This window comes from Tenacibaculum retecalamus (genome assembly GCF_027941755.1).
GTDB lineage: Bacteria > Bacteroidota > Bacteroidia > Flavobacteriales > Flavobacteriaceae > Polaribacter > Polaribacter haliotis_B.
On record NZ_CP115916.1, the window covers coordinates 1 to 57,671 of the forward strand.

Annotated in this window: 46 protein-coding genes (1 of these 46 running past the window's edge); 19 read left to right on the plus strand and 27 right to left on the minus strand. The window is 30.2% G+C overall.

All coding sequences use genetic code 11. The features are described 5' to 3' along the window. Nucleotides 1-663 precede the first annotated feature (663 nt). Nucleotides 664-831, minus strand: a complete 168-nt coding sequence (locus PG912_RS00005; RefSeq protein ID WP_260587341.1) for a hypothetical protein — start codon at nt 829-831, stop codon at nt 664-666. A gap of 74 nt (nt 832-905) precedes the next feature. Beyond that, nucleotides 906-1,817, minus strand: coding sequence for a diacylglycerol/lipid kinase family protein (locus tag PG912_RS00010; RefSeq protein ID WP_275687976.1), 912 nt, complete (start codon nt 1,815-1,817; stop codon nt 906-908). 109 nt (nt 1,818-1,926) lie between these two features. On the opposite strand from PG912_RS00010, the gene rnr reads away from it, so the two are divergent. The 4 genes from rnr to PG912_RS00030 all read left to right on the plus strand — a co-directional run bounded on the left by rnr (nt 1,927) and on the right by PG912_RS00030 (nt 5,475). Then, complete coding sequence (gene rnr, locus PG912_RS00015) at nt 1,927-4,143, plus strand: ribonuclease R (RefSeq protein WP_275687977.1); 2,217 nt, start codon at nt 1,927-1,929, stop codon at nt 4,141-4,143. A 69-nt stretch (nt 4,144-4,212) separates the two neighbouring features. Further along, a complete protein-coding gene (locus PG912_RS00020) occupies nt 4,213-4,491 on the plus strand; it encodes a hypothetical protein (protein ID WP_275687978.1) in 279 nt (92 codons plus the stop codon). 78 nt (nt 4,492-4,569) lie between these two features. Further along, a complete protein-coding gene (locus tag PG912_RS00025) occupies nt 4,570-5,247 on the plus strand; it encodes a head GIN domain-containing protein (protein ID WP_275687979.1) in 678 nt (225 codons plus the stop codon). Nucleotides 5,248-5,280: 33 nt separating this feature from the next. Continuing rightward, nucleotides 5,281-5,475 (plus strand): Sec-independent protein translocase subunit TatA/TatB, encoded by a 195-nt coding sequence (locus tag PG912_RS00030; RefSeq protein ID WP_275687980.1) that lies wholly within the window; start codon nt 5,281-5,283, stop codon nt 5,473-5,475. Between the two features lie 54 nt (nt 5,476-5,529). Here PG912_RS00030 and PG912_RS00035 read toward each other — a convergent pair whose 3' ends face one another. After that, on the minus strand, nt 5,530-5,847 hold the full coding sequence (locus tag PG912_RS00035) for a heavy metal-binding domain-containing protein (RefSeq protein WP_275687981.1): 318 nt from the start codon (nt 5,845-5,847) through the stop codon (nt 5,530-5,532). 2 nt (nt 5,848-5,849) lie between these two features. Next, entirely contained in the window at nt 5,850-6,773 is a 924-nt protein-coding gene (locus PG912_RS00040) for an SPFH domain-containing protein (protein ID WP_275687982.1), read from the minus strand. Nucleotides 6,774-6,897: 124 nt separating this feature from the next. Between PG912_RS00040 and PG912_RS00045 the strand changes: the two genes are divergently transcribed. Further along, the gene (locus PG912_RS00045; RefSeq protein ID WP_275687983.1) at nt 6,898-7,296 is read left to right on the plus strand and encodes a DoxX family membrane protein; all 399 of its coding nucleotides are present in this window, start codon (nt 6,898-6,900) and stop codon (nt 7,294-7,296) included. Between the two features lie 130 nt (nt 7,297-7,426). Here PG912_RS00045 and PG912_RS00050 read toward each other — a convergent pair whose 3' ends face one another. The 4 genes from PG912_RS00050 to PG912_RS00065 all read right to left on the minus strand — a co-directional run bounded on the left by PG912_RS00050 (nt 7,427) and on the right by PG912_RS00065 (nt 14,078). Continuing rightward, entirely contained in the window at nt 7,427-8,323 is an 897-nt protein-coding gene (locus PG912_RS00050; protein WP_275687984.1) for a class I SAM-dependent methyltransferase, read from the minus strand. 92 nt (nt 8,324-8,415) lie between these two features. Beyond that, nucleotides 8,416-10,293: a tRNA uridine-5-carboxymethylaminomethyl(34) synthesis enzyme MnmG gene (gene mnmG / locus PG912_RS00055; RefSeq protein ID WP_275687985.1), complete on the minus strand. Its 1,878-nt coding sequence runs from the start codon at nt 10,291-10,293 to the stop codon at nt 8,416-8,418. Between the two features lie 28 nt (nt 10,294-10,321). Beyond that, the gene (gene ybeY, locus PG912_RS00060; protein ID WP_275687986.1) at nt 10,322-10,738 is read right to left on the minus strand and encodes an rRNA maturation RNase YbeY; all 417 of its coding nucleotides are present in this window, start codon (nt 10,736-10,738) and stop codon (nt 10,322-10,324) included. Nucleotides 10,739-10,775: 37 nt separating this feature from the next. After that, nucleotides 10,776-14,078 (minus strand): DUF4175 family protein, encoded by a 3,303-nt coding sequence (locus PG912_RS00065; protein WP_275687987.1) that lies wholly within the window; start codon nt 14,076-14,078, stop codon nt 10,776-10,778. A gap of 125 nt (nt 14,079-14,203) precedes the next feature. On the opposite strand from PG912_RS00065, the gene PG912_RS00070 reads away from it, so the two are divergent. Beyond that, on the plus strand, nt 14,204-15,010 hold the full coding sequence (locus tag PG912_RS00070) for a hypothetical protein (RefSeq protein WP_275687988.1): 807 nt from the start codon (nt 14,204-14,206) through the stop codon (nt 15,008-15,010). 119 nt (nt 15,011-15,129) lie between these two features. Then, entirely contained in the window at nt 15,130-16,647 is a 1,518-nt protein-coding gene (gene gltX, locus PG912_RS00075) for a glutamate--tRNA ligase (protein WP_275687989.1), read from the plus strand. Nucleotides 16,648-16,702: 55 nt separating this feature from the next. Here the strand turns inward: gltX and PG912_RS00080 are convergent, their stop codons facing one another. Together PG912_RS00080 and PG912_RS00085 are read right to left on the minus strand one after the other, a co-directional pair. Beyond that, nucleotides 16,703-17,293: a hypothetical protein gene (locus tag PG912_RS00080; protein ID WP_275687990.1), complete on the minus strand. Its 591-nt coding sequence runs from the start codon at nt 17,291-17,293 to the stop codon at nt 16,703-16,705. Nucleotides 17,294-17,351: 58 nt separating this feature from the next. Beyond that, nucleotides 17,352-17,786: a tellurite resistance TerB family protein gene (locus PG912_RS00085; RefSeq protein ID WP_260585592.1), complete on the minus strand. Its 435-nt coding sequence runs from the start codon at nt 17,784-17,786 to the stop codon at nt 17,352-17,354. Nucleotides 17,787-18,247: 461 nt separating this feature from the next. Here PG912_RS00085 and sbcD point away from each other — a divergent pair, with 461 nt between their 5' ends. Together sbcD and PG912_RS00095 are read left to right on the plus strand one after the other, a co-directional pair. Continuing rightward, nucleotides 18,248-19,450, plus strand: coding sequence for an exonuclease subunit SbcD (gene sbcD / locus PG912_RS00090; RefSeq protein WP_275687991.1), 1,203 nt, complete (start codon nt 18,248-18,250; stop codon nt 19,448-19,450). 12 nt (nt 19,451-19,462) lie between these two features. Then, entirely contained in the window at nt 19,463-23,116 is a 3,654-nt protein-coding gene (locus PG912_RS00095) for an AAA family ATPase (protein ID WP_275687992.1), read from the plus strand. Nucleotides 23,117-23,173: 57 nt separating this feature from the next. Here the strand turns inward: PG912_RS00095 and PG912_RS00100 are convergent, their stop codons facing one another. Then, the gene (locus tag PG912_RS00100; RefSeq protein ID WP_260585589.1) at nt 23,174-24,049 is read right to left on the minus strand and encodes an ion transporter; all 876 of its coding nucleotides are present in this window, start codon (nt 24,047-24,049) and stop codon (nt 23,174-23,176) included. 212 nt (nt 24,050-24,261) lie between these two features. Here PG912_RS00100 and mfd point away from each other — a divergent pair, with 212 nt between their 5' ends. The 3 genes from mfd (at nt 24,262) to PG912_RS00115 (ending at nt 29,128) form a co-directional block, all read left to right on the plus strand. After that, complete coding sequence (gene mfd / locus PG912_RS00105) at nt 24,262-27,633, plus strand: transcription-repair coupling factor (RefSeq protein ID WP_275687993.1); 3,372 nt, start codon at nt 24,262-24,264, stop codon at nt 27,631-27,633. Between the two features lie 97 nt (nt 27,634-27,730). After that, entirely contained in the window at nt 27,731-28,267 is a 537-nt protein-coding gene (locus tag PG912_RS00110; RefSeq protein ID WP_275687994.1) for a metal-dependent hydrolase, read from the plus strand. Between the two features lie 3 nt (nt 28,268-28,270). Continuing rightward, complete coding sequence (locus tag PG912_RS00115) at nt 28,271-29,128, plus strand: DMT family transporter (RefSeq protein ID WP_260585586.1); 858 nt, start codon at nt 28,271-28,273, stop codon at nt 29,126-29,128. Between the two features lie 140 nt (nt 29,129-29,268). Here PG912_RS00115 and PG912_RS00120 read toward each other — a convergent pair whose 3' ends face one another. Together PG912_RS00120 and dprA are read right to left on the minus strand one after the other, a co-directional pair. Continuing rightward, a complete protein-coding gene (locus PG912_RS00120) occupies nt 29,269-30,354 on the minus strand; it encodes a hypothetical protein (protein ID WP_275687995.1) in 1,086 nt (361 codons plus the stop codon). A gap of 12 nt (nt 30,355-30,366) precedes the next feature. Beyond that, complete coding sequence (gene dprA / locus PG912_RS00125) at nt 30,367-31,470, minus strand: DNA-processing protein DprA (protein WP_275687996.1); 1,104 nt, start codon at nt 31,468-31,470, stop codon at nt 30,367-30,369. A gap of 94 nt (nt 31,471-31,564) precedes the next feature. Here dprA and PG912_RS00130 point away from each other — a divergent pair, with 94 nt between their 5' ends. After that, on the plus strand, nt 31,565-32,464 hold the full coding sequence (locus PG912_RS00130) for an HU domain-containing protein (RefSeq protein WP_275687997.1): 900 nt from the start codon (nt 31,565-31,567) through the stop codon (nt 32,462-32,464). Between the two features lie 60 nt (nt 32,465-32,524). Next, nucleotides 32,525-33,037, plus strand: coding sequence for an acyl-CoA thioesterase (locus tag PG912_RS00135; protein ID WP_260585582.1), 513 nt, complete (start codon nt 32,525-32,527; stop codon nt 33,035-33,037). A 7-nt stretch (nt 33,038-33,044) separates the two neighbouring features. On the opposite strand, the gene PG912_RS00140 is transcribed toward PG912_RS00135, so the two are convergent. From PG912_RS00140 to PG912_RS00165, 6 genes are read right to left on the minus strand one after another with little or no spacing between them, the layout of a single operon-like run. Then, nucleotides 33,045-34,079, minus strand: coding sequence for an AI-2E family transporter (locus tag PG912_RS00140; protein ID WP_260585581.1), 1,035 nt, complete (start codon nt 34,077-34,079; stop codon nt 33,045-33,047). 5 nt (nt 34,080-34,084) lie between these two features. Next, entirely contained in the window at nt 34,085-35,299 is a 1,215-nt protein-coding gene (locus tag PG912_RS00145) for a murein hydrolase activator EnvC family protein (RefSeq protein WP_275687998.1), read from the minus strand. Next, nucleotides 35,299-36,069 carry a DUF4292 domain-containing protein gene (locus PG912_RS00150; RefSeq protein WP_275687999.1) on the minus strand — a complete coding sequence of 257 codons (771 nt, stop codon included), beginning with the start codon at nt 36,067-36,069 and terminating at the stop codon, nt 35,299-35,301. Before PG912_RS00150 ends, PG912_RS00145 begins: the two co-directional genes overlap by 1 nt. Nucleotides 36,070-36,092: 23 nt before the next feature. Continuing rightward, a complete protein-coding gene (locus PG912_RS00155; RefSeq protein ID WP_275688000.1) occupies nt 36,093-37,070 on the minus strand; it encodes a tetratricopeptide repeat protein in 978 nt (325 codons plus the stop codon). Next, a complete protein-coding gene (locus tag PG912_RS00160) occupies nt 37,048-38,064 on the minus strand; it encodes a sugar phosphate nucleotidyltransferase (RefSeq protein ID WP_275688001.1) in 1,017 nt (338 codons plus the stop codon). The genes PG912_RS00155 and PG912_RS00160 overlap by 23 nt, the downstream gene beginning before the upstream one ends. Before the next feature lie 56 nt (nt 38,065-38,120). Next, nucleotides 38,121-39,782 carry an ABC transporter ATP-binding protein gene (locus PG912_RS00165; protein ID WP_275688002.1) on the minus strand — a complete coding sequence of 554 codons (1,662 nt, stop codon included), beginning with the start codon at nt 39,780-39,782 and terminating at the stop codon, nt 38,121-38,123. Between the two features lie 282 nt (nt 39,783-40,064). On the opposite strand from PG912_RS00165, the gene PG912_RS00170 reads away from it, so the two are divergent. Both PG912_RS00170 and PG912_RS00175 read left to right on the plus strand, forming a co-directional pair. Then, nucleotides 40,065-43,448, plus strand: a complete 3,384-nt coding sequence (locus PG912_RS00170; RefSeq protein ID WP_275688003.1) for a GEVED domain-containing protein — start codon at nt 40,065-40,067, stop codon at nt 43,446-43,448. A 120-nt stretch (nt 43,449-43,568) separates the two neighbouring features. Continuing rightward, nucleotides 43,569-45,431, plus strand: coding sequence for an ABC-F family ATP-binding cassette domain-containing protein (locus PG912_RS00175; protein ID WP_275688004.1), 1,863 nt, complete (start codon nt 43,569-43,571; stop codon nt 45,429-45,431). 270 nt (nt 45,432-45,701) lie between these two features. On the opposite strand, the gene PG912_RS00180 is transcribed toward PG912_RS00175, so the two are convergent. Next, nucleotides 45,702-46,418 (minus strand): 3'-5' exonuclease, encoded by a 717-nt coding sequence (locus PG912_RS00180; RefSeq protein WP_260585573.1) that lies wholly within the window; start codon nt 46,416-46,418, stop codon nt 45,702-45,704. A 181-nt stretch (nt 46,419-46,599) separates the two neighbouring features. Between PG912_RS00180 and PG912_RS00185 the strand changes: the two genes are divergently transcribed. Together PG912_RS00185 and PG912_RS00190 are read left to right on the plus strand one after the other, a co-directional pair. Next, a complete protein-coding gene (locus tag PG912_RS00185) occupies nt 46,600-47,295 on the plus strand; it encodes a response regulator transcription factor (RefSeq protein ID WP_275688005.1) in 696 nt (231 codons plus the stop codon). A gap of 149 nt (nt 47,296-47,444) precedes the next feature. Further along, nucleotides 47,445-48,488 (plus strand): sensor histidine kinase, encoded by a 1,044-nt coding sequence (locus PG912_RS00190; protein ID WP_260585571.1) that lies wholly within the window; start codon nt 47,445-47,447, stop codon nt 48,486-48,488. A 281-nt stretch (nt 48,489-48,769) separates the two neighbouring features. On the opposite strand, the gene purD is transcribed toward PG912_RS00190, so the two are convergent. The 4 genes from purD to rnpA form a co-directional block, all read right to left on the minus strand. Beyond that, entirely contained in the window at nt 48,770-50,044 is a 1,275-nt protein-coding gene (gene purD, locus PG912_RS00195) for a phosphoribosylamine--glycine ligase (protein ID WP_275688006.1), read from the minus strand. A 155-nt stretch (nt 50,045-50,199) separates the two neighbouring features. Next, on the minus strand, nt 50,200-51,879 hold the full coding sequence (locus PG912_RS00200) for a DUF6909 family protein (RefSeq protein WP_275688007.1): 1,680 nt from the start codon (nt 51,877-51,879) through the stop codon (nt 50,200-50,202). A 42-nt stretch (nt 51,880-51,921) separates the two neighbouring features. Then, nucleotides 51,922-53,547 (minus strand): S41 family peptidase, encoded by a 1,626-nt coding sequence (locus PG912_RS00205; RefSeq protein WP_275688008.1) that lies wholly within the window; start codon nt 53,545-53,547, stop codon nt 51,922-51,924. Continuing rightward, nucleotides 53,537-53,920 (minus strand): ribonuclease P protein component, encoded by a 384-nt coding sequence (gene rnpA / locus PG912_RS00210; RefSeq protein WP_275688009.1) that lies wholly within the window; start codon nt 53,918-53,920, stop codon nt 53,537-53,539. Before rnpA ends, PG912_RS00205 begins: the two co-directional genes overlap by 11 nt. Before the next feature lie 140 nt (nt 53,921-54,060). Here rnpA and PG912_RS00215 point away from each other — a divergent pair, with 140 nt between their 5' ends. Further along, entirely contained in the window at nt 54,061-55,239 is a 1,179-nt protein-coding gene (locus tag PG912_RS00215; RefSeq protein WP_275688010.1) for an acyl-CoA dehydrogenase family protein, read from the plus strand. 380 nt (nt 55,240-55,619) lie between these two features. Here the strand turns inward: PG912_RS00215 and PG912_RS00220 are convergent, their stop codons facing one another. The 3 genes in view from PG912_RS00220 to PG912_RS00230 are tightly spaced (at most 1 nt apart) and all read right to left on the minus strand, a layout consistent with a single transcriptional unit that may run on beyond the window. Continuing rightward, the gene (locus tag PG912_RS00220) at nt 55,620-56,855 is read right to left on the minus strand and encodes a hypothetical protein (protein ID WP_275688011.1); all 1,236 of its coding nucleotides are present in this window, start codon (nt 56,853-56,855) and stop codon (nt 55,620-55,622) included. After that, complete coding sequence (locus PG912_RS00225; RefSeq protein WP_275688012.1) at nt 56,852-57,052, minus strand: NAD(P)-binding protein; 201 nt, start codon at nt 57,050-57,052, stop codon at nt 56,852-56,854. Before PG912_RS00225 ends, PG912_RS00220 begins: the two co-directional genes overlap by 4 nt. Before the next feature lies 1 nt (nt 57,053). Further along, nucleotides 57,054-57,671, minus strand: partial view of a phosphoglycolate phosphatase gene (locus tag PG912_RS00230; RefSeq protein WP_275688013.1) — the 3' portion only. Its footprint extends 54 nt past the window's final position; only the last 618 of its 672 coding nucleotides appear in the window; its start codon lies beyond the right edge, outside the window; it ends in the stop codon at nt 57,054-57,056.

Genomic DNA, 57,671 nt, shown 5'->3' on the forward strand with positions numbered 1-57,671 from the left:
AATTTGTTGATTTTAATTTAGTTGTGTACTACAAAAATACAGATATTCAGGGTTATCAACAGTAATTAACAATGCTTTTTTAAGTATTCTTAATAAGTGCTTAATTTTTAAGTACTTGAATAATGTTAGCTAATTGTTAAGAAGTAATGGTATATTTTAAAAAGTTTATTTGATTTTTTATATTTTTTTTACAATACAAGAACTACTATTACATACACAACTTTTTTTATGAGTTTCTAGTAAACATTTATCAACATAAAATTAACCTGTTGTTTACAATGTAAATGCAATTAAGTATTCATAATTAACAGTGAATAGTTGTTTATAAGTTTTGTTAATAACTATGTTTTATAGTTGATTTTAAACATTTTATTCAGCTAATAACATGTTTATTTTATTTAATAACTGATACTCACAAAAATTTAATCATTTATTTATGCCACATATTAACACACTATAATAACAATCATTTCTTTTTTTAAATTTTAAAAATTCTTTATATATAATATTATATATGTTAATAACATCAAATTTTAAAAAATTGAAGATTTAGTAAATGAGTAAGATTTTTTATAATGATAATTTTAAAGAATAAAATTGATAAAAAACACTAGATAAAACTAACGATGTTGATAAGTAAGAATAAAACAGGGAGAACAGCTTTTAAGTAGTTTTATTAGCTTTTTTAATAAGATAGATAGTATCTTTTGCTTTTACTAATTCTGTAGCTGGTTTTTTATTTAAAGTAGTATTTATACTTACTACAGTAACTATAATACCTGTAATAAATATGAAGATAAACAACGCTATTATTTTTCGTAAGTTTTTCATTAGTAACGACTTCTTGTTATAAAGACGTTAAATTTTAAGAAATGTTACAATTTTATTAAGATTTTTTTAACTTTTTATGAAATTACAAATTGTATTGCTTTCTTAATTATAGTTGCAGTTACTTTTCCTGTACCTATTAATTCTCCATCAGCCTGAATAAATGGAGGATTTTTAAGAGAAGCCGGAGTTATTAACAAAGTATTAGATAATTGTGTTTCTACCTTTTTATGATTTACAATCAATCCGTTATATAATTTCTTAATATTGATAATTAAATCTAAAAGAGATAAATTTTTAGCAATAGTTATATCAAATAAACCATCTGTAGTATATTTATAATCAGTTAATTGCATACCACCTGCAGAGTATTTACAAATACCAAATAAAGTCATTAAACATTTTGTTTCAATTACTTTATTGTTAACTTCAATAGTAAAACTAGTTTTTTTGTAAAATAATAAACCGGCAATACCACTTATAAGATATGCTAGTGGATCAAATTTTTTAAGTGTATTCAACTTATTAACAACGTAACCATCATACCCTATTCCTGCAACATTATTAAAAAAAGCAGTAGTATTTGCTAGTTCTAAATAACCAATATCTTGTAAAATAGTTTTTTGTTGGGTAATTAAATCTATTGCTAATTTTATGTTATTTGGTATGTTATAAGTCTTAATCCAATCGTTACCTGTACCTAAAGGAATCACTCCCACTGTGATATCAGAAGTTTTTACATATCTTTGCGTCATAATTCCGTTAACTACATGATGTAGTGTACCATCTCCACCAACGGAAATTATATTTCTATAACCTTGTTGAATAGCTTTGTGTACCAATTCAATTTCGTGTTTAGAATAGGCTGTAAAAGCATAAGAAAAATCGATATTTCTTTCGTTTAACAATTGCTCAATTTCTTTCCAATTTTTAGAAAGCTTTTTATTTCCAGAAGTAGGATTTGCAATAACAAACCAAGAATTTATCATAAAAAAAATATAATTACGCCAAAATACAAAATAGATTGGTAACACTTATTTAATAAACAAAACCTAAATTTATTTGTACTTTGGTAACAATAAAACAAGAAGAAGATTAATGACTAGAAAGAAAAAAATATACAAGAAAAAAGGTAGAGTAATAAAAGACTTAACCAGAAATATATTTAAAATTTTAAACGAAGACAATTCAAAAACATATAACCATAAGCAGATATCTGCTAAAATGGGTATTTCTGATACTGATGGAAAAACACAAGTATTAAAAAAATTAGCAGAATTAACAGGAAATCAAAAAATTAAAGAAATAGATAGAGGAAAATATAAAATTAATGAAGATCGTAAATATCATGTTGGTACGTTAGATTTAACAGCTAATGGAAATGGATATTTTATGTCTGATGATTTTGAGAACGATATATTTATTCCATCTATAAATTTAGGAAAAGGATTACATCAAGATACTGTTAAGGCTTATGTTTATAAAAAACGTAGATCTAATAAATACGAAGCTGAAGTTGTAGAAATCATCGAACGAAAAAAAACTGAGTTTGTTGGAGTTTTACAGATGAATAAAACCTTCGGATTTGTAATACCAGACAGCCAAAAAATGTCGGCAGATTTATTTATTTCTCAGAATAAAATAAACGGTGCAAAAGATGGTGATAAAGTGGTGGTACAAATGACTGACTGGCCAGAAAATTCTAAAAATCCGTTTGGAAAAATCACGCAAGTTTTAGGAAAACCTGGTGAACATGAAACAGAAATACACTCTATTTTATTAGAATATGGTTTACCATACGAATTTGAAGAAGCTGTAGAAAAAGAAGCTGAAAATTTACCTATTGAAATTACGGAAGCTGAAATAGCAAAACGTTGTGATATGCGTAAGGATTTAACCTTTACAATAGATCCGAAAGATGCAAAAGATTTTGATGATGCATTATCGTTTACAAAATTAGAAAATGGTAATTATGAAATAGGAATTCATATTGCTGATGTTTCTCATTATTTACAACCAAAAACCATTTTAGATGATGAAGCATATGATCGTGCAACATCAGTTTATTTAGTAGACAGAGTGGTACCAATGTTACCAGAAATGTTAAGTAACGGAGTTTGTTCTTTACGACCAAATGAAGAAAAATTAACTTTTTCTGCTGTTTTTGAAATGAACGAAAAAACACAAATTGTAAATCAATGGTTTGGTAGAACAGTTACCTATTCAGATCAACGTTTTGCCTATGAAGAAGCACAATCAATTATAGAAAATTGTTCACTTTCTCATACTGTTGAGCCGTATACAATGCCGCTTGATATTTCAATTATTGATAAAGAATATGAAGTTGCTCCAGAAATTGTAGAAGCTACTTTAAAACTAGATGAATTAGCTAAAAAATTACGTAAAAAACGTATGAAAGCTGGTGCAATATCTTTTGATAGAGTAGAAGTTAAATTCGATTTAGATGAAAAAGCAAATCCAGTAGGTGTTTTCTTTAAAGAATCTAAAGATGCTAATAAATTAATTGAAGAATTTATGTTACTAGCAAATAGAAAAGTAGCTGAATTTATCGGTTTTTCTAAAGGAAAAGAAACAAAAAATACTTTTATTTACCGTACACACGATGAACCAAATATTGATAAATTAGCTTCATTACAAAACATTATTAATAAATTTGGTTATAAAATTGATACAGAAACTAAAGAAAAAACCTCACAATCTTTAAATAAATTACTAAGTGATGTTCAAGGAAAAGGGGAAGCTAATATGGTAGAAACTTTAGCAATCCGTTCTATGAGTAAAGCAGCTTATACAACTCAAAATATTGGGCATTATGGGTTAGCTTTCGATTATTACTCGCACTTTACTTCACCAATTCGTCGTTATCCAGATGTAATGACGCATCGTTTATTACAACATTATTTAGATGGCGGAAAGTCTCCTAAAGCAGAAGATTACGAAGTAAAATGTAAACATTCTTCGCAAATGGAAGAAATGGCTGCAAAAGCAGAACGATCTAGCATAAAATATATGCAGATTAAATATATGAAAGACCATCAAGATGAAGAATTTGAAGGTGTAATTTCTGGTGTAACCGAATGGGGAATTTACGTAGAAATTTCTGCAAACAAATGTGAAGGAATGGTGAGAATCAGAGATATAAAGGATGATTATTATATTTTTGATGAAAAGCAATATGCTATTGTAGGTCAATCATCAAAAAATATAATTCAACTAGGAGATAAAGTTGTTGTTAAAGTAAAAAACACCGATTTAGAACGTAAACATTTAGATTTTCATTTAATTTCGCATTAAATGAAAAACTTTTTTTGTTTATTTACTATCATTTTATTTTTAGGATGTAAAAGTTCTACTATTAAAAGTATGGAGAATACTTTAGGTTTTAAGCTTCCTAATAATTATGTTATTTTGAAAGATACTATTGTAGGAAATATAGATTATTCGGTTAATATAGAAGTTCAATTCAAAAACAAAAATGAAAGTAAAAATATAATTAAGAAATTAAAAAAAGATTATACTTTTAATAGTGTAAAAAATGGTTTTAGTTTTGGATTAGAAAGTAAAGATTATAACTTTTATCCTTGTTCAGTTGATATTGATACTTTGAATAATACTTTATCATTTAAAGAATTTCACTATTGATAACAATAAATTTTAATATTTGTCTTTATAGTATTGGTATAATTATTGGTTATACTTTAGTAACTAACAAAATTTATAATGAAAAAATTAGCATTTTTATGTCTGTTATTGTTGCCTTTTTTAGCATCAGCACAAACTACTATTACGAAAAATTTAGGAGATTTTTCTACCATAAAAGTATTTAATGGTATCGATTTAGAACTGGTTAAATCTGATAAAAATAAAATAATTGTTACAGGAGAAAAGGCAGAGAAAGTAACTATTAAAAATAAAAATAATACATTAAAAGTAGCTTTAAAGTTTCCTGAAACCACAGCAGATGGTAAAGTTAAAGTAACACTTTATTATGCATCGTTATTAAAAATAATTGATGCAAATGAAGGTGCTACTATTACAGGTAAGGAAATCTCTCAAGCTCAAATTGAAATTAAAGCCCAAGAAGGAGCTTTTATTAATATGGTAGTTAATGTTAAGCATCTTAAGGTAAAAAGCGTATCAGGAGCTGTTATTAAGCTTTCTGGAGCTACAAAAAATCAAACTGTTGAAGCAAACTTAGGTGGAATTTACCATGGGTATAAATTAATGGTAAGTGATTTAAACCATGTTCGTGCAGGTTCAGGATCGAAGGTAGAAGTACAAGCTGGTGAAACGTTAGATGCTAAGGTTTCTTTTGGTGGTTCTATTTTTTATAAAGGAACGCCTGAAGTATTTAAAGATAAAAAAGTAATTGGTGGAGTAATTGAACAGCGAAGTTAATTTAGTATCTTTGTAATGTAAAATTTAATTAAAATGATTTCACTTAGCATATTTTTAGGAATGATTGGACCATGGCAAATTGCCATTGTAGTAGCTTTAGTATTATTAATGTTTGGAGGAAAGAAAATTCCTGAATTAATGAAAGGTTTAGGTACAGGAATTAAAGAATTTAAAACTGCAACTAAAGAAGAAGAAAACGAAGAAAATAAAGTAGAAGAAAAGAAATAATTTTTTATTTTCGATATAAAAAAACCGAAACTTAATAGTTTCGGTTTTTTTTGTTTAAAATTTTATTGCTGTTCCAGAGGCTGTTACCATAAGCATTCCGCCATTTGGTCCAACAGTTTCATAATCTAAATCAACTCCAACAATAGCATCTGCGCCTAATTCTTGGGCACGTTCTTGCATTTCTTTTAGTGAAGTATCTTTTGCTTCACGTAAAACTTTCTCGTAAGAACCAGAACGACCACCAACAATATCTCTAATTCCTGCAAAGAAATCTTTAATAATATTAGCTCCAATAATTGTTTCACCAGTAACAATACCTAAATATGCTTTTGTTGGTTTATTTTCAATAGTTGGTGTTGTAGTTATTATCATAATTATTCTTTTTTATTAGCTTTAATTTCTTTCATATTCTCTCCTATTTGATTGGTTGCTGCAAAACTAGCTACCATATCATTTAACATAGAACTTGCCGCATTTGGGTTATTTGGTAGTAAAATTAAGTTACTATTCGTATCTGCTCCAATAGATTGTAATGTATCGTAATGTTGTGTAATTACAATTAATGCAGATGCTTCTTGCGAGTTGATTCCGGCTCTATTTAAAACCTCTACTGATTCCTCTAAACCACGGGCAATTTCTCTACGCTGATCTGCAATACCTTTACCTTGTAAACGCTTACTTTCTGCCTCAGCTTTAGCTCTTTCAACAATTAAAATACGTTGTGCATCTCCTTCATATTGTGCAGCAGTTTTTTCTCTATCCGCAGCATTAATTCTATTCATTGCTTCCTTTACTTGTGCATCCGGATCAATATCTGTTACCAATGTTTTAATAATATCATAACCATACGTCATCATTGCTTCATTTAATTCAGATTTTACAGCAATTGCTATATCATCTTTTTTTAAGAAAACATCATCTAATATCATTTTAGGTACTTCTGCACGAACAACATCAAATACATAAGATGTAATCTGGTCATGTGGATAATCTAACTTATAAAATGCATCTTCTACTTTGTCTCTAATTACTTTATATTGAACTGAAACTTTTAATTTAACAAATACATTATCTAATGTTTTAGTTTCAATAATTACATCTAATTGTTGAATTTTTAAACTTAGTTTTCCAGCAATCTTGTCTACTAAAGGAATTTTAAAATGTAATCCCGATTGACGAATACTATGAAGCTTACCAAAACGCTCGATAATAGCAGCTGTTTGTTGCTTCACTGTAAAGAAAGAAGCTAATAAAATAATCAATCCAAAAAACAGAATTGGATAATAATAAATAGGCATAGTTTTATTTTTTTTAATTAGTATATGTAAAGATACATATTTAAGTTTCTATTTATTTGACGGTAATTTTATTAAATGTTACAACTTTTTGCTTTTAAAGTTATATTTGCTAAAAATCAATTATATGGAACTTATTCAAAAACACGCAACAGAAATTTTAATTCTACTTTTTTTAATTGTTACCTTTTTACAATCGGGTATCGATAAAGTTACAGATTGGAATGGTAATGCATCTTTTATAAAAGAGCATTTTAAAAATTCACCATTTAAAAATTCAGTACCACTTTTATTGGTTATTATTTTAGTGATGGAATTACTTGCTGGTGCTTTTATGCTTATTGGTGTTTTTAATTTGATAACTATAGGAAGTGGAGAATTAGCTTTATTAGGTATTCAAATTTCTGCGTTGTCTTTAATTTTTCTTTTGATAGGACAACGATTAGCAAAAGATTATGCTGGTGCAATGACGTTGGCAATTTATTTTTTAATTACCATTGCGGGTATGTATTTATTAAATAGTTAATATTTATAGTATTTATTAAGTAAATAATTTTTATTTATTTAAAACGCTCTTAAATTTTAAATTTAAGAGCGTTTTGTTTTTATTTAAGTAAAGTGTATGTTTTATGTAGTTAAAATCTTTTAAATGATGCTTAAAATTGATTTTTGTTATTTTTTATCAGATATATTAAAGAAGAATACTCTCCATTTTTACTTGCTTTTAAATTTGATCTTAATCCGCTAAAAAAAGCACGTAATGGTCTTGATTTTTTTGATTTGTATTTTTCAGATAATAACGAAACATAAAAAGCATCAAACTTCATGGGAAGTATTTTTTCTACGTTCATTTCAATATCAGAAAATATTTTTTTTATAGCTGTTTTAGAAAAATGCCACAAATGTCTTGGTACATCATAAGCTGCCCAAAATTCTTTATAACTACTGGCATCATAACTTTTAAAATTAGGAACTGCAATTATTAAAACACCATTTGGTTTTAATAATTTTTTTAATTGATGTGTGTATTCTATTAAATTAGGAATATGTTCTAAAACATGCCAAAGTGTAATTACATCAAATTGTTTTCCTTCATATTCCGAAATATCTTTTTTAAGGATGATGCTTTTTCCTTCAGCAAACTTTCTTGCTTTATCAGAAGGTTCTACTCCATTAATTTTCCAATTATTAATTTTACATACTTTTAAAAAATCACCTGTCCCCGCTCCTACATCCAAAATTGTTTTATCTTTTGTATTAAAAGAGTTTATCAATTTCAGTTTTTGATTTAGTGTATGGTTTTTTACTAATTGATATACGCGGTCAAAAAGTGTTTTCTTACTATCGGTATGAGAAATGTATGAATCACTCGCATAATAACTTTCTAAATTCACCGGTACGGGTGAAGTAACAAGCATATCATATTTCTTATTATACATTACTTCATAACTCTCATCTGAAACAGTATAATCTATACAGTTTAATAACGGAGTTAGGTTTTTATAAAGTGCTTTTTCTGTATTCAATTTCTTTTTCTTTTTAAGATGTTCCATGTGGAACATGCTATAATGTTATTGCAATATTACGTAAAAAAGAAAAACGTTCCACATGGAACGTTTTTCTTTTTATTATTAAGTTGATATTATTATCTACCCATATAAACTAAAAGAACAGAAATATCACTAGGTGAAACTCCACTTATTCTACTTGCTTGAGATATCGAAGTAGGTTGAATGCTTAATAATTTTTCTCTAGCTTCAATCGATAATGAATGTACTTTATCATAATCGAAATTTGCAGGTATTACAACTTTTTCTAATCTATTTAATTTATCAGCATTGTTCTTTTCTTTATCTATATATCCCGAATATTTTAAATGAATCTCTGTCTGCTCTATTACATCAGTATTCATTTCGTTTTCTTTTATATAGTTGTGTAACTTTTCAATGCTATTAAAATCACTTAAACTTAACTGAGGACGTGTTGCTATCTTTATTAATTTCATTGTTTGATTAACAACCGATAATCCTTTAGCTTCTAAAATAGGATTTATATCTTCTTTCTTAACACTTAAGTTTGTAATGAAGTGAATCAATTTATCTGTTTTCTCTTTCTTCTCTAGTACTCTTTCTAATCTTTCATCAGAAGCTAATCCTAATTTATGACCAATTGGAGTTAATCTTAAATCTGCATTATCTTGTCTTAATAACGTTCTGTATTCAGCACGAGAAGTAAACATTCTATATGGTTCTTCTGTTCCTTTAGTAATTAAGTCATCAATTAAAACCCCAATATAAGCTTCACTTCTTTTTAATATAAAGGGTTCTTTATTTTGAGTTTTTAAGGCAGCATTTACACCAGCCATTAAACCTTGTGCAGCTGCTTCTTCATAACCCGTCGTTCCGTTTATTTGACCTGCGAAGAATAAATTTTCAATTAACTTCGTTTCTAAACTATGTTTTAATTGTGTTGGTTGAAAGAAATCATATTCAATTGCGTATCCAAAACGTAAGAATTTTACATTTTCAAATCCTGGAATATGACGAATGGCTTCATCCTGTACATCTTCTGGCATAGAAGTAGAAAATCCGTTTACATAAATTTCAACAGTATTCCATCCCTCTGGTTCAACAAAAACTTGATGACGATCTTTATCTGCAAAACGATCAATCTTATCTTCTACTGACGGACAATAACGTGGTCCTGTAGATTTAATTCTACCATTAAACATTGGTGAACGATCAAAGCCAGCACGTAGTATATCGTGTACTTTTGTATTGGTGTGTGTTAAATAACAAGAACGTTGTTCTGTTAATTTTTTAATGTTAGGTAAATAAGAAAACTTCTCTGGATTTTCATCTCCAGGTTGTTCAGTCATTTTAGAAAAATCTAAAGAACGAGCATCAACTCTTGGAGGAGTTCCTGTTTTCATTCTTCCAGATTCAAATCCTTTAGCAACTAAATCTTCTGTTATTCCTGTAGAAGCTCCTTCACCTGCTCTACCACCACCAAATGTTTTTTCACCTATATGAATCAATCCATTTAAAAAAGTACCTGCAGTAATAATAACAGTCTTTGCTTTTATCTCTAATCCTAAAGCTGTTTTTACACCAACGACTTTATTGTCATCAAAAATTAATCCGTTAACAGAGTCCTGATAAAAATCTAAATTATCCGTCTTCTCTAACATATTTCTCCAACACTCTGCAAATTGCATTCTGTCCGACTGTGCCCTCGGACTCCACATTGCAGATCCTTTTGATTTATTAAGCATCTTAAACTGAATAGCAGTCTTATCGGTTACAATTGCACTGTAACCCCCTAGAGCATCAATTTCGCGAACTATTTGCCCTTTAGCGATACCACCCATTGCTGGATTACAACTCATTTGAGCTATATTCTGAAGGTTCATTGTTATTAATAATGTATGTGCACCCATGTTGGCACTTGCAGCTGCAGCTTCACTACCAGCGTGTCCACCACCTACTACAATTACATCGTATGTTGTATTAAATAAACTCATTTTATATGCTGTTCCACGTGGAACGATTTTAGTTTTCGTTTAAAGTTTTTAAAGAATCGTTTTCTTTAGTACGCATTATTTGTTTTTCAGCCTCGGTCTTATCCTTGTATTTCATATAATGTAATACACCATGAATAATAACTCGATGCAGTTCGTTTTCAAATAAAACATTAAACTCTTTTGCATTTTCTTTTACTCGTTCGATAGAAATAAAGATGTCTCCTCCTACTAACTTACCTAAGGTATAATCAAAACTAATGATGTCGGTTAAGGTGTCGTGTTGTAAAAATTCAACATTCATTTTATGTAAATAGGTATCATCACAAAATACATAGTTGATTTCTCCTAATTCAAACTCTTCTTTCTCTATACAGTTCTGAACCCACTTAGAAGTTTTTTCTTCATTTTCTAATTGAAATTCAGTTTCGTAATTAAATACAATCATTCTTTAATTTATGTTGTAATAAAATAATTTAAATCTATTACTTGTTGTTTTTAGGAAGGTTAAAATACTCCTGAACCTTCTTTTTATAATCAGGGCGCAAAGGTAATGATTGTCTATTTAATATCTCTGTTTGGTTATAGAACAACTTCTTAAACTTTAAATCCTTAATCCTTTCTTTATTATACTCTTGTAAATTGGTATTTGATTTTCGTTTTTTATCACGATTTTGTTCGAATGTAGCCTTCTCTAATTTTAGTAATTCATAGTTTAATTGTTGCATTCTGTTAATGCTTTGCTGTGTAAAACCTTTTTCTAAAATATCATTTTCTAACTGCTCCATTTCCTTAAGAGCTTTCTTAGCTTTACCGTTACCGCTTTTTCCTTGGCCAATGGCATCTTCTAATTGTTGCCTCAATTCCGTTTGTTGTTTATATATTTCATACAACTCACCATTTAAACCTTCTCCTTGCTCACCGCTCTCACTTTCTTTTTTTCCTTTTTCCCCACCTTTTTTTCCGTCTTTTCCATCTTTAGGTTTTCCACCTTCTTTCTTTTGCATACCCTCTTGCATCTTCTTCATTAAGTCACTTTGCTTTTTAATAATGTCTGGCAAGCTAAAAGATTTTCCTTTTCCCTTCCCTTTTCCGTTACCAGGTTTTGGGTTTTTCATAGCATCTAACGTATTACTTAACATATCTGCTAAAGTGTTTGCTGATGTCATTATGTAACGCTGATTTGTTATTCCGTTTTGAAATTTATTATCAGCAAAATTTTCTAAAGATTCACTTAAATTATAATGTGCTAACGAAAGTTGATCTTGTACTTTAGATGATATTTTAGGGTTTTTCATTGATAAAACAAATAAACTATCGTCTATATGTTCAAAATAACTTTTAAGTAAATATTGCTTTTGTAGGTTTTTACCAAAGTTTGGATGTGAAGAATTAGTTGATGAAAACACATTCATTAAAGTCTCTTGGTCAAAAGAAAATGTAATTAAGTTTTCTAGAACCTGACGCAAACCTTCCATGTTTTCTTCTTCCATATCAGCACTCATTTCTTGCATTGAATCTTGCATCTTCTGACTCATTTCCTGCATTTTTTTCGCTGCTTTTTTCTGATTTTCTTTTGATTCAGATTGCTTTTTGTTTGCTATATTTTCTTCTGCTTTGTTAAGTTCTTTTTGGGTTTCCTCAGATAATTTTTCCATAGAAGGTATTTCCATCGGAGATTTTAATTTTTCATTATCTTTTTTTAACTCATTAAGTTCTTCTTTAGCTTCCTTAAATTCTTTATTTATTGCCTTTTGTTCGTCGTTTGTTGTTTCTTTTTTTGATAATTCCTCTTGTTTTTTTGACAACTCATTTAAATTATCTGCTATTTTTTGCATTTTCTGCTCAACATAAAAACGTTTAGTCATTTCTAATATACGTTCTAAACTTCTTTCTTGTTGTTTGTTTTGCTCAGCTAGTTCTTTTGTCTTTTTTATTAAATCTTCTCGGTTAAGTTTCTCGGCTAATTTTTTAAGTTCGGCTAATTTTTTTTGTTGCTTATCGAGTTTCTTAAGTTCTTCTATTCGCTGTTTTAATTCTTCTTTTTTGTCTTGTAAGCTTTCGTTTTTTTCTTTTTTCTCAGTAAAATTGTTTTGCAAATTTTCAGTTTGACGTTGCATCATTTGCTTGTACTGATCTTGTCGTTTAATTAAATTTTTAATCTTTTTCTGATCATTCCAATTAACATTTTTCTTGTTCTGTAATTCAAATTGAATTTTCTCTAATTCTTTTTTACTTCGTTCTTGCTTATTTAATGAGTTTTCTAAATTATCAATATAGTTACGTTGTTCTTGTAAAAGCTCCTTCTCTATCTCGTTGGTTGTTTTCTGTCGATAAGAAAATTTTTGACTCTTCGTTTTTTTATTTCCGTTTACGGCATCGTTATCAAACACCTGAAAATAAAGTTCATAATCAACTCCTTTTTTAAGATCTAAATCACCAGGAAACTCAAATAAAAAAGTTTGAATATTATTTTTATTTATAGCAATCTTCTTTAAACTTAATGCATCACCAGTATTTTTATCATAGTAAACCAATTCTAATTTATTAAAGCCATAATCATCAGAAATTTGTCCAACAAACTGTGCATTACCTCTAGTAATACTATCAATATTAGAATTTACATTTATTAAAGGATGCTCATCCGTAATAACGGCTATAGAAAATTGTAGCTGTTCGTAATCTTTTAAACTATTATTAGAAGTAGTAATTTGATAATTAATAGTTTTTTTAATCTGCTTTTTAAATTTAAATCCATCAATTTTATTTTTGATAAAATTGTAACGTTTTTCATTTAATAGTAAGTTAACACTATCTGTTTCAGTTGTTTTAACTTGCCATTCTATAATTGTTCCTTGTGGAACATTAAGATTTCCTGTGTTTTCAATTGTTTCATTTTTCTTATGAATATAGCTAGGGTATTTTAAATTCAATGAAATGTTTTGAATAGAAGGTGTTCTTATAATAGCTATATTATAGGTTATAGATTCTATACCGTTTGCACTAGCGTAAAAATTAATTGGTTCTTGTACTTCAATAAACGTATATGAAAACAATCCATTACCTTCATTTTTTAAAAAATATTGTTGCTTGTTAAAATGAATTTTGGCACTCTCAGGAATAATTTCGCCGCTTGTTTGAATATAAACCGTAATATCTTTTCCTTTAATGACTTTTAAATTGGTAGTTGTTAAATTGAAATAAAAAGGAGCGGGAGCTTTATAAGCAACAGAATGATTTACTACACGATTAAAACTTTCGGATAGCTTGTGAGTTGTTCCTGTTATAAATGATAATCCCCAAATAAAAACCGGAATTAATGCATATTTTAAGTATTTAATATTGCTATTAAAATTAACTGCTTTATTAAATGATATTGATTGTATTTCTTTTGCTTTTTGAGAAATACTGGCTAATAACAAGTCCGATTGATTGCGGTTTTGTTTTAGTTGTAATACGTTTAAAAGTTTATCTTTTACTTCCGGAAAATGATTTCCAATAATTTTAGACGATTCTTCAAAAGAAATTCCTTGCCGTAATCCTATAATTTTAAAAATAGGAAAACAAATAAAACGGAAGAATAAAAATAATTCTACTAAAATAAATATCCAAAATAATAGCGTTCTGGCAGTTGGCCTTAGCCACAAAAAGTATTCAATAAACAAAGTAAAAAACAAGTATAATATCCCTAAAGAAATAAATAAAATACTCCCTTTTATCAATTCATTGGTGTAGTATTTTCTACTAAACTGCTGTAACTTTCGTGTTATCTTATTAAAATCTTCCATATCAATTTATAAAAGTACTATTTTTAAAAGGAAGTTTTAGTTAAAGGTTTCTGTAAGAATTTTTAAATTTACCGTACTAAACCTTTATACTTTTAAATTTAAACGAAATTCATAATTATTTTAAAATGAAAAAACTTGTTACAATACTGTTATTATTAGTTTCTATTAACCTGTTAGCTCAAAGTCCGTGGACGAAAAAGAAAAACGAAACCTATGTACAATTATCATTTACTAGTATTGCTAATTACGATAAACTACACGGTAATCCTGAAGTAAATTTAACAAATAAAGTATCAGACAACACCCTACAATTATATACTGAATACGGTATTTCAGATAATACAACTTTAGTTTTAAACTTTCCGTTTAAATTAACATCTTCAAATGCAACTTCCTCTCCAAGTAATAATTCATTAGGGAATGTTCAATTCGGAATAAAACATAACTTTAGTAATAAAAAATGGTTATTAACAGGGCAATTAAATGTTGAAGCCAATACAGGTAATTATGATGAAATAACTGGTTTACGAACAGGTTATGATGCATGGAGTTTTACACCGTTATTTATTGCAGGTAGAGGTTTTAATAATTGGTACATACAAGCTTTTACAGGTTTTGATATTCGTACAAACGATTATAGTAGTAACTATAAATTAGGTGGAGAGATTGGTTACAAAACATTAAATTGGCTTTGGATTGCTGGTTTTTTAGATGGTGTAGCATCATTAAAAAATGGAGATATTGCATTACCATCACAAAACTTAAACACAGGTTTATATGTTAATAACCAAAGTTACGCAGGCTTCGGATTAAAATTCATAGCAGAAATTAATGCTAGTTTTGGTGCAAACATAGCCTTAGGCGGTGCGTTTTCTGGAAGAAATGTTGCTAAAGTTCCCGCAATAAGTTTTGGTTTATACCAGAAGTTTTAAACTATTATACAATATATGTAATTACCAAGAGAAGCTTTTATAAAAGCTTCTCTTTTTCTTTTTATCTAATTTCTTTTCTCTTTTATTAAAACTATCTTTGCGCTTTCAAATTAATAAAAATGACTGACAACGTAAGAGTACGCTTTGCTCCTAGCCCAACAGGACCTTTACATATTGGTGGTGTAAGAACTGCTTTATTCAATTACTTATTTGCTAAAAAATATAACGGAACTTTTGTGTTACGTATCGAAGATACTGACCAAACACGTTATGTAGCAAATGCTGAACAATATATAATTGATGCTTTAAAATGGTGTAATATCCCTTTTGATGAAGGATCAGGAAATAATGAAAAGTTCGGACCATACCGTCAGTCAGAACGTAAAGAATTGTATAAAAAGTATGCAATTGAATTGATTGAAAAAGGCTGGGCTTATTATGCTTTTGATACAGCAGAAGCATTAGATGCACAACGAAAAAATGATGAAGAAAACGGAAAAACGTTTATTTATAATTGGCACAATCGTGCTACGTTAGATAATTCATTGAATCTTTCTGATGAAGAAATCAAAAATAAATTAGAAGCAGGTACAAAATATGTTGTCCGTTTTAAAACTCCGCAAGATGAAACATTGTTATTACAAGACGAAATCCGTGGAACGATTAAGATTGATACAAATACGTTAGATGATAAAGTATTATTTAAGTCAGACGGAATGCCAACGTATCATTTAGCAAATATTGTTGATGATCATTTAATGGAAATAAGTCATGTTATTCGTGGTGAAGAATGGTTACCTTCTCTCCCACTTCACACTTTATTATACCGCGCTTTTGATTGGCAAGCTCCAAAATTTGCGCACTTACCATTAATTTTAAAACCAGTAGGTAAAGGAAAATTAAGTAAACGTGATGGCGATAAATTAGGATTCCCTGTATTTCCTTTAGAATATACGAATGAGCAAACAGGTGATGTTTCTCGTGGTTATAAAGAAGATGGTTATTTTAATGATGCATTTATAAATATGCTTGCTTTATTAGGATGGAATCCCGGTACGGAACAAGAAATATTTTCTTTAGAAGCATTGGTTGAAGCTTTCGATTTAAGCAGAGTTAGTAAATCTGGTGCTAAGTTTAGTCTGGATAAAACAAACTGGTTTAATCAACAATACTTACAACAAAAATCAAACAAAGAACTAACGGAATTATATATCACTATTCTAGAAGAAAAAGGAATTGATATTGATAGCGCTTTTACTGAAAAAGTAGTTTCATTAATAAAAGAGAGAGCTACGTTTGTTGCTGATTTTTGGGATTTATCAAGTTTTTTCTTCATGAATCCTTCGGAGTACGACGAAAAAGCATCAAAAAAGCAATGGAAAGATACTACTGGCGAGTTAATGCAAGAATTAACCACAGTTATCGATAAGATTGAAGATTTCACGATAGAAAATGCTCAAACTGATATTAAAGGTTGGATAACGGCTAAAGAAATTGGTTTTGGTAAAGTAATGCAACCATTACGTTTAAGTTTGGTAGGTAAATTAGCAGGACCAGATTTGTTTGATATAATGACAATGATTGGTAAAGAAAACACACTACAACGAATTAACAACGCAATAGCGAAGTTATCATAAAAACAAAAAACGCCGCTTTATAAAGCGGCGTTTTTATTTTGGATTAATTTTCTTTTTAAAATTGATTGTAATGACATGAAGAAGATCTTCCTCCACGGTTCACACTTCCGGCATTATTCCAATCCAGTTTAAATACCACACTTAAAGTTCCTTGAATGTGAGAGCGCATACTTTCATAATTTTCAAGAGAATGTTTATAATATACTTGCGGATTGACTCCAATTTTGTCCGTTATCCAATAAATACCACCAGCACCTAAATTAATAGTGGGTGTCATTTTTCTATCAGAATCTACAATACTTCCTCCTACAAAAACATATGGACTAAATTTTTCTAATACTGCATTAAAATTATAGCGAACCGAACCATCTAGTGAAAAGTAACTAGCAACATTTTGAATGAACCCAACATCGTCTATTGTGTTTATAGACATTGCTCCGTCAATAGACAAGCGTTCACCAATTGGCATTGTTATGCTAAGTACAGGCACCTGAAATTGATATGCATCACCAATAAAAGCTGCATCACTTTCGCTAAATTTGGTAACTCCCATTCCAATTCCTATTTGCCAAGAATCGTTTAAATTTTGTGAAAACAAATTCATTGAGCAACAAAGTATTATAGTAAGTAAAATTCTATTTTTCATTAATTAGGGGGGCTATTTAATTTAATAACTTGATTAACCGCAATTTAGTATAAATGTTTTAAATAGCATTTACTTTTTTAATAGCAATTGTAAATTCCTCTAAATCATTAGTATTCATTACTAAATGAATTGCTTCATCACAAACTTTTTCAATGTTATCTAACGGAAACTGTAAGGCCACCGCAGTTCTTTGCATAAGTGTTACTTGTTTTTTATCTATATGCTCATCAGCAAATATCATTTTAGTTAAGCGATACAAACGTTCAATACGTTCATCGTAATTCACAGGTGGGTTTACAGGAAATTTCTCTGGATTTTTTAAGATCTCAATATATTCTGTTTCAGCAATGTTTAATTTTTTTGCTGCACGATCTAATAATTTTTGCTCACCTTCTGAAATAACACCATCAGTTTTTGCAATTTTCACAACACTTGCAAAGTGTCCTATTTCCTGTTTGTGTTTTCCACTTGAATATAAATCAGATATTGACATGATCTTAATATTTTAATAATTATAGTTTTTCTTTAGATACAAAGATGAAAAAAAAGTCAACTAAAACTTTTTACTAAAGTTAATAAATTTACAGAAAACATAATATTATTTTTTCTTATAATTTTGTGTTTAATAATAAATAATAGTGATTAAAAAAGAGTGTGAAATATATCTTTTAAGCGATTATAAAAAAACCGTTAACGAATGTGTCAATAAGGGTTATATTTAAGTTTTAAGACAACTTTAAATGTGTTTTAGCTTTTAAAAAATAACAATGAATCTTATTTATGAAATCTTCAAAAAAATAAATTTTTATCGATTGCTTTTAGCTTAATTATTGTGTAGTTTTAAAAATAAAAAAAACAATTTTTTTCTTAGCCTTTATTTTGATAACTTATAAATGATTAAGTTTTTACTTCCTTAATTTATAAGTTGCTATACCAGTTTTAAAAATATTTTAAATGAAAATACTTCATACTGCCGATTGGCATTTGGGTCATAGATTACATGAGCAATCGCAATTAGAAGAGCAGACCTTGTTTTTAAATTGGATTGAAAATTACATTATCGATCAAAAAATAGATGTATTATTAATTTCAGGAGATATATTTGATACTGGTTCACCTTCTAACCAAAGTTTGGCGATGTATTATAGCTTTTTAGTAAAGTTAAAAGCAACTAGTTGTAAATCTATTATTATTACTGGTGGTAATCATGATTCACCAGGAACTTTAAACGCTCCAAAACATATATTAGATGCATTGTCGATAAAAGTGGTTGGTAAAGCAACAGAAAATATTGAAGATGAAGTTTTTGAAATTGATATAAATGATGAAAAAATTATCGTTGGTGCAGTTCCCTATTTGCGTGACGGAGATATCAGAAGAGCGGTGGCAGGTGAATCTTTCGATGAGCTTACAGATAAATATAAAACAGCTTTAATTAATCATTATCAGTTAGTTGCGTTACAATGCGAGTTAATAAATACAAGCAATGCACCCGTAATTGCAATGGGGCATTTATTTGCAACAGGCGGTTCGGTTTCTGATAGTGAACAAAATATTTATGTGGGTACTTTAGGGCATATTGGGGCAGCAGATTTTCCTATTTATTTTAATTATATCGCCTTAGGGCATTTACATAGGCCGCAAATAATTGGTGATAATGATAAAGTACGATATTCTGGTTCTCCAAATATTTTAAGCTTTAGTGAAATTAATTACGATAAAAAAGTACTTGTTTTAACTACAAAAAACAATGAAATAAGTGCTATTGAAGATGTTGTAATTCCGCGTTTTAGAGAGTTTTATAAATTAACAGGAAGCATGACCGAATGTATTGATGGGTTTTCGAGTATTACTTCTAATTCTTATAAATTAACACCTTGGATAGAAATTGTTTTAAAAGAAAACAACACTATAAATACAGAAGAGCTAAAAATAGCTGCCGAAAAATATTGCTTCGAAATATTAAAAACCTCTTTAAAAAAGCAACGAAAAACACAAGGAATTGAAGAATTGCTAGAAAACATAAAATCGATTAAAGAATTATTACCTACCGAAGTTTTTAAACTAAAGTGTGAAGAAATGGATTTTGATTTAAAGGAAAACCCGGAAGTTTGGGACGCCTTTAATGAAGTATTACAAGTTGTTAAAAATCAATAATTATATATTGATATGAAAATATTAAAAATAGAATTACAAAATATTAATTCCTTAAAATCGGATACACCCATTGTAATCGATTTTGAAAATGAGCAATTTAAAGATGTTGGTTTATTTGCCATTACAGGTTCTACTGGTGCAGGGAAAACTACAATTTTAGATGCTATTACGATTGCATTATATCATAATGTTCCACGTTTTAGTGGTACAAAAGGTTCGTTGATCGATGTGGTAAGTCATAGTGCAAATGATGCTTTTACTAGAGTTACTTTCGAAAACAATAATTTTATTTATGAAGCTTTTTGGGGAATTAGAATTGCTGATAAATCAGGGAAAAAATATAAGAATGCTAAAGAAGAAGTAAGTTTAAAAAACTTAACGACCGATGTTATTATTGCCACTCAAAAAAGAGCTTTAATTACAGAAGTTCATAAAGTAACTCAGTTAGATTATAATCAGTTTTTAAGGTCTGTAATGCTTGCTCAAGGTGATTTTGCATCTTTTTTATCGGCCAAAGGATCAGATAAAGGAAAGTTACTAGAACAAATTACAGGTGAAGAGATTTATAAAAAAATAGGTCAAGGTGTTTTAGATAGAAAATCAAAAGAAGATAAAAAGTTAAAAGATATTCAAGCTAAAATCAACTCAGAAGATGTTTTAACAACAGAAGAAAAAAAAGCACTAAAACAAAAAGATACAATACTTACTTCGGATATTAATACTATTGAAAAAGAGTTAAAAGCTACGCAAGTTATAGCAGATTGGTATGTTCAGTTTGACAAACTAACTTCAGAGGCAAAAGAACAAGAAGAAGCTGTTAAAAGCATAGATCTTTATATAAAAAAGCATCAAACAGAACTAGATGCTTTGGCTTTAAATGAAAAAGCAGCACCATTTAAAGAACTTATTCAGGATTTAAATAGAACAGAAAAAGAACAACTTCAAAAAATAGCAATATTAAAAAATATAGAAAATCAATTAGCACAACTAAAACCAACAATTGATAGCTTAGAAAAATTGGTTTCAACAGAAACATCGCTGTTTGAAAAAGCAAATAAAGAATTTTCGGAATGGCTGCCAAAGTTCGAATTCATAACAAAACTAGACGGGCAATTAAAAAATGAAGCCGTTCAAAAAGAAAAAAATACGCAACAACTCAAAGTAGTAGCCGAACAAATTGAGCGTTTAAAAGAAGAAGAAAAAAGCATACTCAAAGAAATTACAGTAACGACGGTTAAAATAGAAAAAACAGCTTTATTTTTAAATGAAAACAAGTTTTTAAAAGAGGTTGCTGATAAAATTTCTAGTTGGACAAAAGATCTAACAACCTTAAAAGCGAGTAAACAATCTTTAAAGGAAGATGTAGACTTTGTTGCGTTTAAAAAGAAAGAAGTTCTAAAAAACACGGATCTTTTAACTACTGATGTTGAATTATTAGCTAAAAAATCAATAGAAATTGCAACGATAGAAAAAGAATATATTCGAATTTCAGATGAATTAGCAAAAAAAAATATTCAACAGCTTTTAAAGAATAAAGAAAAGTTACTGATACAAAAAGACAATTGGGAACAGTTTAAAAATATTTCTGAACAAACACTTAAAACCAAAGCTGCACAAACGGAAATAGAAACTGAGCAACATAAATTAGTAAACGCTTCGAAATTAATAGAAGAAAAGTTAAAATTGGTGAAAACAGCTTTTGAAAATCAAGAAAAAGCAGTTAGTGATGCCTCAAAAATTTTAGATTTAGAAAAAAGCATTGCAAATTACGAAAGTGATCGCTTGCGATTAAAGGCAGGAGAACCTTGTGGTTTATGTGGATCTACGGCACATCCGTTTGTAGATGATTCCAAAATAAATGAGGTTTCTAATGCCGAATTAGAATTTAATTCTAGAACAAAAAAATTACAAGAACTTTCAACATCTAAGAGTACGTTAGAGGTGAAAAAAGCACAAATTATAACTACTATTGATGGATTAAATAAGCAAAGCAAAGCCATTGTAATAGCGCTTGGAGATTTTGAAGTATCAGCAAGTAAAATTAATATTCAGTGTGAATTAACCGATGTTGATAAAATAAATACAACGTTAAAATCAACTTCAGAAGCGTTGATGATTTTAAATAATGACATCGTAATTGCTCAAAAATTACAAACAGCTAAAAATGAATCTTCAGAGAAAATAAATAGTTTTAAAGAAGGTTTAGGTACGTTAACAACATCGGTTGCTACCAAAAAAGAGCATATTAAAAACAGCACTACCGAGATTGAAACTAAAGAGCAATCAATAGCGCGGTTAAATGCAACTTGTAGTAATTTAGAAAATGATTTAAGAGTAAAACTGGCAAAATATAATTACCTGTTACCACCTGTTGAAACGATAGATATTTTTATTCAAAATATAGAAGCATCTATTAGTAATTACAATAAAGAAACTCAAGTTTTTAATACACTAACATCAGAACTTACTGTTTTAAATAACAATGTAAAAAACAATAAAAATCAACAAGAAAAAGATGATAAAATTTACAAAGAATATTTTAAAAATAAGGAGGAAAATGATGTTAAAATAAAAGATTTTACTACAAAACGATTCGCTATTTTACCATTAAATGTTACGGTTGCTAATAAAAGAGAACGATTACAGTTGGTTGTTAATCAAAGCAAAGAAAAATTAGATAAACATAAAAAGAATTTACAAAAACACCTCGATACAAAAACAGAGGTAGTAGCTTTAAAAACAAATACAGCTAAAGAACAAGCTGATTCAATTACGACTTTAACCAATTTAAAATCAATTTTAGCAAACGATTTAAATCAGAGTGATTTTACTACTAAAGAGGAAATAGAAAAAGCGCTATTATCTAAAGAAGATTTAGAAAAATACACGCAAAATAAAGAGCGTATTAAAGAAAATCAGATTACTCTTAAAACCAAAAAAGAAAGTAATTTAAAAGCTTTTGAAGTTTTAAATAAACAGCGGGCTTTTGAAATTTCGGCACTAGAAAATAAAGTGGTTTTAGAAGATTTATCAATAAAAAATAAATATTTTTTAACTGAAAAAGGTAAAATAGTAGAAGCTTTTAGAAAAGATCAAGAAATAAGAGATCGAAATAAAGAAGTTTCTAAAAAGATAGATGCGCAAGCAAAAGTATGCGGTATTTGGGCTGCATTATTTAAAGTTATAGGAAATTCGAAAGATGCGTTTAATGTGTACGTTCAGCGTTTAACCTTAAAACATTTGTTAGACCTTGCTAATGTGCATTTGTATAAGTTAAATAAGCGTTATTCATTAAAAATGGAAGAAGCGTACAAACCGAAAGAAGAGCTTAATTTTAATTTAATTGACCATTACCAAACAGATCAGGCAAGATTGGTAGATACCTCTAGCGGTGGCGAAAAGTTTATTATCAGTTTAGCGCTGGCTCTAGGTTTATCAGATTTAGCGAGTAAAAATGTAAAAATAGATTCTTTATTTATTGATGAAGGTTTTGGTACTTTAGATAGCAATACATTAGAAACGGTAATTTCTACCTTAGAAACTTTACAAGCACAAGGCAAAATGATTGGAATTATATCGCATGTAGAAAACTTAAAAGAACGTATTCCTACTCAAATACAAATCACCAAAAAGAGCAACGGAATAAGTGTTGTTGATGTTATTTAATATGTTGATATTAATTTTTTTAACTGTATAAAAATATTCTTTAAAAAACAGTTTTTTTTAATTATTAGATAATTTTTGTTGCACTTTATAAAGAGACAATACTTCTTCTAATTCAGAAATTTTATTTTCAACATCTTCTATTTTTATATCATTTCCTTCTTCTTCCATTCTTTCTTCTAATAACATTTCATTTTTAGCTTCATCCATACCATTCATCACAACTCCAATGAAAAGGTTTAGAAAAATCATAGTACCTATTAAGACAAACGTTACAAAAAAGGTAATAGAAAGAGCGGAGGAAGCAGTAGAGTTGGTACATAAATTCATAGTGTCAGTGTATCCATAATTTTCACAGCCATACATATTTATATACATAATATCTGTCCAGTCTTCTAAGGTTACTATTCTAAAAAGCGAAAGCATAGAGGTTTGTAAATCACCAAAATGTATAGGGTCGTTTTTTCCAAAAAAGAAAACACCAGCAACAGCATAAATATAAAATAACAAGGTTAGTAATATAGAAACATACCCCATAGAAGGTAAACTCTTTAAAAGAGCTCTTACCAACATTTGTAGTTTTGGTAATGCTTTTATAAGTTTTAAAACTCTTAACAGACGAAGCAATCGTAATATAGCAATAGAGCTACCACCAAAAGGAAGAAATGCAGCGGTTACAATAATAAAATCAAAAATATTCCACCCATCAGTAAAATACAACCAAGGTTTGTTTCCTTCCGCTAAAACTTTTATGATTATTTCTAGTATAAAAATCCCAAGAATTATTTGATTTAAAAGCTCTAAAATATTTTCATGTCTTACTGAAAATTTTTCATAAGTAGCTAATCCTACTAAAACACCAGCTATTAAAATAGCTGTTGTCACGAAATTTTGAAACCATTTACTATTACTTATTTTCTTACTTAACTTTAACATAAAATAATGGTATATTATTAGTTATATATTATTTAGAGAAGGATAAAATATTATAAAACAACATATATAAAATTATTTTCTTCCCAAATGAGTTTTTCAACTTCCCAGTAACAACTTTCAACTTCCAAAAATGATTCATCATCATATTTAGAGTTATTTTAACTAAAAAGCTAAAAAAATAATACTCGTATATTTGCGTAAATTTTTTAAGGTTGAGTAAGCAAACTATTGTAAATCATTACCAACAATCGGGCAAAGTAAAGCAGATTGTAAATGCACTTCAACAAGAACAACACCATTTTCAAATAGCGAATTTGGTTGGTTCTTCGTTGTCTTTTGTTATTTCTGAAAGTTTTAAAAAAGCTGATAAACCCTATTTGTTAATCTTTAACGATAAGGAAGAAGCAGCGTATTATTTAAACGATTTAGAACAATTATTAGGCGATAAAAATGTGTTGTTTTATCCGGGCTCTTATCGCAGACCTTATCAGATAGAAGAAACTGATAATGCCAATGTATTGTTGCGATCAGAGGTTTTAAACCGAATTAATTCGCGCAAAAAACCTGCAATAATTGTAACCTACCCTACCGCTCTATTCGAAAAAGTAGTTACTAAAAAAGAATTAGAAAAAAATACACTTAAAATTACGGTTGGCGAAAATGTATCGCCCGATTTTGTAAACGAAGTATTGTTCGAATACAATTTTAATCGAGTTGACTTTGTTACCGAACCTGGCGAGTTTTCAGTGCGTGGGGGAATAATCGATGTGTTTTCATTTTCGAACGATGAACCGTATCGAATGGAGTTTTTTGGTGATGAGGTAGATAGTATTCGAACTTTTGATGTAGAAACCCAACTTTCTAAAGAAAAACTCAAGAAAGTTTCTATAATGCCGAATGTAGAAAACAAAACACTACAAGAAAGTAGAGAAAGCTTCTTAAAATACATTGCTGCTAAAACAGCAATTTTTGTAAAAAACAACGATATTCTCACCGAAAATTTAGATAAATTTTATAAAAAAGCAGAGTTATCGTTTAATGAACTATCTACAGATATAAAACACTCAAAACCTTCAGAATTATTTTGTGATGGTACTTTGATAAAAGGACAATTAGCAGATTTTACGACAGTTAATTTTGGTAAAACAGGTCATTCCGAACTTGTTTCGGAATCACATAATGCGACACTGAAACAAGTTCAGTGTAACGTAATTTTTGATACCCATCCGCAGCCCTCTTTTAATAAAAAATTCGATTTGTTAATTCAGAATTTTAACGAATTTTCAGCAAAAGGATTTACCAATTACATATTTTGTTCTAACGATAAACAAGCACAACGATTTCACGATATTTTTGATGATAATGAAGCCGAGGTATCTTATGAAACTATTGTATTTCCGTTATATCAAGGATTTGTCGATTTAGAAAACAAGATTGTTTGTTATACCGATCATCAAATATTTGAGCGTTATTATAAATTCCGTTTAAAAAATGGTTATGAGAAAAAACAATCCATCACTTTACAAGAACTTACCAAGTTAGAAATTGGAGATTACGTAACGCATATCGATCATGGAATAGGAAAGTTTGCAGGATTACAAAAAATTGATGTAGAAGATAGAAAACAAGAAGCCATTAAGCTTATTTATGGCGATCGCGATATTTTATATGTAAGTATTCACTCGTTACATAAAATATCTAAGTTTAATGGTAAAGACGGTAAACCACCTAAAATATACAAGTTAGGTTCTGACGCTTGGAAAAAAGTTAAACAGAAAACAAAAGCGAGAGTTAAGCATATTGCCTTTAATTTAATTCAGTTATACGCTAAAAGAAAACTACAAAAAGGCTATGCTTTTGGTCCAGATACGCACATGCAACATGAACTGGAAGCAAGTTTTATTTATGAAGATACTCCAGATCAGTTCACATCAACACAAGATGTAAAAGCCGATATGGAAAAAGCACAACCCATGGATCGTTTGGTGTGTGGTGATGTTGGTTTTGGTAAAACAGAAGTTGCTATTAGAGCTGCTTTTAAAGCAGTAGATAACGGAAAACAAGTGGCAATTTTAGTGCCTACAACTATTTTGGCTTTTCAGCATTTTAAAACCTTCTCAGAGCGTTTAAAAGACTTTCCAGTTACTATTGATTACTTAAACCGTTTTAGAACCACAAAACAGCGTAATGGAGTTTTAGAAGGTGTTACTAACGGAAGTGTAGATATTGTGATAGGAACGCATCAATTAACCAATAAAAAAGTCAATTTTAAAGATTTAGGATTACTAATTATTGATGAAGAGCAAAAGTTTGGAGTTGCCGTAAAAGACAAGTTAAAAACGATTAAAGAAAATGTAGATACGTTAACCTTAACTGCTACCCCTATTCCGCGTACATTACAGTTTAGTTTAATGGCAGCACGAGATTTATCGGTAATAAAAACAGCGCCACCAAATCGTCATCCTATAGAAACTAGTGTTATCCGCTTTAGCGAAGAAACAATTCGGGATGCTATTTCTTATGAAATTTCTCGTGGTGGACAAGTATTTTTTATTCATAACAGAATCGAAAACATTAAAGAAGTTGCTGGTTTGTTACAACGCTTGGTACCGAATGCTAAAATCGGAATTGGGCACGGACAAATGGAAGGTAAAAAGTTAGAAGAATTGATGCTTGGTTTTATGAACAACGAGTTTGATGTTTTAGTGTCTACGACGATTATTGAAAGCGGATTAGATGTACCAAACGCCAATACTATTTTTATCAATAATGCCAATAACTTCGGATTGTCAGACCTCCACCAAATGCGTGGTCGTGTAGGGCGTTCGAATAAAAAAGCATTCTGTAATTTTATTACGCCGCCTTTTCATATGATGACAGATGATGCGCGTAAACGTATTGAAGCATTGGTGTTGTTTTCTGATTTAGGAAGCGGATTAAATATTGCCATGAAGGATTTAGAAATTCGTGGTGCAGGAGATTTATTAGGTGGTGAACAAAGCGGATTTATTAATGATATTGGTTTTGATACGTATCAAAAAATATTACAAGAAGCTATTGTTGAGTTGAAAGAAAACGAGTTTAAAGAACTGTATCCAGTAGACGAAAATGTACCGAAAGAATATGTAAAAGAAGTACAAATTGATACCGATTTTGAAATTCTTTTTCCTGATGATTATGTAAATTCTGTTACCGAAAGATTGAGTTTATACAACAAATTAGGAACCTTAACCGAAGAAAAAGAATTGGTAGACTTTGAAAGTCAAATTACCGATCGTTTTGGAGAATATCCAACGCAGGTTCAAGATTTATTAGACAGTGTTCGTATAAAATGGTTGGCGAAAGAACTTGGTTTAGAGAAAGTTATTTTAAAACAAAAACGTATGATTGGTTATTTTGTTTCTGATCAGCAAAGCGGATTTTATCAAACTCCTGCATTTACAAGAATGTTGCAGTATGTTCAAAAAAATTCGAAAAGCTGTGTAATGAAAGAAAAAACTACCAAAAATGGATTACGATTATTAATCACTTTTATCAGAATTGATTCAGTAAATACAGCTTTAAAAATATTACAAAAAGTATAAAAAGAATGTCATTTCGAGGCACGAAGCAATCTGTATCTAAATAGAAGATTATTTCATCATTTTACTCTTCGTAATAAAGAAAAATAAAAAACATAAAATGGCATCAATATTTGGTCACGTATTAGCATCGTTTGCCTTCGGAAAAGGGTTTTCGAAATCTATTGTAAATTGGAAGTTCCTTTTATTAGGTATTGGTTGTGCAATATTACCAGACGCTGATGTAATAGGCTTTAGTTTCGGAATTAAATACGGGAGTTTTTGGGGACATCGCGGCTTTTCGCATTCACTTTTATTTGCGTTCATTTTAGGTTTTTTAATCACCTTAATATTTTATAGAAAAGAAATATTTACTAAAAAAGGTGCAGTTCTCATTTTATTTTTTACAATATGTACCGCTTCACATGCTTTTTTAGATGCTTTAACAACTGGTGGTTTAGGAGTTGCATTTTTTTCTCCTTTCGATACGAGTCGTTATTTTTTTCCTTGGCGACCAATTAAAGTTTCTCCCATTGGAATTGAACGTTTTTTTGGAGAAAGAGGCGTTAAAGTGATTATGAGTGAGTTTATTTGGATTGGAATTCCGAGTATAATCTATATCTTAATTACGAGCTATTTTAAAAGGGACAAAAAATAATCAATGCAAAACAATCAGCTAAAAAATATATCAGGCTTATTATTAGCAACACTTTTTATAAGTACGTCGGGTGTTTTAGGTAAATATATAGCCATGCCATCAGAAGTAATTGTATGGTTTCGCTCTGCTTTTGCCATGGTATTTTTATATGTTTTTTGTCGATTTAAAAAAATTGATATCAAAATAAAATCTACCAAACACGTAGTTCCGTTTATTATAAGCGGAATTTTTATGGCACTTCATTGGATTACCTATTTCTACGCTTTAAAACGATCTAATGTAGCTATCGGAATGCTCTCTTTATATACTTTTCCGGTAATGATTGCTTTTTTAGAACCCTTGTTTTTAAAAATAAAATTCAACCCTATATATCTTCTTTTAGGTTGCATGGTTTTATTGGGGATTTACACATTAGCGCCCGATTTTAATTTAGAAAGTGAGAATGTTCAAGGAATATTATTCGGACTCCTCTCTGCCCTATGCTACTCGATTAGAATCTTAATTTTAAAACAATATGTATTGCAATACAACGGTGTATTATTAATGTTTTATCAAACCTTAATAATTACAATATGTTTAGTACCTGTGTTGTTTTTTATGGATGTTTCTGGGTTTGAAAGTCAATATACGTATGTATTATTGTTAGCATTGTTAACCACCGCAATTGGGCATAGTTTAATGGTACATTCACTACAATTTTTCTCAGTTTCAGCGGCAAGTATTATTAGTAGTGTGCAACCAATATTCGGAATCATTTTAGCTTTTGTATTTTTAAATGAAATTCCGACATGGAATACTTTTATAGGCGGAAGCTTAATTTTGGTAACGGTGGTTATTGAGAGTATTCGTAGTAAAAAATAACATTGTTTAGAGTTACTAAAAACCAAAAATGATGTGTAATTTTTATAGCCCTTCTTTATTAATACTTTTTTAGTTGTTCTTTTAAAAGAATACGATATAAATTTACTCTTCAATAATTTCTATTGAAGAATAAATTTATATTAATACAGTTTTTGTTGTTGTTGGATAATGCTTTTCATAGTTACGTCTTCGTAATTTCTACGCACAAAACTTAAAGCATTGTCCAGTATTTCGCCCATTCCGTCACTATCTCTAAAATTAATATCACCTGTAAATTCGAAAATTTCCGATTTTAGTTTTTCAATGTTTTTAGGAATAGAAATATTGTCTGATTTCATTGCGGCAAGTAATCTGTTTAATCGCGAACGAGAACCTAAAACTCGTTTTGCAACAATAGATCGTTCTTCTAATTGATACTGTTCTACCGATTCTGAAGTTAATTTCTCAGCAACCAATTGCACCATTTTTAAATTCTCTTTAAAAAACTGCGGATAATAAACTTTAAATTTCCCTTCATAACACTGCTGATCAAAATCTATAGGACGAATTTTATACACCACATTTTCAAAATCGTGGGTTGGCACCACAACATAATTATACGAACGCATATCGCCTAATAAACGAATCATACAACGCTCGTTAAACTTTACAAATTCTTTGGCTATTTGTGCTTTTTCAATAGCCAAACAATCATCTAAATAATCTTTAATAAAAACATCACCCGGAATACCAGAAATATGTTCTTCAATTAAGGTATCTTGATGTACTAAGAAGTTTAAATTATAAGGCGATAAAATATCTTCTAATTCTAAGCCATAAATACGGGAAGCATCTGTTTTTTTAACGTAAAAATACGTGTAATTATCGTTTAAAATATTTCGAACCTTTACTCGAAATGGTTGCGAATTACCAAACGTACAAAAATCAACGGCATCAATATTTAAGTGTTTTATACTAGCATCCGACCCGTTTGAATGTAAAATGTTATACACTTTTTTTAAGCTTAAATCTATTTCTTCGCGTTCAAATTCGTTGTAATATACACGAACCCAAAGAGTATCGTTATCGTGTTTGTCATATACAGCTATTAATCCTTGAAAACGCAACAAATCATCGTAAAAGATAGGGATTTGAATGGTTCTATTATGTCTTTTTAAATAGAGCGAAAGCTTTTTATTAACAGGATATGCAGGTTTTCTTTGAGATATTAGTTTTTCTTCAGACATGTTTCAAAGGTACTAAATGGCAAACAATTTACCAGGTAAAGGTTTTATAACTCCTTTGAGCTCCATTTCAAGCAATAGTGAAGATAATTTATAAACAGGAATATCACATTCTAAAGCAATCACATCTAATAATTGTTTGCCTTTTTGTTGTAAAAAATCATATACTTTTTGTTCCGTTTCATTTAAGCTAACAAATAACTGTTGCTGTAAAGGAGTTGCTATTTTTGATTGTTGAATATCCCAATTCAACATTTTTACAACATCATTTGCTGAGGTTAATAAATGTGCCTGATTATTTTTGATAAGATTATTACAGCCTTTGCTATATAAATCGGTAGTTCTGCCAGGTAATGAAAAAACATCTCGATTATAAGAATTTGCAATATCTGAAGTTACCAACGAACCCCCTTTTTCTGCTGATTCAAGAATAATAGTGGCTTTGGATAAACCAGCAACAATACGATTCCGTTTTAAAAAATTTTCACGAAGTGGTTGCTCTTTATGCCAAAATTCGGTTATAAATCCGCCGTTTTTGTGAATTTCGCTCATATATTTTTTATGAGTTTTCGGATAAATTTGCTCTAATCCGTGAGCCAAAACTCCAATAGTTTGTAAGTTATTTTTAATTGCAGCTTTATGAGCACAAATATCTACTCCGTAGGCAAAACCACTTATGATTATAGGATTATATGCCGATAAATCAGCTATTAATTGATTGCAAAAATCACGACCATATGAGGTTATTTTTCTGGTTCCTACAATCGAGATAATTTTTTTACTGTTAAGGTTTATTGTTCCATCTTTAAAAAATAAGATAGATTCATCAATACAATATTTTAAATTTTGTGGATAATCATCCTCTAAAAAATAAGAATACTCAATATTGTTTTTTTGAATATAAACCAACTCCTCCTCTGCCCTTTTTAAGTTTTCTAGATCAAATAAATGAGAAGTTACATGAGCACCGATTCCGTTTATTTTTTGCAAAGAAGTTGCAGTTTCTTTAAAGACCTGTTCAACATCACCTGTAGCAGTAATTAACTTTTTAGCTAAAATATCACCAATATTTTTAGTCGCTTGTAATCGAAGAATAGCTAAGATTTTAGTTAATTTCATGCAGCAATAATTTGATTATCAATATACAAAAAACTGTTGATAAAAAATATGCGAAAACTACAAACAACTCAGCAAAAAAACTATATTTGTTATTATGACATTAGCTAACTACATAAACGATTTATTATACAGATACGATTGCGTAATTGTTCCTAATTTTGGAGGTTTTGTAACCAACAAAATAGGTGCTAAAATGAATGATGCTACTCAGACATTTTATCCGCCTAAAAAGCAAATTACTTTTAACTCGTATTTACAACATAATGATGGTTTGTTGGCAAATCATATTGCTTCGAGTAAAAAGATTTCTTTTGAAGAAGCAACAACTTTCATTGCAAATGAAGTTGCTGAATGGAAAAAGGAATTAGCAGCTACTTCAGTTGAGGTTGCATCAGTAGGAACTTTGTCTTTAAATGAAGCATCACAAATTGTTTTTGAACCATATGTAGCTAGTAATTTCTTAATAGCATCTTTTGGTTTATCAGAAATTGAAAGCACTTCTGTAACAAGATATAAACAAGAAGTAAAACCATTACCTGTAGTTAGTCAAGAAAAAGAAAGTAATACACCTGTATTCTTTAAATATGCGGCAGCAGCGGCAGTTTTAGTAGGGATAACATATGCTGGTTGGAATGGTATTCAAAATCAATCGCAGAAAGAATTTTTAGCTAATCAACAAGAAACAGCAACTAAAAAAATACAATCGGCTACTTTTGTAATCGACAATCCGTTGCCTAATATTAACTTAAATGTAACCAAAGCAAAAAACTTTAATTTTCATATTGTTGCGGGTGCTTTTCAAGAAGTAAAAAATGCTGAAAATAAATTAGCAGAATTACAACAACTTGGTTACGATGCTAAAATAATAGGAAAAAATAAATTTGGATTAACCCAAGTAACGTATTCAAGTTTCAGTTCTAAAGACGAGGCTCGTAAAGCGTTAATTTCTATTCAAGAAAGTGTTAGTGCAGATGCTTGGTTATTGATTAAATAATCAACGTTTAAATTACTTACTTTTTAGCTTTATGTATATCTTTGCATCAAAAATTAATTGATGAAAGCGCAAACACCTAAAGAATCATTAACAGTACTTACCGATCTTGTTTTACCAGGAGAAACTAATTATTTAGATAATCTTTTTGGAGGAGAATTATTAGCTCGTATGGATAGAGCTTGTAGTATTGCTGCACGTCGTCATTCTAGACGAATTGTGGTTACTGCCTCTGTAAATCATGTTGCTTTTACAAAATCTGTTCCTGTAGGAAGTGTGGTAACTTTAGAAGCAAAAGTTTCTAGAGCGTTTAAATCATCTATGGAAATTTATGTAGATGTTTGGATTGAAGATCGCCAATCTGGTGAAAAAACAAAAGTAAACGAAGGTATTTATACATTTGTTGCTGTTGATGAAACAGGAAAACCAGTGCCAGTACCACCAATTGAACCAGAAACGGAATTAGAGAAAAAACGTTACGATGCGGCTTTACGTAGAAAGCAATTAAGTTTGGTTTTAGCGGGTAAATTAGATCCTAAAGAAGCAAATGAACTAAAAGCATTGTTCTTAGGATAAAAAAGGCTTAAACCTTATCTATATCACCATTTTCAGATAAGAAAATAGCGACTGATTTTGTTTTGTCGAACTGAGAAAAGATAATAATCATAATCACGGTAATCGGTACACTTAAAATCATACCAGTAACACCCCATATTTTACCCCAAATAGCTAAGGATAATATAGTTACTAACGGACTTAAATTTAAGGATTTACCAAATAATTTAGGCTCAATAATATTACCTACAATTACTTGTACCAAACCTACGGCAATCAATACAATTAAAAAGGGGGTAAACTCACCAAATTGTATCAAACTAAAAATTGCTGGAAAAACCGTAGCGATTAACGAACCAATGGTTGGTATATAATTTAGTAGAAAGATTAAAAACGCCCAAAACGGTGCGCTGTCTACGCCTACAATTAATAAAACGATATAACTTAAAATTCCGGTAAGTAAACTTACATAGGTTTTTAATCGCAAGTAATTTGAAATAGAATATTCAATTTTTGCTAACATCGATTGCATGCTTGCATACTTATCTCCTTTTCCCTCAAACACTTTAATAAGTTTCTTTTTAAAGCTACTTTCTTCTAAGAAGATAAATAAGGCATAGATGATAATCATAAAAGTATCACCTAATAAACTACTAATTCCGTTAGCGATATTTCCTAAAACCGACCCGTAATTAAAATCACCAACGACCGATGTTACCGATTTGATGATATCAATATGAAAATAAGTATCTAAACTTTTAATAGTTGCATCAATATTCGGTTCGTATTTAGAATAAGAAGTAGATAAATCAGTAATACTATTGGTAATAATTCCTGATACAAAACCAAAACTTAAAACAATAAATGTAAACACAAAAACATTACTTAACCAAATAGGAATAAACTTTTTAGCAAACGGTATTTTGTAGATTGTTTTACGAATTTCACGTGTTAAAAACCAAAAAATTAAGGCAAAAATAAAAGGTATTAAAATTCCTTTACCAATCACTAATAAGGCAATGATAACAGTAATAATGATGATAAAACTTGCAGAATTTTTCATTTATCTTAGTTTGTACGTATCCAGTTTGCTGGATTTAATTTCGAAGTATTTTTAAATAGCACAAAAAGAAGCTTTGTTTTGCCTGAAATTTTATCAGTAAAAACCTTTCCTACTCTTTCTCCAGTTTTTATATTATCTCCTTTTTTTACATATACGTTTTCTAGGTTGTTATATGCTGATATATAATTACCGTGTTGTATTAATACCGATTTTTTACCACCAGATTGTGATTGTAAGGCTAATATTTTACCGTTAAAAATACTTTTAGCATCTGTATTTTTTTTGGTAACAATATGTAAACCAGGGCTATTAATTTTTATTCCAGAAAATGTAGGATGTGGCTGTATACCATACCTTCGTGTTATAATTCCGGCTACAGGCCATGGTAAACGCCCTTTATTTTGCTCGAAATTTACTAATAGCTTTTTTTCAGCAGCATCTAAAACAAAACCAGACGATGCTTTTTTAGTTGTCTTCTTTCCTTTATTTGCTTTGGCAATGGCATTTCTAATTAATTTATCGATACGAGCTGTTATTCGTTGCTCCTCTTTTATTTTACGTTGTAAATCGCGCTTGTATTTTTTCTCTTCTTTTTTAATTTTAGAAACTAATTTTTCTTGACTTTTTTTATCAGATTCTATTTCTTTTTTCTGCGATTTTTCATCAGAAATTAATAACTCTTTAGCTTTTTTCTTTTGCACTAAAGAATCGTTAAAGTGTTTAATTTCATTTGATCTTACAACGATATCTTCTCCTTGTTTTTTTCGATAATCATTGTATTGCTGCATGTATTTTAAGCGCTTATAAGCCTGATAAAAGCTCTCAGACGAAAGTAAAAACATAGTTTTACTTTGTTGAGACTTACTTTTATGAGTTTTTACAACCATATCAGCATATTCTTTTTTTAACTTTTTAAGCTGCTCATTATAGGTGGCTAATTGCTTTTCGTTTAGCGTTATTTCTTTTGATAGTTTTTGAGATTCTAGCTCAATTACTTTAATTAAACGTTCACGAGCACCAATTTTTTGACTTATATCTTTTAAATCATCTAAAGCATTTCCTTTTTGTTTTTTAGCTTTAAATAATAAATTATTAATCTGTTTAATTTCATTTTTTAGCTTTTTGTGTTTTTTTTCTAAGGTCTTTCGTTCCTGACCAAAAGAAGAAAAACTTACGGTGAAAAGGCATAAAAATGAGAGATATAAAACAGTTTTTTTCATTATAATTTAATTTCTTTATAGCCACTTGGCATTTTAAAACTAACGTTCAGTTTTGTGTTAAATTCTACCGAACGTGTTGTAATATCAATATTGGTAAACGAATTATTTTGTTTTGCGTTGATCTTAATTTTTTCAGGAAATAAGACACCTTTTTTATTAGCATATTTAGGATATGAAATATCTAAACGTTGCTTTTTTTCTTTATTTATAACCGATTGTTTGTTTAATTTATAATGAAGTGAATTTACATAAAAAAAGAGATCAAATAATTCGGATTGCTTTTTTGGTGAAAGCTGATATGATTTGTTAGAAATTTCTACAGCATGTCGCTTCGATTTTACATTAAATAAAGACTGTCCCAATAACATGTTTTGTAATTGCTGAAAATTTATATCTGTACCTAGTAATTTTTTAAGCATCGAAAAATCACCTTCAAAATAATTTTTATAAAAAGGAGAATAAAACTGCACTTTTGTAGGCGTAATTTTAGCCTTAAAAACAGTAATAAACTTGATCCCTTTTAACCAAATAACTTGATCTTTTTTAATTTTCATACGTACAGAAAATCCGACTTTTTCTTTGGCGTTTTTATAATTAACTTTTAAACGTGCGTCAATTGTTTTTTTATCAAAATTAGCAGCAATGTGTTTTTTAGCTACTCTTCGAGCAGACATTTCTTTAACTACTGTTGAGTTATTAGTCAAGTTTTTACTCGATTTACATGAAGAAAAACTTAAAAATAATATAATAAGAATTGTAAAATATTTCATAAAGTTTATAATAGTAAGAAAACCTATTTTAGAATTTTAGTGGCTTTATTTGTAAAGGATTTTGCCTTTTTAGTGTTGTTTAACTTTTTATAAGCTTTGGCCATTTCTAAATAAAATTTTGCTTCAATTTCGTTGTTATCAATTACAAAATCAATGCCGTTTTGTAAACTCTGCAAAGCTTTTTTGTATTGTTTGCTATTGTTAAGCGCTTTTCCATTCATTAAATAAACAAAAGGTTGTGCCGGAAATAAGGTTAAACCTTGTTCACTGTATTTTAATAAATCACTATGGTTATTTATAGTTAGCTCCTCTAATAAAAGCTTTAAACTGTTATATGTTTTTTCTTTTTCGAAAGCTGAACGTAAATCAGTGTTTGAATTATTTTTTATTGATTTTGTAGTTTTAGGCGGAGTATTGTTTAATTTTTCTAAAATCCTACGTAGCCTCGAATTTAATAATTTTGCCTCTTTTAATTCAGATAACACCTTTTTTGCAGCAACAACATTTCTGTTTTGTAAATGTAAAAAAACCAATAATTGTTTTTTCTTTGGATGTTTTTCTGCAATTTTTTCTTGGGTAATTATGGCTTCATCAAAATGAGCAACTCTCCTTAAAATAGTTACTTTATGAGTTAGCATCCACAGGTTATCGGGTTCTTTATTTAGTGCTAAGTTGATATACTCTATAGCTTCAATATTTCTTCCTAGTTTTAAATAGTTTTTAGAAAGTTCAAATAATACCGATTTGTTGTTTGGTACTAATTGATTACAGTTTTCTAAATATTCAATAGCTTTTTTGTAATTGAATATTGCTTTTTGCGAGAGTGCTTTAAAGAAACTTTCTTGAAATAAGATGTCCTTTTTTTCGGTGAGAGCTTCTGCAGCAGGAATACTATCTTGAGAGTAGATAAATAGAGAACAAAGCATCAAGAAAAAAGATAAAAATACCTTAATTCTTGATGCTTGATGCTGTTTTTTTTTATGTAAGATCTGTGTAATCACCTATACTTACTGATGTATAATTAGCATTGTATTTTGCATGATTACCAATCATTGCATTGTCTAATTTTGCATTAGATATTTGAACATTTGTTTGAATTAATGAATTTACGATTGTTGAATTTTCAACAACACTATTCTCACCAATAGAAACAAAAGGTCCTATTTTGGTATTCTTTAAAACTACATTCTTACCCACAAAACAAGGTTGAATAATTTCTGAGTTTTCTAATACAACGTCTGTAGCTACTAAATTGTTGCCATCGGCTTGTTCGAAACCTAAAACTTGTTTGTTGGTATCAACCGTTGGATCTTTTTTACCGCAATCCATCCAAGCATCTACTTTACCAGGAATAAATTTAGCCCCTTGTTGTTTTAAAGATTCTAAAACTTCAGTTAATTGAAATTCACCAGTAGGTCTTATATCATTATCTATTAAATGTTTTATTTCTTCGCGAAGTTTATCACCATCTTTAAAGTAATAAATACCGATAATTGCTAAATCAGAGACAAATTCTTTTGGCTTTTCAACAAAATCAGTAATAACACCATCCTTTAGTTTTACAACACCAAAGGCACTTGGGTCAGCTACTTGTTTTACCCAAATAGCACCATCAGCATTTGCATCTAAGGTAAAATCAGCTTTAAATAAAGTGTCAGCAAAAGCAACTACGCATGATCCTGTTAATGATTCTTTAGCGCAATAAATAGCGTGTGCAGTTCCTAAGGCTTCTTCCTGAACGTATACTGAGCCTTTTGCTCCTAAACTTTCGGCAATTGCAATTAATTTATCTTTAGTATCCGCAGGAAAACCTTTTGCAGCAGTACCAATTATAAAAGCAATTTCTTCTATTGGTTGGTTTACAACCGAAGTAATATCTTCTACTAAACGTTGTACTATTGGTTTACCAGCTATAACTGTTAAAGGTTTTGGAGTTGTTAGTGTATGAGGTCTTAAACGAGACCCAATTCCTGCCATTGGAACTATTATCTTCATATTTTCTTTTCGATTTTTAACGGTGCAATATACCATTAATAAAGCATTGAAAAAAGTTACAAACCTTCTGGTATTGCCGCTATTAATGTTTTGGTATAATTGGTTTTTGGATTGCTGTAAATTTCATCAGCATCTGCAATTTCTTCTATTTTACCTTTATTCATCACCACTAGTTGGTCGGCCATGTATTTTACCACAGATAAATCATGAGATATAAAAATATAAGTAAAGTTAAATTCAGCTTTTAATTGATTTAATAAATTTAAAACTTGTGCTTGTACCGATACATCTAACGCCGAAACGGACTCGTCACAAATAATTAATTTTGGTTGCAAAGCAATGGTACGAGCAATACCAATTCGTTGTCGCTGTCCGCCAGAAAATTCATGCGGATATCTATGAAAATGTTCTTTGTCTAACCCAACTTTTTCTAATAAATTATACACATATTCTTTTCGATCTTTAGTAGAATTTAAAATATTATGGACTTTCATCGGTTCAAGAATGGCGTTACCAATAGTAATTCGTGGGTTTAAAGACGAAAACGGATCTTGAAATATAATTTGAATCTCTTTCCGTAGTTTTTTAAATGCTGATTTTGATAGCTTGGTAATATCTATTCCGTTATAAATTATTTGCCCCGATGTTGCGTTCTCTAAACGTAAAACAGTTCTGCTTAAGGTCGTTTTTCCACAGCCGCTCTCTCCTACTAGCCCTAAAGTTTCTCCTTCATAAATTTTAAAAGACACTTCATTTACTGCTTTTACAATGGTAGGTTTAGCAAACCAAGAAGCATTAGATATAAAATTTTTGTGTAAGTTTTTTATTTCTAATAATGGTGGTTGATTATATATTTTTTGATGAAATTTGGTACGTTCTTCATCAGAATATATAGTTTTATTTACCGTATTATTAATAAAATCGTTTACGGTTGGTAATATTTTAAAACGTTTTTTAGTATTCGGTTTTGAGTTTATAAGCGCCTTAGTATAGTTTTCTGTCGGATTCATGAAAACCTCATCAGCTTTACCTTGCTCTATAATTTTACCTTTATTCATTACCACCACATTATCTGCAATTTCTGAAACCAAGGCTAAATCATGAGAGATAAAAATAATTCCCATTTTATATTCCTCTTGTAATTCTTTTAAAAGTAAAATTATTTCTTTTTGCACGGTAACATCCAACGCAGTTGTAGGTTCATCAGCAATTAAAAGTTTTGGTTTACAGGCAATTGCCATGGCTATAACAACCCGTTGTTTTTGTCCGCCACTTATTTGATGCGGATATGAGTTGTAAATGGCTTCAGGTCTTGGAAGTTTAACCTTTTCGAATAAGGTAATAACCTCTTTTTTTATTTCTTGATTTGATAAATTAGTGTGCTGCTGTAAAATTTCTGCAACTTGTATACCGCAAGTTAAGGTAGGATTTAAAGAACTCATCGGTTCTTGAAAAACCATCGCTATTTTACTACCTCTAATTTTTTGAAATTGATCATTATTGTATGTTAACAAATCTTGCTCTTCAAATAATATTTGCCCTTTTATAGTGGCAAATTTTGGTAGTAAACCTAAAATAGCTAAAGAAGTAATCGATTTTCCGCTTCCACTTTCTCCTACAATTCCAACGATTTCGTTTTGTAATAAACTAAAAGAAACATTTTGAATAACGGGAGGAGCATTTTTAAAACTTATTTCTAAATTTTTTATTTGAAGCATTTGTGTAATTTTTAATAAAAATACGATTTTTTTCTTCCAAAAATTAATAATACGAAATTGTTAAACGTAATTTATTGATAGATAGACTAAAAGATAAAACCAGTAAACTACTGGGTTTATAAGGTTTTTTAAAAAGGTGTTTTTGGGTATTACCTGTAATTTATCTAAATAATTATGAATATATTAATATTTTGCTATATTTGCGGAATAAATGACAATATATTAAGATTTTTTTAATTAAAAATCATTTATAGTCAACTAACCAACTTAAACCCTTCAAAAATGAAACACAAGTACTTAAAAGGTCTTGTATTAGCTAGTGTTGTCTTTGGATTAAATTTTCAGGCACAAGCTCAAGACAAGAGAGAAGTAGAGCAAATTCGTAGTAAGTATAATTTGACGAAGCTTCAAAAAATGAAAGGAGACTTTCAAAAAATTGCAAAAACAGAAAAACAACAAGCCATTCAAATGGCAAAACAAAAAGGTTGGAAAACTAAGTTTACAACCAAAAAAGGTAATTTAGTTGAACTACAAAGAGTTGTAAACGGAAAACCTATTTACTATACCACTTCTAACGTTGCTGCGGCAAAATCTACAAGAACAAATCACTTAAATTCAGGAGGATCACTAGGTTTAAACTTAATGGGTCAGGGAATGACTGCCCATGTTTGGGATGGTGGTTTGGCAAGAACAACACACCAAGAATATGATGGTGCTGGAGGAAACAATCGTTTTTCTATTGGAGACGGAACAACTGCAAAACATTATCACTCAGCTCACGTAACGGGTACTATTATGGCATCGGGTGTTGATGCAAATGCAAAAGGAATGGCACCACACGCAAAAGCTGTAGGTTATGATTGGAATAATGATAAAGCCGAAGTAACATCAGCTGCATCAAACGGAATGTTAATTTCTAATCACTCTTACGGATATGCAACAAGAAATCAGCAAGGTCAAGTTCAATTACCACAAAATTATTTTGGTGGATATATTGAAGAATCAAGAGCATGGGATGAGATTTTATTTAACGCTCCAAACTTTTTAATGGTTGTTGCTGCAGGTAATGATGGTAGCGATAATAGCGCGAATACAAACCCAACAGGAGGGTATGGATTTGATAAATTAACAGGACATTCAGTTTCTAAAAACAACTTAGTTGTTGCTAATGCACAAGATGCAAATATTGATGCTAACGGAAATTTAATTTCTGTATCAATTGCACCAAGTAGTAGTGAAGGTCCAACGGATGATTTACGTATCAAACCAGATATTACAGGTAATGGTTCAGGAGTATATTCTACTTATGATAATAGTGATACTGCTTATAATTCGATTACAGGTACTTCTATGGCTTCGCCAAATGTTGCTGGTTCTTTAATTTTATTACAACAACATCACAAAAATTTAAACAATGGTAGTTTTATGAAAGCGGCGACTTTAAAAGGATTAGCGCTTCATACTGCTGATGATGCTGGTGTTACTGGACCAGATGCTGTTTTTGGATGGGGATTATTACATACCAAAAGAGCTGCTGAAGCAATTACCAATAAAGGAAATACTTCTAAAATAGAAGAGTTAACATTAACATCGGGTCAAACGTATACGATTACTGTTGATTCTGACGGAATTAACCCTTTATTAGCGTCTATTTCTTGGGTCGATAGAGCAGGTACTGCAACATCAACAGTAAATTCAACTACGCCTGTTTTAGTAAACGATTTAGATATTAGAGTTTCTAAAAACGGAACAACATATTTACCATACGAATTAACAGGTGCAACTACCAATGCTAAAAGAGACAACAATGTTGATCCTTATGAAAGAGTAGATGTATCAGGAGCTTCAGGAACATATACAATAACAGTAACTCATAAAGGGTCTTTAACTGGTGGTAGCCAAAACTATTCTTTAATTGTAACAGGAGTTACAGGTACCCCAGTGGCGTGTAATGCAACAGTACCAACAGGTGTTTCTACAACAGGTATTTCTGCTACAGGAGCAACCGTAAATTGGGCAGCAGTTACAGGAGCAACTTATGATGTAAGGTACAAAGCTACTTCAGCTTCTTCTTGGTCTACAAGTGCTGTTTCAACAACAACAAAAGTATTAAGCGGTTTATCTGCTTCAACAACATACGAAGTTCAAGTACGTAGTAAATGTTCTTCAGGAAATTCAAGTTATAGTACTTCGGTAAACTTTACAACGCCAGCAATTACAATTTCTTATTGTACATCAAAAGGGGCTAGTGTAAATGATGAATATATTCAAAAAGTTGTTTTAGGAACAATCAATAATACATCTGCTGGAGGAAACGGATATTCTGATCACACATCAATATCAACGAACTTAACAAAAGGAGAATCAAATACAATTACGATTACTCCAAAATGGACTGGAACAACGTATGATGAAGGCTATGGTGTTTGGATTGATTATAACCAAGATGGAGATTTTTCTGATGCAGGAGAAACAGTTTGGACAAAAGCAAAATCTAAAACAACTCCAGTAAGCGGAGCATTTACAGTACCTACATCAGCACTAAACGGAGCAACAAGAATGCGAGTGGTATTAAAATACAATGCAACACCAACAGCATGTGAGGCTTCTATTCAATATGGTGAAGTAGAAGATTATACCGTAGTAATTGGAAATTCTCAGGCAGATACTACTGCACCAACTGCACCAACTAGTTTATCAGCGTCAAGTGTAGCTCAAACTACTTTATCATTAAACTGGTCAGCATCTACAGATAATGTAGCAGTAACAGGTTATGATGTATACCAAGGATCAACTTTATTAGGTTCTACCACAGGAACATCTACAAATATTACAGGTTTAACAGCTGCTACAGCATACAATTTCTCTGTAAGAGCAAAAGATGCAGCAGATAATGTATCAGCATCAAGTAACGTTGTAAATGTAACAACTTTATCTAATCAGATTTCTTATTGTGCGTCAAAAGGAAACAGATCTACTTATGAGTGGATTGATAATGTAGAACTAGGCGGAATGACTAATGCAACTCCAGGAAATGGTGGTTACGGAGATTTTACCTCTAAAGTAGCAACCTTAGGTCAAGGAAGTTCAAACTCAATGGTAGTAAGTGCAGGTTTTTCTGGAACAGCATATACAGAGCACTGGGCAGTTTGGATTGACTTTAACCAAGATGGAACATTTGCAGATAGCGAGAAAGTAGTTTCAGGATCTTCGTCAAGCGCAAATAACTTAACAGCAACAGTTGCTGTACCATCTAATGCAACTTTAGGTCAAACAAGAATGCGTGTTTCAATGAAGTATAATGCAGCACAAACAGCTTGTGAAACTTTTGCAGACGGTGAAGTAGAAGATTATACGGTAAATATTACAGCAACAACGTCTAACTTTAATGTAGTTTTTGGAGATGTAGATGCCCAAAATTTAGGAAACGAGTCTTCAATTAACTTAATGGCATATCCTAATCCATCAGTAGATTTTATACAAGTTAAGTTAGCATCTAAAGCTAAAAACATGACGTATAAGATTGTAAATGCAATCGGAAGAGTTGTGCAAAAAGGGAAATTAAATTCTTCGAATATTGATGTTACAAACCTAACAACAGGAATGTATGTTTTAGAAGTTAATGACGGTCAAAAATCGTTAACAACTAAATTGATGAAGAAATAATAAGATTTTTATTTCAAGGAAAGCTTAAGAAATAAAAACCTTAGCTATCGCCTTGTGATTAAATAAATAAAACCCGAGCATTTGCTCGGGTTTTTTGTTTCTTTGCATAAAATATAGAATATGAATTACCTATCGGTTGAAGGCATTGCAAAAGCTTACGGAGAAAAAGTATTATTTGAAGACATTTCTTTCGGAATCAATAAAGATCAAAAAATAGCTTTTGTTGCTAAAAATGGTAGTGGTAAAACCTCTATTTTAAATATTATAGCAGGAGTTGATGAATCTGATTCAGGGCAAGTTGTTAGTCGAAAAGACATTGATATTGCTTATTTATCGCAAGCGGATAACTTAAACCCTGATTTAACGATAGAAGAAACTATTTTTTCTACGGATAACAAAGTTTTATCAGTAATAAAGCAATACGAAAAAGCAGTAGAAAATCCTGATAATGTAGATGCGTTTCAAGAAGCTTTCGAGCAAATGGAACAGTACAATGCATGGGATTTTGAAACACAATACAAGCAAATATTATCAAAATTAAAACTAGATAACTTAGCACTAAAAGTAGATAAACTTTCAGGTGGACAAAAGAAACGTTTAGCGCTTGCCATTGTATTGATTAAAAAGCCAGATTTATTAATTTTAGATGAACCTACCAATCATTTAGATTTAGAAATGATTGAATGGTTAGAAGCCTTTTTTGCCAAAGAAAAAATAACCTTATTTATGGTTACACACGACCGTTATTTCTTAGAACGTGTGTGTAATGAGATTATCGAATTAGATGAAGGTAAATTATATAAATACAAAGGAAATTACTCATATTACTTACAAAATAAAGAAGAGCGCTTAGCACTAGAGGCAACTAATTTAGGAAAAGCTAAAAGTTTATTTAAAAAAGAATTAGATTGGATGCGTCGCCAACCCAAGGCACGTACTACAAAATCTAAATCTCGTATTGAAGATTTTAATCAAATAAAAGATAAAGCACACCAACGACGTAACGAGCATGAAGTGCAGTTAGAAATTAACATGGAGCGTTTAGGAAGTAAAATTTTAGAGCTTCATAAAATGAAAAAATCATTTGACGATAAAGTAATTTTAGATGGCTTTGACTATGTTTTTAAACGCGGAGAACGTATTGGTATTATTGGTAAAAACGGTACGGGTAAATCTTCTTTCTTAAACATGTTAACTGGAGCTATCGAATTAGATGGCGGAAAAGTAACAGTTGGTGAAACAGTAAAGTTTGGGTATTACACCCAAAAAGGAATTGAAATAAAACCAGGACAAAAAGTCATTGAAGTAGTTAAAGAATTTGGTGAATATATTCCGTTATCTAAAGGACGAAAAATATCTGCAAGTCAATTACTAGAGCGTTTTTTGTTTGACAAGAAGAAACAATACGATTTTGTAGAAAAATTAAGTGGAGGAGAACAAAAGCGTTTGTACTTATGTGCAGTTTTAATTCAAAATCCAAATTTCTTAATTTTAGATGAACCTACTAACGATTTAGATGTTGTAACGCTAAATGTATTAGAGAATTTCTTATTAGATTATCCTGGTAACTTAATGGTGGTTTCTCACGACCGTTATTTTATGGATAAAATTGTAGATAATTTATTTGTGTTTAGAGGTGAAGGACAAATTGAAAATTTCCCTGGTAATTACTCTGATTTTAGAGCTTATGAAGATTCTAAAGTAAAAGAAGCTAGAGAGGTAAAAAAAGAGGTTGTAAAACCCGTTAAAGTAGCTAAAAAAGTAGCTTTAAGTTTTGATGAAAAACGCGAATGGGGTTTACTTGAAAAAGATATCGAAAGATTGCAGAAGAAGAAAGAAACGATTGAGGGAAAATTTAATAGAGCTGAATTTTCTCCTGAAGAAATTAATGATAAATCAATAGAGCTTCAGCAAATATCAGATGATTTAGAAACCAAAGAAGAACGCTGGTTAGAGCTTTCTATGAAAATAGAAGGAGAGTAGAATCGTTTTTTATAAGATTTATTATAAAACTAGATGTAATTTTAAACCTTAATAACAGCTGTTTCAGGGAGCATTGGTTTATTTTAACAGCACAATAAAAATTGTACATAACAATCTAGGTTTTTAGAATGTCAGTTCGAGTGATTTTTGTTAAAAAATCGTATCGAGAACTCGTTATGTAGCAAAAACCCTATTCTCGATATAAATTTTACTTATTTCAATCGTAAAATTCACTCGAATTGACAGCGTTTTATCAAAATATACAATAACTTAAACCTTAACAACAGCTGTTTCGGCTAGCATCGGTTTATTTAAAAAACGTAATACTAATTGTGCTACGGCAACGGTATCTCGTTCGCAATAATCAACAATACGCGGTAAGTTTTTTTCTTTATAATACACGTTGGCTACTTCGCTACCATCAATATCTTGTTTGGGTGAAGGAATTCCTAAAATAGAAGTCAATAACTTTAAAGAAGTATAGTGTTTGTAATCGCCAAACTTCCATAACTCTAAGGTATCTAAATGCGGAACTTCCCATGGTTTTTTGCCAAATAAATCTAGTTTTTTAGGTAAGTCAATTCGGTTGATAATCATTCGGCGTGCGATGTACGGAAAATCGAATTCTTTGCCATTATGGGCGCATAATAAATGCTTGTTTTGATTAAAATGTTTGTCGAGTAATTTTTTAAAATCAGTTAAAATAACAGTTTCATCATCCGAAGAAAAAGAAGTAATTCTTAATTGATTTTCTCCATCATTTTCTACAAAGTACCCAACCGAAATACAGATTATTTTTCCGAATTCAGCCCAAATACCGGCGCGATGATAAAAATCTTCAACATTAATTTCATCCTTTCGTTGATATTGCGTTTTTAAAGCATACAATTCTTGTTTTTCTTCAGATAAATCAGCAAATAATTCCACCTCAGGAACCGTTTCAATATCTAAAAACAAGATATTCTGTAAGTTAATTTTACCTAGCATTTTTTATTTCTTTTTTTAAAGATACAAAACCTCTATAAATAAACGAGAAATGGTTGGGTATTAGTAGTAGTTAGATTTAAGCCAATGTTTATGAATGATTAAATGAATGTTAAGTTAAACAAGAGCGAACAGGGTTTATAATATTATAGTTACTTTTGGGTAACACAATATAAAATGACCTATGAATACGAATGATGTTAAAATTTTACTAGTTGATGATGAGCCAGATATTTTAGAAATAGTAGGATATAACTTAAAATCAGAAGGGTATCAAGTTTTTACTGCAAACAACGGTGCTGAAGCTGTAAAACTAGCAAAAAAAGTAACGCCACATTTAATATTATTAGATATTATGATGCCTCAGATGGATGGTATTGAAGCGTGTCAGAAAATAAGAGGTATTAAAGCGTTAGAAAATGTAATTATTTCTTTTTTAACTGCTCGTGGTGAAGATTACTCACAAATGGCAGGTTTTGATGCTGGTGCCGACGACTATATTACAAAACCGGTAAAACCGAAAGTATTGGTAAGTAAAGTAAAATCTTTATTGAGACGTTTAAAAACAGAAGAAGAAACAGACGCGACAACCAGAGTGGGTGATATTGTTATTAACAGAGATGAATATGTGGTTTTTCAAGGCGATAAAAAAATAGCTTTACCAAGAAAAGAGTTCGAATTATTATCATTATTAACATCAAAGCCAGGCAAAGTATTTAAAAGAGAAGTAATTTTAGACAGTGTTTGGGGAAATGAAGTCGTGGTAGGAGGAAGAACAATTGATGTTCATATTCGTAAACTCCGAGAAAAAATTGGAGACGATTTCTTTAAAACGGTTAAAGGAGTTGGTTATAAGTTTGTTTTAGAGGACGATAAATAATAATTCAAAAAACGTTAACCTTTATTTTTAAAGTGATTGATGTGATTCTGAATTTATTTCAGAATCACATCAAGCTGCTAATCAATAATTATGTAAACTTGTGATAAATTCAGGTTGACTAATATGCTATTTTAAGCTATTTTTTTATAATGAAAAAAATTAAAAAAACATACCGATATGCCCTTTGGTCGGCATTGTATTCTACCTCAATATCTATAGTAATAGCTTTATTATCGTACTTTCTTTTAGTTAATCGATTAGGTATTGGCGCTGTAATTGTTTTCGGAATTGTAATGTTTATAGCCTCATTTCTTATTATTCAATACCGAGCGGAGTACTTTATATATCAAAGAGTAAAAAAATTATATGAAGACATTTCTATTTTAGATGCAAATGATTTAGAAAGAAAAAATGTAACTACTGATATTGAAGAATTAACAAATAGTGTACAAAAATACGTAGAAGAAAGAAGTAAAGAAATAGCTGTGTTAACACAAAGAGATTCTTTTAGAAGAGATTTTTTAGGAAACGTAGCTCACGAATTAAAAACGCCACTTTTTACCGTGCAAGGCTATATTTTAACCTTAATTGAAGGTGCGGCAGAAGATGAAGAAATCCGAACCAAATATTTAGCACGAGCAAATAAAGGAGTAGAGAGATTAACCTCAATTATTAAAGATTTAGACATGATTGCTAAATTAGAAACTGAGGGAATGAAGATGAATATTGAAACTTTTAATATGCTAGAACTTGTTCAAAATGTTTTTGACTTGTTTGAAATGAAAGCGAAGAAACGAAACATTACTTTAATGTTTGATCGTCTTTACGATTTTCCTTGCTTTGTAAAAGGCGATATTGAGCGTATAGAACAGGTTTTAATTAATTTAGTAGTTAACTCTATAAAATATGGTAAAGTAGGTGGAATAACCAGCGTAAGTATAGAAACCTATAACCCAAACAAGTTTATTATTAAAATAATTGATGACGGAGAGGGAATTAAGCAAGAGCATATTTCTCGTTTATTTGAACGTTTTTATCGAGTAGATCAAAGTCGTTCTCGCGAACAAGGTGGTTCTGGTTTAGGCTTGTCTATCGTAAAGCATATTATTGAAGCACATAACGAAACCATTTTACTAAAAAGTGATTTTGGAAAAGGATCTGAGTTTTCGTTTACTTTAGAAAAAGCAATGTAAAAACCGATAGCGTTTACAGTACTTTAAAATTATTTTTGGTTGTAAGTTGTTGATTTTAAGTGTTTTTTTAACTTAAAACCGAATAAACAGTAATTTTTGTCATTTACACAAAATTTTAAGCAATCCGTACAAATGTTATAATTCAACTTGTTTTTTATGTTGATATTTGTAGTATAATACACAAGATATTCATATTGATAATTGGGGGATTAATCAATAATTATAAAAAAAGCGTCACTTTTAAAGTAACGCTTTTTTTGATATATAAGTTATTTCTAATTTTAGATTAAATCGAAACCGATGTCTTTTCGGTAATTCATACCTTCAAAAGAAATTTTGTCAATGCTTTTATAAGACTTTTCAAGTGCTTCTTCAATAGTATCGCCAAAAGAAGTAACAGCCATAACTCTTCCTCCGTTAGAGACTACTTTTCCGTCTTTTTCGGTAGTTCCGGCATGAAAAACAATAGCGTTATTTACCGATTCGAAACCCGTAATTTCTTTCCCTTTTTGATAAGCTTCAGGATAACCACCCGCAACTAACATTACCGTTGTAGCTGTTTGAGAAGTAACTTCGTATGATTTTTCATGCAAAGTTTGGTTGGCAACACCTTCAAATAAATCAAGTAAATCAGATTTAATTCTTGGTAAAACAACCTCTGTTTCAGGATCTCCCATACGCACATTGTATTCTACTACTGATGGGTTTCCGTTGTCGTTCATCAATCCGATAAAAATAAATCCGCGATAATCAATTCCGTCTTTTTGTAAACCATCAATAGTTGGTTTTACGACTAAATTTTCTACTTTCTGTAAAAAATCATCCGTAGCAAAAGGAACTGGAGAAATAGCGCCCATTCCACCTGTATTTAAGCCAACATCACCTTCACCAATACGTTTGTAATCTTTTGCAGAAGGTAATATTTTATAATTTTTCCCATCGGTTAAAACAAATACAGAAAGTTCAATTCCGTTTAAAAATTCTTCAATAACTACGGTAGATGAAGCGTCTCCAAATTTTTGATTCGAAAGCATTTCTTCTAATTCTGATTTAGCTTCGTTTAAATCATTTAAGATTAAAACACCTTTACCAGCTGCTAATCCATCAGCTTTTAAAACAAATGGCGGTTGTAAGGTTTCTAAAAAGTTTTTTCCTTCGGATAAAGTTTCAGAGGTAAATGATTGATATTTTGCAGTAGGGATATTATGTTTTATCATAAACTGCTTCGAAAAATCTTTACTTCCTTCTAATAAAGCACCGTCTTTTTTAGGTCCAATTACAGGAATGTTTTTTAAGTCGTTATCTGCTAAGAAAAAATCGTGAATACCCGCTACTAAAGGAGCTTCAGGATCTACAACTACCATCGTAATGTTGTGTTGTAAAACAACCTCTTTTACTTTGTTAAAATCGGTAGGATTAATAGCAATATTTGTAGCTACTTTAATTGTACCAGCGTTACCAGGTGCTACAAAAAGATTTTTTGTTTTGTTACTTTCTGAAAGGCTTTTAGCAAATGCATGCTCTCTACCTCCAGATCCTAAAATTAAGATATTCATTGTTGTTGTATTGTTGTGTTGTAAATGCAAATATAAAGCAAGAAAAAAGGCTATGAGCAAAACAATTCTCAAAAATCGGATAAAAAACAAAAAAGGCCTCTTTTTTACTTAAAAGAAGCCTTTTTAAAATTTATTTTTTGGCAATTGCCTAGCGACTAAAATATTTGTTCTAATATTTTTTGAGTAATCGCATAGGTTGGTGTTACTCCGCTCATTCCTAATCCTCCAGAAGCAAGTGTTGCACCTGTTTCTAACGGGTTATCTGAAGCATAATATGCATATCTTACTTTAATATCTTCGCGTACATTTCCTCTAATTTTAGAAGCAGACTGAATTGCTTTTTGATAATGCGCGCCTTCCATTTCTAACCCAATAACATTCCAGGTAGAATCGTGGAAGAATTTAAGTAAGTCTTTATTTTGTAAAGAAGTTCCTAATACACTCACCATCGTTCCATCAAAAACTTGTACACCGAACCCTTCTAAATCTTCTTTTGCTAATTCGTTTTTAAACGGATAATTATCAGCAGTTCCTTCAAAAATATGTGAAGAAGGAATCATAATATCACCTTTACCACCTTCTAAAATACCAGCTTTCCCCATAATAGAAACCGAAAGAACATTTAAATGAGTAGATTTATTTCCTGTTTTATAAGGCTTCAACAGTTCATCCATTGTTTCAAATGCTTGTTCTCCGAAAGCATAATCCATTACAATAATAACTGGTTTTTCACTTACAGAATTTACTTTTTCATATGAAGTTGTATCTAAATCGATTTTTTCAGTATCAATAATTTGAACATTGATATTGGTTCCTGAAGTATCTTTTAAATAAATCAAGCCGTTTTCTGATGCGTAATTTTTAACAGCCTTTTGTAAAGGTTGACTATTGGCATTACTTAATACCTCAAAAAGCTCAAACCCTTTATGTTTTTTTGTTTCTTTTGGTAAGGCGTTTTGTGCGTAAATACTATTCATAACACTGTGCATATTGGCACTAATAATATGAATAGGACGTTCTAGTAAATTATTATCTACAAGATTTTTTTTAATGTTGTTTGCCCAAATTTCACCATAAAAATGATGCCCAATTTCTTCAATTAAAACAGCACTAAATTTTACAGAGCGTTTTTCTTCTAAAAGTGCTTCGTTTATAGCGAGTTTACCTAACCAATAAATAAGGTGGAAAAAACGATTCGGGTTTTCTTCAGTAGCAAAGGTATTATAAGCATCGTATACCTCGTCGTATGTTCGCCCTAAGATATTACCAAGGTGCACAACAATTACATCTTTTTCTTCATCAGTAAGTGTTTTGTTATACAAAACAACCTCTTCTAAATGCACCCATTCTCTAATAAAACTATCGCCATTATCAATAACAACACGATCTTTAATTTTATGAGATTCTATAAATAAGAAAGTAAGATGCGTAAGAATATCGTAAATTTCAGAACGACCACGCGTAATTTCAATATTCATTTGATCCTTATCAATACGGTAACAATTTCTTCTTCTTTTTGGAGGAACAATTGTTTTGAACTTAGAGTTTCTATAACCTTCATCGGCTGTTAAATAGATAAACTGACATTCTTCAATTCCTTCAGGTAATCGCTCTATAATATACACTAAACCGTTTAATTCGGTTTTATCTTCAGCAATCGATCCGTAAATTTCGGGTCTTAATTGTAATAATGATTTACGTAATGTTTCTCCAGAAATTCCCATCGGTTTATAAAAACCACGACTAAATAAATGACGCATAGAAATGTATAATTTTTCTATGGCATTGGTAGATTCTTGGGCTCTGGTACGTTCTTTATGGTTGGGTTTTGACATATTTATTTTTAAAGGTCAAAGATACAAATTATGTTATGGATACTATTTTGTTAAAATAGCATTATATTTTTTTTGATTCTTTAGTAAGTTTACTGCTTTATTTATGGTTTCATCATTTTGAAGTTGATGTTTAAACATCCCTTCTTTGTAGGCATATCGCTTTACAATTTCGTTTTGTATATTTTTAGATAAAACATCTTCATTCAATGCTATTTTACTAACTTTTTCTTTTTTTAATTTTTGAAGAATGGTATTGTATTCTGATGAAATGGTAGCATTGTTTTTTACAGCAAGGTATGCGGTTTTAAATAATTTTTCTTCTTTAGTTATAAAAACAGTGTCTTTGTTTAATAAGTAGTTTTTAAAATTTTTGAAATCAGTAGTTTTAAAAAAATAGTTATCAGTAGTTAAATTTTGATTTTTATTCGTGAAATCAGTTACAAAATTAAAGATTGCTCTTGATTTGAGCAATTTTTTAGTTTCGGTAGTTTTTTTAGAAAAATTCATTTTTATATCTGGTGTTACCCCGCCACCGTCATAAACTGTTCGTCCGTTTTGTGTTGTAAATAAACTTACTGCTCCGTCAGAAAACTTTGGAACTTTACCTGTTTTAGTATCGCGATTAGCATAATCTAATTCCTGAATACAACGGCCACTAGGCGTATAATATTTAGAAATAGTTGCTTTCATTTGGGTTCCGTAATTCAGCTCAAAATATCGCTGTACCAAACCTTTACCAAAAGAACGTTCGCCCATAATTACGGCACGATCGTAGTCTTGTAAAGCTCCAGAAACAATTTCAGAAGCCGATGCAGAACGCCCATTTATTAAAATAACGATAGGAATTTCAGTGTCTAATGGCTCTCTATTGGTGTTATAAGTTCTGCTATTTTTTTTAATTTTACCACGAGTATCAACTACTTTTAATCCTTTAGGGATAAATAAATTAGTAATATTTACGGCATCAAATAACGAACCACCAGGGTTACTACGTAAATCGAACACTAATTTTTTCATTCCCTTTTCTTTCAATTCACTAAAAGCTTTAGAAACCTGTTGTGTTGCCTTCTGATTGGTAAATTGAGTTAAAATAATATACCCAGTTTCGGCATCAATCATACCGTAAAAAGGCACTGGATTTACAATAACTTTATCTAGCTTTAAGCTGATGTTTTTTGCGATGTTGTTTCTAAGAATAATTAAAGAAAGCTCTTTATTTGGAGTTCCTTTTATCATTTGAGAATATTGACTTCTCTCTAATTCAATTAATTTTTGCCCATTTACAGTGGTAATAATATCCCCAGTTTTTAAACCTGCTTTATCCGCAGAAAAACCTTTATAAACTTCCGCAATAACAATTCCTTTTTTTGTGTAAAAAGTAGTAATTCCGATGCCACCATATTCTCCTTCACGACGAATACGAGCATCTTCAACATCTTGTTCGTTGTAAAAATTGGTATAAGGATCTAAGTTTTTAAGCGTGTTTTTAATTGCTTTATCGGTTAAATCACCAGGGTTAATTTCATTAATATAATTAATGTTTAACTCTTTAAATAAGTTATTGTAAATTTCTATTTGTTTCGCTATTTCAAAAAAACGAGATTGAAATGAGAATAACAATGAGATAATAACTAGAGCGCTAAAAAAAAGTACTTTTCTATTTTTCATCCTTGGTAGTTTCTGCTACAAAAAGTGTTAATAATTTCTGCATTTTACGCTCTATATCAGCATACGTCCATTCATCTTTTGCAAGATAAGAAATCATAAATACATACGGTTGATTTACAGCGTCATAAACCGTGTGTTTTTCTTTTCTGTAGGTTTCTCGCAATAAGCGTTTTATGCGATTTCTATCAACGGCGCTTTTAAAATTCCTTTTTGGAACAGAAACCCCAACCTGAACAGGAAATTTTGAAGTATGTTCAGTTTGTACATATACCATTCGAAGCGGAAAAACCTTTATAGATTTCCCTTCTTCATATAGTTTTTCTATTAGCTTTTTGCTCTTTAATCGTTCTTGTTGTCCTAGCGTAAATCTCATCTATTACAAACATACATAAATCGCTACTAAAAACCTTTTTTTTGAGTATTTTTGAATCAATACTTTTAAATAGAACCACTGTAATTAATTTACAAATCATCAACATATACAACGTTAGTAATTAACTTTAAAGTAAACTTATGAAAGCCGATTTATTTCAAGCACCTGATTATTATCAAACTGATGATTTGTTAACTGATGAACACAAACTTGTTAGAGATACAGCCCGTGAATGGGTAAAGAAAAATTTATCTCCAATTATTGAAGATGCTGCGCAAGAAGCAAAATTCCCAACACAATTAGTTAATGGTTTAGCTGAGGTTGGTGCTTTTGGTTCGTATATTCCTACTGAATATGGAGGCGCAGGATTAGATCAAATTTCCTACGGATTAATTATGCAGGAATTAGAACGTGGTGATAGTGGTATTCGCTCAACAGCTTCGGTACAATCTTCGTTAGTAATGGGCCCAATTTATAATTACGGAAATGAAGCACAACGAAAAAAATATTTACCAAAATTAGCATCAGGCGAATGGATTGGGAGTTTTGGTTTAACAGAACCTAACCATGGAAGTAATCCGTCAGGCATGGAAACCAAGTTTAAAGACATGGGAGATCATTATTTGTTAAACGGAGCTAAAATGTGGATTTCTAACGCGCCAATTTGTGATGTTGCAGTGGTTTGGGCAAAAAATGAAGAAGGACGTATTCATGGTTTACTTGTTGAAAGAGGTATGGAAGGTTTTTCTACACCCGAAACACATAATAAATGGTCGTTAAGGGCATCAATAACTGGTGAGCTTATTTTTGATAATGTTAAAATTCCTAAAGAAAACATATTACCAAATAAATCTGGATTAGGAGCACCTTTGTTGTGTTTAGATGCCGCTCGTTACGGTATTGCTTGGGGTGCTATTGGTGCTGCAATGGATTGTTATGACACAGCTTTGTGTTATGCAAAAGAGCGTACACAGTTTGGTAAACCTATAGGTCAGTTTCAATTACAACAAAAAAAATTAGCCGAAATGATTACTGAAATCACCAAAGCACAATTATTAACATGGAGGTTAGGTGTGTTAAAAAATGAAGGACGCGCAACATCTGCTCAAATATCTATGGCAAAACGTAATAATGTAGATATGGCTATAAAAATAGCAAGAGAAGCAAGGCAAATTTTAGGGGCTATGGGAATATCAGGAGAATATTCTATTATGAGACATGCTATGAATTTAGAAAGCGTAATTACCTATGAAGGAACACATGATGTTCATTTATTAATTACCGGTTTAGATATTACTGGTTTAAATGCATTTAAATAAGAAGAAATGTTCTGAATACTATCCCCCAGTATATAAACAGCACCATTTCTTCTTAAATTAACTACTTTTAAATAAGAAGAAGTACTCTAGACGTTAAACCACCAACATATAAACAGAGCACTTCTCCTAAAATCAACTATTAAAAAAATATTTAATACAATTTGCTATTCTTTTTTCTTGCCAGTACTTATAAGAAGTAAAAGTGTAACAACTAGCCCTATACAAACCAACCCAAATATTGCAATCATAATGGTACCGTTTGTCCAAGAAACTAGAGGGGTATTAACTAATTGTATCATATTGTATCTAAATTAACACCACAAAAGTATACAGATATATTTGTTTAAAACATGATTTTTATCAGGTTTTAGAAAGTAGTATTATTTTCTATCAATAACCAGTTGAGATAATGCTTTTGGGTAACCACGTTGAATGGCTAATTTACTAGCTAGTTTGTTAATTTCGTTTTTTGAAATACGATCTAATAATAAATTTTGAGGTAAGCTTTTTGGAATTAAAGGGATAATTTTTTCTTCCTGGATTTTATGAATTATTTTATTTGCAACGGTTAAGGCAGATGAGGCTTTAATAATTTCACATCGTGCATAATATTTATAAGGAAAACTAACTTCACCAACTCTTAAATTTGGATCATCACCATGAATTTGTTGGGCTCCGTAAAGTGGAGGTCCTCCAACGGTAGCAGATTTAAATGAAGGTACAAACTGAGTAACAAGTTTAATAGCGTTTTCAGTTCTTGTTTTTATTTCTTCTTTTTTCCAACCATGATGTATTTTTTGATTAATAGCATCATTAAATTCAGGCTGCGGTTCATTATTTTTAGAGTGTATCAATCCATTTTTGAATAAGGTAACATCCGCTGTCATTCCATGAATTTGATAATAATCTTCACAATAAGGGGTCAGTTGTACCATGCCGTTTGGTGTACCACGTTCACCGTGAAAAATAAGTTCAGGAATTAAACCTGAAATAGGTTTCCATTTAGAAACATAGGCAGCTTTAAATTCAATTAAACGAGCTGCATTTAAGTTTAAATGAGTATCAATTTCTCCTGTTTTAAACCCACATGAATTTATCAAATAGTTAACTTTATACAATGAATCACTAGTCTGTACTTCCCAGTTGTAATCTACATTTTTATTACGAACATCTTTAATATTCGTAACATTAGTATTAGTTTTTAGAGTACATTTCTCGGTTTTATTTAAAGCTAATTGAGCTTGGGCTCCTAACCTAAAAAGATTCCACCCATATTCTTGAACTATGTATACCGGTGTTTTTAATTTTTTATAATCAATTAATTTAATAGTATTCGACATCCATTCATCAGCTGATTTTGGATGTTTAACAGTTGGTTGTTTTGCTAAAGCATTTAAATCGTCTTTAGTATATGCTTTATAATAATCTTCTGGAGCGCCGAGAACTTTATTAAAAGGATCTTCGGTTATTAATTTTTTGTAATACTCGACCAGCATTTCAAGACGACTATTAATTTTACCTACTTCGTATTTTTCTGATGTAGGAATGCTAATAAAAGTAGGTCTTTCGTCAATAGATTGTGGGAATAATCTTGCCATACCTATCGCTTCTTTCATAAGTATTTTACATTGTTCATCAGAAATGTCGGGATATAAATTACCGCCAGCATGTAAATGACAAAAAGGAGGCCATTTACAAGACTTTTTTCTTGTTCAAATAAAATAGTGTCAACGTTGTGTTTAGCTAATTCTAACGCTACAACAACACCAGAAATTCCACCACCAATAATACCTACATTATAAATTTTATCCATGTTAAAACAATTCTTGTAACTCAGCAAAGTTATCAATCACTATGGTAGGGTTATAATCTGAAATATTTTCGTTGTAATTATATCCGTAACTCACACCGATACTTTCCATATTAGCATTTTGTGCTGCAAGAATATCATTTTTAGAATCACCAATCATGATGCTTTTTTTAATAGTAACATTCATTTCTTTAGCTAAGTGAAAAAGCGGAATAGCATTGGGTTTTTTCTTTGAAAGAGAATCTTCTCCAATCCAACATTTAAAAAAATGCTTAATTGATAACTTATCTAAAATGGGTTCAACAAAACCAAAAGGTTTATTAGTACAAATCACCATTTTATATCCTTTTTTATGTAGATAATTTAATGTTTCTAAAACATCAGGATACATATATGTTTCATCACAAGTAACTTCTTTATAAGCAGAGAAATAAATTCCGAATGCCTCATTTAAAAGTGTTGTAGAGACTTCTTTATTTTTTATTGAATATTCTAGCGCTCTTTTTACCAAAGGCTTTGCGCCATTACCAATAAAGGGAGTAACTTGTTTTATTGTTAAAGGTGATAAATTATAATGTGATAACATTTTATTTATAGCCAACGTTAAATCTGGAATACTATT

What these genes read in the sequence shown, in the direction of transcription:
- PG912_RS00005 (WP_260587341.1), bottom strand. Translation starts at nt 831, where the DNA reads ATGAAAAACTTACGAAAAATAATAGCGTTGTTTATCTTCATATTTATT.
- PG912_RS00010 (WP_275687976.1), bottom strand. Translation starts at nt 1,817, where the DNA reads ATGATAAATTCTTGGTTTGTTATTGCAAATCCTACTTCTGGAAATAAA.
- rnr (WP_275687977.1), top strand. Translation starts at nt 1,927, where the DNA reads ATGACTAGAAAGAAAAAAATATACAAGAAAAAAGGTAGAGTAATAAAA.
- PG912_RS00020 (WP_275687978.1), top strand. Translation starts at nt 4,213, where the DNA reads ATGGAGAATACTTTAGGTTTTAAGCTTCCTAATAATTATGTTATTTTG.
- PG912_RS00025 (WP_275687979.1), top strand. Translation starts at nt 4,570, where the DNA reads ATGAAAAAATTAGCATTTTTATGTCTGTTATTGTTGCCTTTTTTAGCA.
- PG912_RS00030 (WP_275687980.1), top strand. Translation starts at nt 5,281, where the DNA reads ATGATTTCACTTAGCATATTTTTAGGAATGATTGGACCATGGCAAATT.
- PG912_RS00035 (WP_275687981.1), bottom strand. Translation starts at nt 5,847, where the DNA reads ATGATAATAACTACAACACCAACTATTGAAAATAAACCAACAAAAGCA.
- PG912_RS00040 (WP_275687982.1), bottom strand. Translation starts at nt 6,773, where the DNA reads ATGCCTATTTATTATTATCCAATTCTGTTTTTTGGATTGATTATTTTA.
- PG912_RS00045 (WP_275687983.1), top strand. Translation starts at nt 6,898, where the DNA reads ATGGAACTTATTCAAAAACACGCAACAGAAATTTTAATTCTACTTTTT.
- PG912_RS00050 (WP_275687984.1), bottom strand. Translation starts at nt 8,323, where the DNA reads ATGGAACATCTTAAAAAGAAAAAGAAATTGAATACAGAAAAAGCACTT.
- mnmG (WP_275687985.1), bottom strand. Translation starts at nt 10,293, where the DNA reads ATGAGTTTATTTAATACAACATACGATGTAATTGTAGTAGGTGGTGGA.
- ybeY (WP_275687986.1), bottom strand. Translation starts at nt 10,738, where the DNA reads ATGATTGTATTTAATTACGAAACTGAATTTCAATTAGAAAATGAAGAA.
- PG912_RS00065 (WP_275687987.1), bottom strand. Translation starts at nt 14,078, where the DNA reads ATGGAAGATTTTAATAAGATAACACGAAAGTTACAGCAGTTTAGTAGA.
- PG912_RS00070 (WP_275687988.1), top strand. Translation starts at nt 14,204, where the DNA reads ATGAAAAAACTTGTTACAATACTGTTATTATTAGTTTCTATTAACCTG.
- gltX (WP_275687989.1), top strand. Translation starts at nt 15,130, where the DNA reads ATGACTGACAACGTAAGAGTACGCTTTGCTCCTAGCCCAACAGGACCT.
- PG912_RS00080 (WP_275687990.1), bottom strand. Translation starts at nt 17,293, where the DNA reads ATGAAAAATAGAATTTTACTTACTATAATACTTTGTTGCTCAATGAAT.
- PG912_RS00085 (WP_260585592.1), bottom strand. Translation starts at nt 17,786, where the DNA reads ATGTCAATATCTGATTTATATTCAAGTGGAAAACACAAACAGGAAATA.
- sbcD (WP_275687991.1), top strand. Translation starts at nt 18,248, where the DNA reads ATGAAAATACTTCATACTGCCGATTGGCATTTGGGTCATAGATTACAT.
- PG912_RS00095 (WP_275687992.1), top strand. Translation starts at nt 19,463, where the DNA reads ATGAAAATATTAAAAATAGAATTACAAAATATTAATTCCTTAAAATCG.
- PG912_RS00100 (WP_260585589.1), bottom strand. Translation starts at nt 24,049, where the DNA reads ATGTTAAAGTTAAGTAAGAAAATAAGTAATAGTAAATGGTTTCAAAAT.
- PG912_RS00110 (WP_275687994.1), top strand. Translation starts at nt 27,731, where the DNA reads ATGGCATCAATATTTGGTCACGTATTAGCATCGTTTGCCTTCGGAAAA.
- PG912_RS00115 (WP_260585586.1), top strand. Translation starts at nt 28,271, where the DNA reads ATGCAAAACAATCAGCTAAAAAATATATCAGGCTTATTATTAGCAACA.
- PG912_RS00120 (WP_275687995.1), bottom strand. Translation starts at nt 30,354, where the DNA reads ATGTCTGAAGAAAAACTAATATCTCAAAGAAAACCTGCATATCCTGTT.
- dprA (WP_275687996.1), bottom strand. Translation starts at nt 31,470, where the DNA reads ATGAAATTAACTAAAATCTTAGCTATTCTTCGATTACAAGCGACTAAA.
- PG912_RS00130 (WP_275687997.1), top strand. Translation starts at nt 31,565, where the DNA reads ATGACATTAGCTAACTACATAAACGATTTATTATACAGATACGATTGC.
- PG912_RS00135 (WP_260585582.1), top strand. Translation starts at nt 32,525, where the DNA reads ATGAAAGCGCAAACACCTAAAGAATCATTAACAGTACTTACCGATCTT.
- PG912_RS00140 (WP_260585581.1), bottom strand. Translation starts at nt 34,079, where the DNA reads ATGAAAAATTCTGCAAGTTTTATCATCATTATTACTGTTATCATTGCC.
- PG912_RS00145 (WP_275687998.1), bottom strand. Translation starts at nt 35,299, where the DNA reads ATGAAAAAAACTGTTTTATATCTCTCATTTTTATGCCTTTTCACCGTA.
- PG912_RS00150 (WP_275687999.1), bottom strand. Translation starts at nt 36,069, where the DNA reads ATGAAATATTTTACAATTCTTATTATATTATTTTTAAGTTTTTCTTCA.
- PG912_RS00160 (WP_275688001.1), bottom strand. Translation starts at nt 38,064, where the DNA reads ATGAAGATAATAGTTCCAATGGCAGGAATTGGGTCTCGTTTAAGACCT.
- PG912_RS00165 (WP_275688002.1), bottom strand. Translation starts at nt 39,782, where the DNA reads ATGCTTCAAATAAAAAATTTAGAAATAAGTTTTAAAAATGCTCCTCCC.
- PG912_RS00170 (WP_275688003.1), top strand. Translation starts at nt 40,065, where the DNA reads ATGAAACACAAGTACTTAAAAGGTCTTGTATTAGCTAGTGTTGTCTTT.
- PG912_RS00175 (WP_275688004.1), top strand. Translation starts at nt 43,569, where the DNA reads ATGAATTACCTATCGGTTGAAGGCATTGCAAAAGCTTACGGAGAAAAA.
- PG912_RS00180 (WP_260585573.1), bottom strand. Translation starts at nt 46,418, where the DNA reads ATGCTAGGTAAAATTAACTTACAGAATATCTTGTTTTTAGATATTGAA.
- PG912_RS00185 (WP_275688005.1), top strand. Translation starts at nt 46,600, where the DNA reads ATGAATACGAATGATGTTAAAATTTTACTAGTTGATGATGAGCCAGAT.
- PG912_RS00190 (WP_260585571.1), top strand. Translation starts at nt 47,445, where the DNA reads ATGAAAAAAATTAAAAAAACATACCGATATGCCCTTTGGTCGGCATTG.
- purD (WP_275688006.1), bottom strand. Translation starts at nt 50,044, where the DNA reads ATGAATATCTTAATTTTAGGATCTGGAGGTAGAGAGCATGCATTTGCT.
- PG912_RS00200 (WP_275688007.1), bottom strand. Translation starts at nt 51,879, where the DNA reads ATGTCAAAACCCAACCATAAAGAACGTACCAGAGCCCAAGAATCTACC.
- PG912_RS00205 (WP_275688008.1), bottom strand. Translation starts at nt 53,547, where the DNA reads ATGAAAAATAGAAAAGTACTTTTTTTTAGCGCTCTAGTTATTATCTCA.
- rnpA (WP_275688009.1), bottom strand. Translation starts at nt 53,920, where the DNA reads ATGAGATTTACGCTAGGACAACAAGAACGATTAAAGAGCAAAAAGCTA.
- PG912_RS00215 (WP_275688010.1), top strand. Translation starts at nt 54,061, where the DNA reads ATGAAAGCCGATTTATTTCAAGCACCTGATTATTATCAAACTGATGAT.
- PG912_RS00220 (WP_275688011.1), bottom strand. Translation starts at nt 56,855, where the DNA reads ATGAAAGAAGCGATAGGTATGGCAAGATTATTCCCACAATCTATTGAC.
- PG912_RS00225 (WP_275688012.1), bottom strand. Translation starts at nt 57,052, where the DNA reads ATGGATAAAATTTATAATGTAGGTATTATTGGTGGTGGAATTTCTGGT.